Raw genomic sequence first — 57,457 nt, forward strand, 5'->3', positions numbered from 1 at the left:
CCTGCCTCGGCCTCCTTCAGGAACCCGATGATTTGCTCTTCCGTAAAGCGCTTCTTCATGTTCGTCTTCTTCTCCGAAAACGAACTTTACTAGGTTCCGGCTGGCCCTGTTTGCTGGGGGCAGGTCACATCGCCAATACCCCATGCCTTGGCCGTCGGCCGCATTCCCTTGCCGTAGTCGCAACGCGAATGCGAAATGTCCCCGATAGCCGATGTGCACATACGTCGGCAGCAGCGGCGCACTAGCAAAACCTGCGAAGTCATGCGTTTACTGCGTACCGTGGTAACGTCACATTTCATCGAGTCGGAACAGACGCCGGCCCCGAACAGCCGGTTACTTCATGCCAAATAGTGGAGACGGGCTGTGACTTTCCTTGGAATCGACCTCGGCACATCCGAGGTAAAAGTAATTTTGACCGATGACGCGTCGACGACGCTCGCCACCAGCGGCGTCCGTCTCGAGGTTTCGCGGCCGCATCCGCATTGGTCCGAGCAGAATCCGCAGGCATGGTGGCAAGCCACACTCGACGCGGTGGCCGCCGTGCGCGGCGCGAATCCCACGGCATTTGCAGCGTTGCGCGGAATCGGGCTCTCGGGACAGATGCACGGTGCGACGCTGCTCGATCAGAGCGGCGAGGTACTGAGACCCGCGATACTCTGGAACGACACACGTGCATTCGCCGAGTGCGCAGAGCTCGAAGCGCTCGTGCCGGAATTCCGCGACATTACCGGCAATCTCGCCATGCCGGGTTTTACGGCACCGAAACTGCTTTGGCTGGCCAAGCATGAACCCAATGTGTTTCGTGCGGCGTCCAAGGTGCTGTTGCCAAAAGACTATCTCGCGTGGCGGCTGTCCGGCGATTTCGTGTCTGAGATGTCAGATGCTTCAGGTACGCTCTGGCTCGATGTCGCAAAGCGCGACTGGTCCGATCGCATGCTCGCGGCGACGGGATTGACGCGCGCGCACATGCCTCGCCTCGTCGAAGGCAGCGCGCCCGCTGCTCAGCTGAGCGACGCGTTGCGCCGCGATTGGGGCATTACGGGCCCCGTCGTGCTATGCGGCGGAGCGGGCGACAACGCGGCCAGCGCGATCGGGATGGGCGTCGCCGAAGCGGGCAGTGCTTTTCTTTCTCTCGGCACATCGGGCGTGCTGTTCGCAGGAACCGATCGCTTTGCGCCGAACCCCAAGCAAGGCGTGCACGCGTTCTGTCATTGTCTGCCCGATCGGTGGCATCAGATGAGCGTGATTCTGTCCGCGGCATCGAGTCTCGGATGGCTGTCGAAAGTCGTGGGCCACGAGGTCGGCAGCTTGCCTGAACTGGCGAGCGCGGCCAATCCCGCTAAGGCGCCGATCTTCCTGCCGTATCTGAGCGGCGAGCGCACGCCGCACAACGATGCGAATGCGCGCGGCGTGTTCTGGGGGCTGACGGGCGCGCACACGACGGGCGATCTCGCGTACAGCGTGATGGAGGGCGTCGCATTCGCGATGGCCGACGGCTACGCCGCGCTACAAAGTGCCGGTACGACATTGAAGAGCGCATCGTTTATCGGCGGCGGTTCGCGCAGTCCGTTCTGGGCGAATCTGTGCGCATCGGCGACGGGGATCACGATGGATCGGCATGAAGGCAGCGACGTCGGCGCGGCGTTGGGTGCGGCGCGTCTCGCGCGGCTTGCCGTGACGGGCGAAACCATTAAGGACGTATGCCTCGCTCCGCCAATACTCGAATCGTGCGAACCCGACCGCGCGCTTGCACCGCCGCTCGCAGAAAGGCTGGCGCGTTATCGCAGCATTTACCAGGCGCTCAAAGCGGGATTTGCAGCCGCGGCATGAATGCACTACCGCGCGGCGTACAGCAACGTGTGCCGTGCAACGATCTTCTCAACTTAAATCATGCAGATCTTTTTGCAGCGGCGCACCCACAGCGAAGCTCGAAAACTCGACATTGAGTCCGCCGCGTTCCGGCGTGCAGCACATAGGTCCGACGAAATAACTGGCCGCCGCCGGAAAAGGCGCGAGTCTCAATAGCGGCCACGTTTTCCCATCGATCGAGTACTGGGCGCGCAGTACGCCTCGAACGACGGTTGCCCGCATCCAGAAGCCGTCGACGCTGGCGATCGGCGAGCCGATTGCCCAGTCCGACTGCTCAACGGTCAACACGCTGCTCATCATCAGCACATCGTCGGTGAATTCGACGCCTGCTTTCATCCACGTCGATTCGTCGACGCGCACCATCAGGCCGGCCTGATCGTATAGCGCATGAAACTGCCCGCGTACGCGCACCTGTGCGGTGAAGTCGCCTCGCGTGCGCACGCCGAAGCAGTGGCCCGAATCGCGCATAAAGCCGTAATGCGTCTTGCGCCAGAAGTCGCTCTTCGGATCGGTCGTCACTCGAAGCGTGTCACCATCGAGCGACCACGCCGACGGCTCATTGAACCACTCGCACTGTTCGAACATGCGGTGTCTCCTTGCAGGGTCTTCGTTGTGTCGCATGATGCTGGCGGCGTGACGCGCATGATGCCTAGCGCCCTCCGCGAGCCATGCTGGAGAATACGCCGTCGCGGCGGATCAGTCCATGGAACAGAGCCGCAGCGATATGCACGAGTACTGTCACGAACAACGCGAACGCAAACCACGTATGAAGAGCACGAAATAGCGCGAACAGATCGACGTTTTGCGACCCGATTGCGGGCAAGTGATATCCATCGAACAGTGTGATGGGATATCCGCCGGCAGAGAGCATCGCCCAACCGATGAACGGCATTGCAATGAATAGCGCGTAGAGAACGAAATGCGAAGCCTTGGCCGCGAATCGCTGCCATGCGGACATGTCCGAAGGCAGCGCGGGACTGCCGTTCTTTACACGTACGCCGACACGAATCAGCGCGAGCACGAGCAACGCAACGCCGAGCGGCCGGTGCAATGCAATCAGCGTGTCATGCGCGTGCGAAACCGTGGCGACCATGCCGATGCCGATGAACAGCATCGCGAGTATCAGAACAGCCATTGTCCAGTGCAGCAGTCGCGCGAGCGGAGAAAAATGGCGAGTCGAATTCGTCATGATGGGTTCCGTTCAGGGTTCGGAGTAGCGGGCGCGGCGTGCAACGCTTCTTCACGCGTGCGTCGCTGGTATGACACGGCATAGGCGGCCGAGCGCGCAGCGAGCAGTGGATCGTCCGATGTCTTGATGCCGTCCGGCAACACGGTCGGATCGAAGTTCACATCGCGGCATACGCCATCGGCTTGAGAAGCGCTGTGTTCCAGTACGACGGTGCCGGCATCGATTCGTTGCCGGTCCGCGGGCCATTGCAACGTCGCATCGTTGGTTGGATCGCCCGCATTGACGACCGTCACGATAAGATGCCAGCGCACGTTGCCGTGCTTGAGCTGCTCGTCGAGCTGCTTCGATAGAAAGTCGGGATCGCTCTTTTCCTGCGGATTTACAGGGGCATACGGCGTTTCCGGTTCGACGGACCAGCGCACCGCGTGCTCGTGCCCGCTCGCGTCGATGAAGCGGAACGCATTGATGCTGTAGTACGCGGCATTCGCGAGACCAGACGACGCCGGGTGTGTCTTCACCCATTCCTGAAACGGCCGCGTTTCCGGATGCGCCGCATAGAACGCCTTCATCTTTGCGGGATCGGGTTTGCCCGTTCTCGAATCGGGCTTTGCAGCGAGAAGCTGCTGATAGAGCTGCTCCGGCGTATGCACGGCGAACAGAGGCGTCGAGTTCATTCCTGTACGCCATTGCTGGCCGTCGCGCTGCATGAACAGCAGCGCCATGCTGCGAATCGGCACGCTTGCATCGGGCGCCGACGGATTGCTGCCAGGAATTGCAAAGCGGCCGATGACGGGAGTGCGTCCCGACGCGAATACCTGTGCACTTGAAATCGAGGCTGCGTTGCCGTTGCTGTCGAAATAACCTTCGACGCAAAGACCTTTCGCATGATTGCGGCGATAGCCCGGATGCGGGCCCGCGTTGGCCTGGAACTGGTCGATGATGCGGTAAGTGGTGAGGCGCGCAGGTGTCAGCCAGCCGGCCGTGTAGGCGAAGCCGCCGGCGAGGGCCAGGACGGCCAAGCCTATCGCACCGAACCTGCACGGAATGCAACGAGGCGCTTCCGCTGGGGATTTGGGGTTCATCAGAGAGGCTCCTTTTCCTGTCTATGACATCGCATAGACGGTCAACAGGAACAGGGAGCGTTTATTCCGCGATGTTGCGAAATCTTTTTGTCGTTGGAAAGGATCAAAAAACGGGAATAGATTCGACGGTCCCTTTGTTCATCACAGTGAAAGTGCCGCACACGCCGTGCCGCATCGCCGTCATCTCATATCGAGGAGCTGGAAATGAAGAAGCTTGCACTGTTGACCGTTTCGATCGCCACACTTGTTTCGACGGGTTTTGCCTCCACCGCATTCGCTCAGGAAAAGACGCGCGCCGAAGTCCGTCAGGAACTGATTCAGGCGGAGCAGAACGGCTCGCAGTTCGTGACGGACGCTTCCTATCCCGACGTCGCGCCGATCTATCAGCAACAGGTCGCGCATGAAAAGGCTGCTCAGGATGCCGAAGGCGTGGGTGCAAACATGTCGGGCACGCATTCGGCTGGATCGCGCATGCCTACGGCTGGCGCCGGCACGGGCATGAATTCGTGTGTCGGGCCCGTCAGCTATTGCAGCGTCTACTTCGGCAGCTGAGCACGATGAGAGGATTCGGGTGGCGCTTCCGGGCCGATGAAACGCCACCCATGCTTCATCCGCACAATACGTCGGTCGCGATATGCGAAGCCGGCACCGCGTCGATCAGAATCACGTCGCCGATCGAATTCTCCGTGCGCAACGGCAGGATCGCCTGATACGCGCCGGATCGATACCATGCACGCGCCAGATCGCGATTTGGAAACTCGATGGCGATCAGATCGCCGCGCCAGTCTCCTTCGAGCCGTTCAAAGCGGCCGCCGTGCAGCACGAAATGGCCGCAATAGGGCGCAAGCGTCGCGTCGATTCGCTTCAGGTACTCGACTATCTCGACGCCCATCTTCACTTCATGCAAGTGCGCAACTGCAAACGTTGACATGCCGATCTCCAGGCTATTGACCAATGAGGCCAGCATATCGCCGGCGGCCAGGCGAATCGATTACCTCTGAGGTAATGCGGCGCAGTGCCGATGTTTCGCACACGAAACGTTGCTGCGTTTTCGATTCATGCGCGGGTCGCGAACCATCGCCCCGGGGAATGAAGCGCGATGCGGTTCTTAAGCATATCGGATGGTTTTCGTGGCCCTGTGGTATGAAACGTGCATCGACAGTGGAAAGCCATTCCAATCCACTCACCGATAACAAGGCCTTCCCTACGATGGATGCTCGCCACTCTCCCACCGCCGATTCAGGCAATGACACGATCTGTTGCGTGACCACACACATGGCTCGCGATGCGCATGTGCCACGCGAGCTGAACAACTTCGAACGCCGTGTGAGCGAAGGCCTGCTGGCGAGTGAGTTTCCGCTCGCGTTTCAGGGTATTTACGATGTGAAGACGGGCAGACTCGCGCGCGTCGAAGCATTGATTCGCTGGATGCATCCGGACTACGGAATGTTGTTGCCCGATGCATTTCTGGTCGCGCTCGATCATCCGCTGATCGCGCTGCAACTGACCTGTCATGTGATCGACAGCGCATGCAGGGCGCTCGCGAACGCGCGGCGCCTGGGGCAGCCGGTATGTCCCGTCGCCGTGAACGTGCCGCCCAGCGTCATGGCCGATGCGGCCTTTGCGGCGACCGTCGTGCAGATCGCGCAACAGCACGGCATCGAACCGGATCTGCTCGAACTCGAACTCGTCGAGACGGAAGACGCGGCCCGTCTGCTGGCCGCGCGGCCTTTGACGAGACCTTTGCGCGAAGCCGGCATGCGGCTCGCCATCGACGACTTCGGGACCGGCTATTCGTCGCTTGCGCTGCTGAGCACGATCGACGTCGATACGGTGAAGGTCGCGCGCGAAGTACTCAAGAGCGTGCCGGGATGCCCGCGCGCGTCGGCGGTGGCGTCCGGCGTGCTGTCGATGCTCGAACGTCTCGGCGTGACGGTGGTCGCGGAGGGTGTCGAAACGCAGGCGCTTGCGCAATGGCTCGCGCAATGGCCGAAGATACTCGCACAAGGCTTTCTCTACGCGCGTCCGACCTTCGACTATGCAAGTGTCACCGTTCAGGAACGTTGCGCGGCTTGACAGGAGATTCGCGGCAAGCCGATCCATCGATCACGCCATGCGAATACGCTCTCTTCACACGCGACTCACTGCTGGCGTCATTCAGAAATGCATCAGTTCGTGCGCGAGATCGTGCGCGGCAAACGTGAGAAAAGCACTTGTTTTACGAGGGAAAATGCTTGCTCGTACAAGCAGAGGCGCGCTTGAATGTGCTGTCGCCAACGGTTCGGAGCCGCGAATGTGCGGCAGGGCACAGCCTTTGAATTCAGCGTAAGCGAGTCTTATCGTCTCAACACCGGCGACGTGTCGCTCGATCCGCGCGTCACGTTGACGGAAGATCTCGCGCTCGACATCACGCCTCGCTTCAACGGCGACGGCTATCGCCGCGAAACCGTTCGACTGATCGACGCCAGGCGACGCGCGCATCAATTGACCAGCGCACGCACGGCCCGCGAGTACGGCCTCATGCCGAAAGGAGCGACATCGGAAGAAGTGCCGTCCACACTGTCGATGCAAGCCGGCGATCTTGCGCAAGCTGATGTGCTTTCCGCGCTCGACACGGGGCTCTACATCGGCAATCTCTGGTACGTGAACTTCTCCGACCGCATGAACTGCCGCCTGACGGGCATGACGCGCTTCGCGACGTTCTGGGTCGAAAGCGGCCGCATTGTCGCGCCCGTCGACGCAATGCGCTTCGACGACACAGCTGTATTGCGTACTCGGCAGCGAGCTCGAACGGATCGGCGACAAGCCCGAATTGTTGCCGAACGACTGGACATGGGGAGAGCGCGCGACGGGCGGCATGATGTTGCCCGGTCTGCTCGTGCGTTCCTTCGAACTGACGCTATGACTCGAACTGCACCGATTGCGTGCGTTGCGGCGTGAGAGAATAGGGCGTTGCGCACACGCGCTGCGTCCGCTTTCTTCTGTCGGAAGAATTCATCGATTACTCTGTCACGTTTGCATCGCTAATCAAATGGCGATGCGATCGTCGCGGTGCGTTCCACGGTCCGCGTTGATCTTCGTCTTCATTGTGCAGCGAGACAATACCCGAGTCCTTGAGCCACGCTCCGTGCGCTGGCGCACATCGGATGAACGCGCGCTCATGTGCGCTGGCGCACACTTTCGCGAAGTCGCGCGCGCGTTTCATCGCGCACTCTCAGGCGCTGCATTTGTACATAAGGTTGTCGCCACAACATGCCGATTCACCCGCGTGCACGCCGTTTCATCCTTGAATCAAAGCGCGCGACTGTTGCGACGCACAAGCTCAGCGCTTGCTGCGCGTGGCTTTGCGTTGAATACATGCGAGTGTCTCGCAGTGTCATATGCAAGCACGAGATTGATTCGCATTGCTTGTCGAGTTCAGCCTTGAAACGTATTTGACCATTTACGTTCCCCTTGCGACTCGCTTTTTTGCGGCGAGCCTTTTAAGCAGAAGGTTCAGCGGGGTGCTGGTACGGACTTCGCTACAAGCCTGTCCGCGCATAAGACCGAGGCTGGCGCGCGATTCAATAACCGGCACTCGAAATGAAACGCTGAACTCCAGGCTGTTCGCCAGGCTCGCGACCGTTGTTGCTCTCCATGCGCCATTCGCATGGCGCAGGGGCTCGCTTTGTCTGGAGACCGGCACCGACAAGCGAGGAACCATGAAAACCAAACGCTCTAGCCGACACAAGCACGCCGCAGTCAAGGCGACCGCCTTGCTGATGGTTCTGCTTGCGCGCGACTACTGCGCCGCGCAGCCGACCACTGCGTCCGGAACCACGGGGAAAGTCGCGGAAGGACAAGTCGCCGAAGGCAAGGTCGACACCGAGCGCGATCAGCTCCGCAAACGCATCTTCGCGCAAGCCGGCGCCGGCGCTCCGCAGCTTGCATTGCAAGAGGCACGCGCGAGCCGCGATGCGTTCTCCGAGCACGACCTGTTGCAGATCGAAGCACTCATCGTCGAAACGGAAGTGCACTGGGGCCGGCAGCAATCGCTCGCTTCCGATGAATCCGACCGCCTCGCGCAGACCCGATCCGCGCTCGCGCACATCGACGACATGCTTGCGCGCACGCCATCGACCGACGAATACGCTGACGTGCGCCGCGCGGCGCTCGTCCAAAGAGTCGCCGCATTGCAGGGGCTCGGCCGCATGAAGGAAGCGACCACGCTCTATGAAAACCTGTCGCGCTCGAGCGAGCCGATGCCCGCGCGCGCCTATGCAGCGGCAGGCGATGCCTACACGTATCTCGACGAACCGCGCAAGGCCGTCCCCGCCTACGAGCATGCATTGCAGACGCCCGTCGAACCGCTCGTGCCTTCCGTCGAACCGCACGCGCTGAAGCGTATCGACGTGCAGGAAGGGCTCTTTTTCGCGTACCTCGATTCGGGGCGCTACGACAACGCGCAGCAACTGCTGAAGCAGATTTCGGCGAGCACGCCCATGCGTGCGGATCTCGCCGAGCATCCCGAGGACGTCAACGAAGACTATGGCCGCGTGAAGAAGCTGCAGGCGCAGTACCTGCTCTACACGGACCGCACGCGCGAAGGCGTCGCCGCGCTCGACGAGCTGCGCCACGAAGCGCCGTTCGATCCCGCGCTGATCAGCGCGCGCTCGGATGCGTCGCTCGTTCAGCAGCGTCCGCACGAAGCGCAAAAGGTCTATGAAGGCACGCTCGTCGATCACCCCGGCGACATCGAAACGCTCGCGGGCCTTGGACGCACCGCGCTCGAATTGAACCAGTACGACCGCGCGGCGGACGTGAACGCGACCTTCGGCGATCGCTTTCCCGACAACAACACGGTGAAGACATTCCAGCGCGATTACGCGGCTTACAAGAGCCCGCAACTGATCATCGCGGCGAATGGCCAGAAGGGCAACTCGGTTCTCGCCGACAACAACTGGGGCATCGATACGCAGCTCTATTCGATGCCGCTCGCTGACTACTGGCGCGTGTTTGCGCATCAATTCAGCGGCCGCGCGGATACGGGCGACGGCAACAGCGTGAGCCGCGTGCGCAACGGCATCGGCGGCGACTTTCGTTTTCGCGGCATCGACGCGGCGGCGGAAGTCGATCACTCGACAGGACCGCAAGCGAAGACAGGCGGCGCCGGCAGTGTCAGCTACGCACCCGACGATCGCTGGCGTTTTTCTGCGGGCGTCGACAGCAACGTCAACTCGTTGCCGTGGAAGGCCTATCAGGCAGGCGTGACGGGCCGCGCGGCGACGGGCAGCGTGCGCTACAGCGTCGACGATTACCGGTACTTCGATCTCACCTACGGCGCGGCGCGCTATAGCGACACGAACGTGAACCAGTCGTGGGTCGGCACGTGGTACGAGCGCCTCATCAACACGCCGAGCCATCTCGTCGCGACGTGGGTCGAGTTGAACACGAGCAGCAACACGCTCGCGAACACTGCGTATTACGCGCCTCATCGCGACATGACGGCGCAACTGACGGCGATGTACCAGTGGACGTCGTGGCGCAACGCCGACCAGTCGCTCGCGAATCGCGCGTACGCAACGATCGGCGGCTACCGGCAAACGGATATCGGCAACAGCATGCTGTGGGAAGTACGTCTCGAACAGCAGTGGCAGTTCAGCGCGCACGCGTCGCTCGCGTATGGCATCGGTGTCGCCAGCCAGCGCATGGACCGCACGCGCGAGACCAGCAAGCTCATCTATCTGAACCTGAACATTCCTCTGTAGACGATCATGGACAAGCTCAATCGCAGACGTTTTCTCGCTTTCGCCGCGGGTCTCGCCGCGGTGCCCGCAGCACAGGCCCGCCTCGCGCTCGACCGGTTGCCGCCGCAGGATGCCGACGATGGCCTCACGTTTCGCGTGCTCGCGATTCACGACATCCGCGACGACCTGCACGCGGATGTCGCAACGGTCGCCGATACCTGCGCGATCAGCACGTCCACGCTCAACACGATCTTCGCGTGGCTGAAGGCGAAGGACTTTCGCCCGGTGAGCGTCGATCAGATCGTCGCGTCGCGCAACGGCGGGCCGCGCCTGCCGCCGCGCGCCGTGCTGCTGACCTTCGACGACGCGTACAAGAGCCAGTTCACGCGTGCGTTCCCGCTGCTGCAGCAATACGGCTATCCGGCGCTGATCGGCGTCGTCACGCGCTGGACCGATACGCCCGCGGGCGAGCCCGTGCGCATCAGCCACAAGTCGGAGATGCCGCCGGGCTACTTCATGAGCTGGGACGATCTGCGCGAGATGTCGCAATCGGGTCTCGTCGAAGTGGCGTCGCACACGCACGACATGCATCACGGCGCGCTTGCTAATCCGCAAGGCAACGAGCTGCCCGCCGCGAGCGCGCATCTGTATCTGCCACAACTGCAACGCTACGAAACGGATGAAGAGTACCAGGCGCGCGTGCACGACGATCTGAAGAAGAGCGTCGATCTGATCCAGGACCGTACGGGCGTGACGGTGCGCTCGGCCGTGTGGCCGTATGGCATGTACAACGCGGCGCTCATCAAGGCATCGCAGGCGCTCGGCATGTCCGTGCATTTCACGCTCGACGACGGCCCGAACACGCCCGACGTCCCGCTCACGCAGATTCGCCGTCTGCTCGTTTCATACGATTGGGACGTGGGCACGCTGATCGCGCAGATGCGTTCGTCGCGTGCTTATCGCGGCGAGCACAACCCGGTGGAGCGCGTCGTCAACGTGTCGCTCGACGAGATGTACGACATCGACCCGAACAGGAGCGAAGAAAAGCTTGGCCGTCTGCTCGATCGCATCAAGGATCTCGAACCGAAGTCGGTGTACCTGAAGGCGTATTGGGACCCGGACAATACAGGCGTCGCGCGCGCGATGTACTACCCGAACCGTCATATGCCGATGCGCGCCGATCTGTTCAACCGTGTCGCGTGGCAGCTGATCACGCGCGCGGGCGTGCAGGTTTACGCGCACATGCCGCTGCTCGCATTCGATCTGCCGACGGGCCATGCAGCAGCGGGGCGCCTCGTTGAAGTGGCGGCGAACAGCCCGAGCGATGCGCAGCGCGGCCGCACGTCGCGACTGAGTCCGTTCGATCCGCTCGCGCGTCAGACCATCCAGGAGCTATACGACGACCTTACGCGCTACTCGAGCTTCAACGGGCTCGTGTTCGGCGTGGACGCGACGTTGAACGCGTACGAGGACACGAGCGCGGCCGCGATGGCCGTCTATCGCTCGTGGGGGATGCCCGGCGACATCGCGCAGATTCACGCATCCGATGAACTGATGCAGCGCTGGGCGAAGAACAAGACAGCGTATCTGACCGCCTTCACGAACCAGCTCGCCGAGCGCGTGCGCGCCTATCAGGGCGGCGGCAATGTGCTGACGGCACGCACGGTGTCCGCGGAGGCCGCGCTCGATGCGAACGCCGAGCACAACTTCTCGCTCTCCGTCGCTGCATCGCTCGCGAATTACGACTTCGTCGCACTGACGGCGGCGCCACGGAGCGCGAACGAGCGTGTGAGCAACGCATGGCTTGATCGCCTTCAGCAGACCGTGATGAAACAGCCGGGCGCGGCGGCGAAGACCGTGTTCGAGTTGCCCGCCGTCGACGCGCAGACGCAGCAGCCCGTCGAAGCCGCCGTCCTGCGCGCGCAGATGAAGCGGCTCAACGCGGCGGGCGTCGTGCATCTGGGCTATGGGCCGGACGACTTCCTGAAGAACCGGCCGGACACGACCGTGCTGCGCGATGTGATGTCGGTGCAAAGCACGCTGCGAACGAATCAGGGGATGTTGGGCTGAGCATCGCGCGAGGGTTTCGAACACGAAGAACGAAACCCTCGCGATGCCGGCCCAGACCAGGGGACCACAATGAAAAACGTCATGAGCGTCATCTCGAACTTCGTCTTTTACTACCCGCTGTTGATGGCCTACCTGTGGATGGTGGGCGGCCTGCTTCACTACGTGCTCATCGAGCGCAGGGACGCGGGGCGCAAGTCGGCACCGCTGATGTCGTATCCGAAGGTGTCCGTCGTCGTGCCTTGCTACAACGAAGCGGACAACGTGCGCGAAGTGATCGCGTGCCTCGACGAGCTGAACTATCCGAACTACAACATCATCGCGATCAACGACGGCAGCCGCGACGAAACTGGCACGATCCTGAATCAGCTGGTGAGCGTCTATCCGAAGCTCGTCGTCGTGCATCAGCATCAAAACGAGGGCAAGGCGATTGGTCTCACGACGGCCGCGATGCTGTCTGACGCCGAGTACCTGATGTGTATCGACGGCGATTCGCTGCTGGACAAGGAAGCGATCGGCTGGATGCTGCGCCACTTCCTCGACGACGCATCCGTGGGCGCGGTGACGGGCAATCCGCGCATCCGCACGCGCTCGACGCTGCTCGGGCGCATGCAGGTAGGCGAGTTTTCGTCGATCGTCGGTCTCATCAAGCGCACGCAGCACATGTATGGGCGTCTGCTGACGGTGTCGGGCGTGGTGTCGATGTTCAGGACGCGGGCGCTGCAGGAAGTCGGCTACTGGAGCTCCGACATGCTGACGGAAGACATCGACATCAGCTGGAAGCTTCAGGTGCAGGGCTGGGCCGTGCATTTCGAATCGCGCGCGCTCAGCTGGATTCTGATGCCGGAGACGTTTCGAGGCCTCTACAAGCAGCGTCTGCGCTGGGCCAAGGGCGGCATCCAGGTGCTCTTCAAGTATGCGGGCGCCGTGCTGTCACGCCGCAACATGATGATGTGGCCGATCTTCATCGAGTACGCGGTCAGCATCGTGTGGGCGTATTGCATGCTCTTCACGCTCGTGATGATGGCTGCCACCGCGATGTTCACGCTGCCCGAAAGCTGGCGCTTCGGCTTCGTGCCGCGCGGCACGGGCGTGCTGCTCTTCGCGACCTGCTGCGCACAGATCCTGATCGGCTGCCTGATCGACCGGCGCTACGACAAGAACCTGATGCGCTATTTCATCGACACCGTCTGGTATCCGGCTGCGTTCTGGGCCATCAGCATGATCGCTTCCGTCATCGCGTTGCCCGGCGTGGTCATCCAGCGCCGCAGAAAGCGCGCGCGCTGGGTGAGCCCGGATCGCGGCATCCGTTCGAGCAGCGGCGCATTGGCGAGCGATGCACCCGTCGAGCCCCGGTTCAACGCGTCGCTCGAAGCGCCGCAGGCGGAGTAAAGCATCCGGCATCAAGCATTCGAATTGACATCGCAGAATCAACATTCTCGACAAGGGCAAACAACATGGAATTCCCGATCATCGATGTTTCGAAGCAGTCCGTCTCGCAGTTTGCAACGGAGTGCGGCAAGGCGAGGGCCGTGCGCTTCGTCGCGTGGTATCGCTTCGTGCGGCCCGTGCTCGTGCTCGGCACGTGGGTGCTGGCCGCCGTCTATATCCGCTGGTGTCTCGCGAATGCGAGCGAAGAGGAGCTGTCGCTCCATGCGTTCATGCCGGGCATCATGGGCATCGGCATCGTCGCGCTGTCGATGATCCTGTGGACCTTCGGCCGCCAGATGGACGCGATGAACACGAATCGCGTGCGCCGCATGCCCGACACGAGCGACGCGCCGCAGCCGGCGACGACGCATGAAATCCCTGAAGGCGATGCGGGCCGCTGCCTCGTCGCGTATCACGACGACGACGGCATGATCTCGCACGTCGTGACGATGCCCGAGTTCGAGCGCCAGGCCGCGTGAGCGCCGGCGTGCGCATCGAAACGACAGGCACACAACACACGCACCACGGAGACCACCATGTGCGGAATCGTAGGAGCAGTGGCACGACGCGACGTCGTCGGCGTTCTCACGGAGGGCCTGCGCCGGCTCGAGTATCGCGGTTATGACTCGTGCGGCGTCGCCGTCTTGCAGCATGGCGCGCCGCGTCGCGTGCGCAGCATCGAGCGCGTCGCGAACCTCGCGGAGCAGGTCGAACACGCGCGGCTGTCGGGCACGATCGGTGTCGCGCACACGCGCTGGGCGACGCACGGCGCGCCCATCACCGACAACGCGCACCCGGTCTTCTCGCGCGACGAGATCGCGCTCGTGCACAACGGCATCATCGAAAATCATGAGCCGCTGCGCGACGAACTGAAAGCGCTCGGCTACGCGTTCGAGTCGGATACCGATACGGAAGTGATCGCGCATCTGATTCATCACACGCGCGAGCAGGATGCGTCGCGCGATCTGCTGACGGCCGTGCAGCGTGCGTTGCAGCGGCTGCGTGGCGCGTATGCGATCGCCGTGTTCGCGAAGAGCGAACCGGACCGCGTGATCGGCGCGCGCGCGGGCTCGCCCCTCGTCGTCGGCGTGGGCGAGCGCGGCAACTATCTGGCCTCGGATGCGATGGCGCTGTCCGGCACGGCCGGGCATTTCATCTTCCTCGAAGAAGGCGACATCGCGGTGCTGTCGTGCGATGGCGTGCATATCGTCGATCGCGACGGCGCAACCGCGCACCGCGAAGTGCAGGCGCAGCACGCGAGCCACTACGCGACCGAGCTCGGTCCGTATCGCCATTACATGCAGAAGGAAATCTTCGAGCAGCCCGATGTGGTCGCCGATGCGACGGAGCGCGTGCGTTCGATCACGCCCGCGCTGTTCGGCGCGAATGCGCAGCGCGCGTTCAACGAGATCGATTCGCTGCTGCTGCTCGCGTGCGGCACCAGCTATTACTCGGCGTTGACGGCGAAGTACTGGTTCGAGTCGATCGCGGGCATCCCGACGCAAGTGGAGATCGCAAGCGAGTACCGCTATCGCGAGAGCGTCGTGAATCCGTGCGCGATGGTCGTCGTCGTGTCGCAATCGGGCGAGACGGCCGATACGCTCGCGGCATTGAAGCACGCGCAAGAGATCGGCCATCACCATACACTCGCGATCTGCAACGTGCCGCATAGCTCGATGATGCGGCTCACCGAGCTGCAATATTCGACGGGCGCGGGTCCGGAGATCGGCGTGGCGTCGACGAAGGCGTTCACGACGCAGCTCGTCGCGCTGTTCGTGCTCGCGCTCACGCTCGGGAAGGAGCGCGGCCGCGTGAGCACGGGCGACGAGGCGCACGCGCTGCGCCAGCTGCATCATCTGCCCGCTGCGCTGAACAGCGTGCTTGCGCTGGAGCCGCAGCTCGTCGCGTGGGCGCAAGCGCTCGCGCGCAAGGATCACGCGCTCTTCCTCGGGCGCGGCGCGCATTATCCGATCGCACTCGAAGGCGCGCTGAAGCTCAAGGAAATCGCGTACGTGCACGCGCAAGCGTATCCCGCCGGCGAGCTGAAGCACGGGCCGCTAGCCATCGTCACGAACGAGATGCCCGTCATCACGATCGCGCCGAACGATACGCTGCTCGAAAAGCTCAAGTCGAACATGCAGGAAGTGCGCGCGCGCGGCGGTCAGCTGTATGTGCTCGCCGATGCGGGCACGAAGATCGAAAGCAGCGACGGCGTGCGCGTGATCCAGTTGCCCGAGCATTACGGACCGTTGTCGCCGATCCTGCATGTGGTGCCGCTGCAATTGCTCGCGTATCACACGGCCTGCGTGCGCGGCACCGATGTCGACAAGCCGCGCAATCTCGCGAAGTCGGTGACGGTCGAGTGAGCGGCGAGCATGCGGACGACGTTTGCAGTGCTCGCCGTGGTGGCCGCATGCGGCCTCGTTCCTGCCGCGCGGGCGGCGGGAGCCAAGGCAGGAACACACGCGGGAATGAAGGCGGAAACCAAGGCGGGCACGAAGGCCGCGAGCGCGTCGAGTGCCCGCGCGCCGATGGGCGACTTGCGCGCCTATATGCACGGCATCGGCGCGACGACGGACGCGCGCGGCGTGACGACCGTGTTCTTCAGCAGTTCGGGCCTGCCGCCGCGCGGCGCGGGCCGCGACCGCAACTGGACACACGATGTCTACGTCGCGCGCTGGACGCCGCAGCAGGCGACGCTCGAGCGGCCGCGCATCTTCATCAGCCGGCCTGAAGCGCAGGAGCCCGTGTCGGTCGCGCAGAACGACGCGGGCCGCGTGATGGTGTCGTTCGAGGACGGTTGGAACACGCCGAATCAGGTGAGCCAGCGTTACGGCGTCTATACGCCGGACCTGAAGGGCGTGAAGCCGTATCCGAACGATGTGCTGTCGGGCGGGCACTCGGGTCACGTCGCCGGCGTCGGCTCGCGGTTCGTCGTGTTCTATTCGAACGACTGGATCGACGGCGGTGGCGTCGACAATCTCGGCACGGGCGATGGCGTCTATGTGAAGACCTACGATGCCGACGGCGCGCTCCTGCAGGCTATCGACGTGGCGCCGCGCGTGCGCGAATGGTGGCCGATGATCGCCGGTTCGCCGACGCGCGCGCTGCTCGTGTGGCAGCAGTATGTGAACGGCGAGACGTACGCGCGCCTCAAGGTGGCAACGCTCGACCCCGCGACGGGCGCGCCTGGCGAGACGCATGTGATCGCGGAGCGCTTGCAGTACTACACGTACGCGGCAGCGTGGGTGCCTTCCATCGAACGCTTCATCGTCGTCGCCACCGATGACAAAGGCAGAGGCTTCGCGCAGCTCATCGATGCAAACGGGCAGGCGACGGCGACGCTCGGCTGCATGCCGGCATCGGTGCGCGAGGCGGGCATTGCCGTGATCGGCACGCGCGCGTTCACGCCGTCGCAGGACGGGCGGCTGCTGCATCTGAAGCTCACGCCTTCGTCGATCGAACTCGCGGGCACGCAGCCGTCGCCGATCAAATGGACCTACACGGGCAGCATCGGGCTCGTGCGCTCCCCGTCGGTTTTGCATTGGGTCGCGACGAGTCCAAAAGGGCTACAGGAAGCAGACTTCGATCTGAATGCGGCGACCGCGCCCGGCGACAAGGATCAGTGCCGGAGGTAGTACGTTGAACCGGTCTCCGATGGCATGCAACATGTCGGGCGGAACGATGGCCATTTCGGCGAGAGGCGGCGAGGCATCACCGGCAAACCCACCGCCCACCCATTTTGTATCGCCGTATCCGTCAGATACATTGGGACACAAAGCAGGGGATACGCTACGGTATAAAGTCGGCATTGCAATCAGGAGCAAGCCATGACGTCCAACCTCCATCACGGCTCGTGTCATTGCGGCGCCGTCACGTTCGAAGTCGAAACCCCCGTCACACCCGCCGCGCGCTGCAACTGCAGTTTGTGCCGGCGCAGGGGCGCGCTGATGTCGCCGTTCCTTCCCGCAAGCGCGCTGCGCATCCTGTCGGGCGAGGACAGCCTCACGCTGTACCAGTTCAACACGCACATCGCGAAGCACTACTTCTGCAAGCACTGCGGCGTCTATCCTTTTCATCAGACGCGCAAGGACCCGAACCTGTGGCGCGTGAACCTCGGCTGTCTGGACGGCGTCGATCCGTATGCGCTCGAAGCGTCCGTATCGGACGGCGCGAGCCTGTCGGTGGTCGACGACGCATAATAGCGGCACAACGACGGGCGAAGGAGCCTCGTGTGGAAAAAACGGATCACGTTCTGATCGTCGACGACGACCGCGACATCCGCGAACTGGTCGGCACTTACCTCAACAAGAACGGCGTGCGCGCAACGCTCGCATCGGGCGGCCGCCAGATGCGCGCCGCGCTCGCCAGCGAGCGGCCGGATCTGATCGTGCTCGACCTGATGCTGCAGGGCGAAAGCGGCCTCGACCTGTGCCGCGAACTGCGCGCGGGCGAGTTCCAGACAGTGCCCATTCTGATGCTGACGGCGCTCAGCGAGGAGACCGACCGCGTCGTCGGCCTGGAAATGGGCGCCGACGATTACCTCGCGAAGCCCTTCGCCGTGCGCGAGCTGCTCGCGCGCATCCGCGCGATCCTGCGCCGCGCGCGCATGATGCCGCCCGGCAACGAGCAGGCGAGCACGTCGCACTTTCTGTGTTTCGGCGACTGGCGGCTCGATACGATCGGCCGCAACCTGATCGACAGCGAAGGGACGATGGTCGCGCTGAGCGGCGCTGAGTACCGACTACTGCGCGTGTTCCTCGATCATCCGCAGCGCGTGCTGACGCGCGACCAGCTATTGACGCTTACGCAAGGGCGGCAGACGGAACCGTTCGACCGCTCGATCGATCTGCTCGTGAGCCGCGTGCGCCAACGTCTGCGCGACGACGCGCGCGAGCCGCGCTACATCAAGACGCTGCGCAACGAGGGCTATGTGTTCTCGTCGCTCGTCACGCCGGAGGACAGCGTCTGATGAACCACGCTGCCGGCCGCTTGCGCGGTCTACGGCCGCCGCGCACGCTGTTCGTGCGCCTGTCGCTGATCTTCTTCGCGGGGCTGATCGCCGCGCAAACGCTGTCGTTCTGGCTGACGATGACCGAGCGCAACGAGTCGATGACGAACGTGATGGTCGGCTACATCGGCCAGGAGGTAACGAGCTCCGTTGCGCTGCTCGACCGGCTGTCGCCCGCCGAGCGCGTCGAATGGCTGCCGAAGCTCGCGCGGCGCAGCTACCGCTTCGTGCTCGGTCCGGGCGCGAGCGGCATGCCACCGGATGCGACGCTGTCCCAGCAGATCGGCGCTTCGATCGCGAAGGACGTCGGCGCGCGCTACAACGTGACGGCCAATGCGGTGCCGGGCGAGCGCGAGCATCTCGAAGTGCATATGACATTGAGCGACGGCTCGCCGCTCACGATCGACATGCATCCCGTGCACGGCACGCCGCTGTCGCCGTGGCTGCCGCTCGTGCTCGCCGCGCAACTGGCGGTGCTCGGCGGCTGCGCGTGGCTCGCGGTGCGCCTCGCGACGCGGCCGCTCGAACGTCTCGCGCAGGCGGCCGACACGCTCGGCCCCGATCTTGCGCCCGCTGCGCTGCCGGAGAACGGGCCCGAAGAAGTCGCGCGCGCGTCGAAGGCGTTCAACGCGATGCAGGCGCGCATCGGCATCTATATGCGCGAGCGTCTGCAGATTCTCGCGGCTGTTTCGCACGATCTGCAAACACCCATCACGCGCATGCGCCTGCGCGCCGACCTGCTCGACGACGAGGCGGAGCGCGCGCGCCTGCAAAAGGACCTGAAGGAGATGGAGCTGCTCGTGCGCGAAGGCGTCGCCTATGCGCGCACGCTGCATGGCGCCGATGAGAAGCCGTGCCGGATCGATCCCGATGCGCTGATCGAGAGCATCGTCAGCGACTATGCGGACGCGGGCGACCGCGTGTCGCTGACGGGGCGCGTCGGCGAGCCGGTGACGACGCGACCGCAGGCGTTGCGCCGCATTCTCGGCAATCTGATCGACAACGCACTGAAGTACTCGGGCGGCGACGAAGTGACCGTCGACATGAGCGTCGACGCCACGCGCGCGCAGCATGTGTCGATCGCTGTGCTCGATCGCGGCCCCGGCATTCCGCCGTCGCAGCTCGATGCCGTATTCCAGCCGTTCTATCGCGTCGAGACGTCGCGCAATCGCGAGACGGGCGGCACGGGTCTCGGGCTCGCGATTGCGAAGCAGCTTGCACACTCGATGGGCGCGACACTGACGCTGCGCAATCGCGAAAGCGGCGGCCTCGAAGCGCGCCTCACGCTTTGAAGGCGCGCTCTTTTTAAAGGCGCGCTTCGAACGTTTGAAGGCTCGTCGCAGATGTTACCCGCCGCGTTTTATCGACGCGCGCACGTAATCGACGAAGCGTGTCACGACGGGGTCGTCGCGCTCCGTCTGCCATGCAAGGCCGACGCGCCATTGCGCGGACGCATCCTTCAGCCGCAACACGCGCGCATCGCGGAGCAAATGCTCCGCGCGAGACGGCACGAATGCCGTGCCGACACCCGCCGCAACGGCGGCCAGCACCGACTGGATATCGTCGGCCTGCTGGATCACGCGCGGCACGAAGCCGCGCTCCGCGCACCATGCGTCGATCATGCCCGCCAGCCCAGGGCCGCGTCCGCGCGCAAGCGCAATGAAGCCAAGCTCGTTGAGTTCGTCGAGGTTCGCGGGCACGCGCTTCCACGTCGCGTGCGGCGGCACGGCCAGCCCAAGGGATTCGTCAACCACGCGAAACGCCGACAGGCCCGCGCTAGCGGGCAGCCGGACGAAGCCCACGTCGAGCTTGCCGGCGAACATGCGCCGCGTCTGCTCGGCCGACGACAGATCGTTCAGCGTGACACCGATGTTGGGATTGAGCCTGCGATACGCGGCGATCAAGGACGGCGCAAGCGTGAGCGCCGACAGGCACAGGCCGATGCGCAGATGGCCGCGCCGGCCGCTGCTCGCTTCGCGCGCGCGGGCGAGCACGTCGTCGGCATCGCGCACGAGCGTTTCGGCATCGGGAAGAAACGCGGTGCCGAAGGCCGTCAGTTCCGCGCCGTGGCGGCCCCGCTCGAAGAGCCGCGCGCCGAGGCTTTCCTCGAGCGCGGCGATCTGCTTGCTGAGCGCGGGCTGGCTCAGATGCAGCGCCTGCGCCGCACGGCCGAAATGGCGCAGGTCGGTGACCGTCAGGAACGCGCGCAGCAGCCGGATTTCCATTCTTCATCGTTATCGTTTCGATCGAATTATTCATTTTACGTATCGAATGGCGCGCGGTCCAATGGAGGCATTCCATCGATTCGTACCGGGTCCATCATGTCCTCGCTGCCCACCGCGACGCTGCGTGTCGCGTCGATGCTGTTCAAGCCGCGCCGTGGTGCGACGGCCGATAACGTCGCGCGAACCGTCGCCGCGATTGAGCGGGCCGGGCGCGACGGCGTCGGACTCGCGGTGTTTCCCGAAGCCTGTCTGACGGGCGGCATCGGCGAGACTGGTTCGTCGGATGCGCGCAATGCGCGCAAGACTCGCCGCACGGACCTGAGGTCACTTGCGCAGCGCATCGACAGCGCGCCCGTGCTCGCCGTCGCCGATGCAGTCGAGTGCACGGGCGTCGCCGCGGGTGTCGGCCTGATCGAAGCCGCGCCGAACGGGGAGTTTTTCAGTAGCTATGTCGTGTGCCTGCCGGGCGGCGAGCGCCACGTACATCGCAAGCTGCAGCCGGATGGCGAGCGCCATCTCACGCGCGGCGACCGCTTCACCGTGTTCGACACGCACTGGGGTTGGCGGCTCGCGGTCCTGATCGGCGGCGACAACTATCTGGTGGAGAACGCGCGGATGGCGGCACTGCTCGGCGCGCGGCTCCTCGTTGCGCCGCACGCGCGCACGGATGCCGGCGACGCCGCGAGCAACGAATGGATGCGCCGCGCGTTGCCGGCTCGCGCGATCGACAACGGCATGTTCGTCGTCTACAGCGACGGCGCTCATGACGACACGCCAGCAGGCGATCATGCAGGCGAAGGCGCGGCGGCCGCGATCGTCGATCCGTGCGGCCATGTGATCGCGCAAGACGGGCAGGGCGCGCGCGACGACGACATGATCGTTGCGGACCTCGACCCGGCGTTGATCGGCACGAGCCCCGGGCATCGCTGGCTCGATGCGAGGCGTCCCGACCTGTATGCACGACTTGCGACGGGACGCGTGCGCGAGATGCCACTGGACGCACGCGAATTCGAGCCGCGCACGGCCAGCGCGCGCGGCTCGGTGCCCGTGAGCTTTGCGATGGTGAGACGCGAACGCACGCAGGGCTGATCGAACGCGACGCCTGCACTCATCATCTTCATTCCGATGCAGGCTTGCGATGCACGCACGAGGATCAACATACGCACTTCGATAACAGCGCATTTTTTTCGCGCCCTATACTTAGCCGATGAATCCTCTTCGAAAGCAGGCCATGCGTCGTTTATCAGTCAGGCGGTCGCCCATTCACGGCAAGGGCGTCTTCGCGTTGTGCGCGCTCGCGGCCGGCGAGCGCATCATCGAATACAAAGGCGAAGTGACGTCATGGCGGCGCGCTGCGCGGCGCATCGAGCGCGGCGGAGACTATGGGCATACGTTCGTGTTCGGCCTGTCGGATGGGCGCGTGATCGACGGCAGCGTCGGCGGCAATAGCGCGCGCTGGCTCAACCATGCGTGCACGGCCAATTGCGAGGCGGTCGAAATCGACGGACGCGTTTTTATCGAAGCCGCCGTCGATATCCAGTGCGGCGAAGAACTGCTGATCTCGTATGGCCTGTCCGTCGACGATCCGCAAGACGAAGAAACGCGCCGCCAGTATGTATGCCGATGCGGATCGCCCGCATGCCGCGGCACGATGCTCGCCGTTGCGGACGACGCGCGCGCATGACGCGGCGGCGCTCCCGGCGCATCCACCTGTCGATAAAGCCGACTGACGTTCTCTGACCACGCGCACCGCGCGCGCGGTTTGAGACCGTACGCGTCGGCCGGGAGGACGCGTTGCCAGGCTGTGTCAGCGGGCTGTGATACAGTGCCCGCAGCGTTCCAGAGAGGCGTCCATGACCAAACAACCACGGAAGACCACGCAGTCCCCGGCTCCGACCTTGCCGGCGTTGCTGATCGAACTGGAAGCGTCGCTGCCGTGCCTGATGGCGCAGCCTGCCGCTTTCTCATCCGCGCTGGTTCGCGTGTACCGCTGCCTCGACCGCGCGAGCGCGCCGATCCGGAAGCGCTCGCCGCGAGCCGGGCGGCCCGCGCGAAAAAAAGCGCCGGGCGCCGACATGTCCATGTCGCTGCCGCTCTTTCCCTGAATCCCTCAAGCCTCGACCCCGGGCTTTTCAGCGTTTCGCTGAACACGCGGGCGTGCCCATGCGCCGCATCGACTCGCGTCCTTATGGTCTGAGCGGTTCGATAGCCTGACCGACACGCGCGTGCTGGACGCGCGGAAACGCAATCTGCACCGCGAGCCCGCGCCGCCCGATCCCCGAGCCGATGTGAATCTGCGCGTCGAAATGCGTGGCGATGCGCGCGACGATCGATAGCCCGAGTCCGCTGCCATTGCCGCTCGCCGTTGCCGCCGAACCGCGGAAGAAACGGTCGGTCAGGCGCAGGCGCTCTTCGTCGGAAACGCCCGGGCCGTTGTCGGAGACCGTCAACGCGACGCTCTGCGCATCGGCCAGCACGCTGATATGCACGCGCCCGCCGACGTCGCCGTACTTGATCGCGTTGTCGAGCAGATTGTCGATCAGCGTGCGCGCGAGCACGCGGTCCGCATACACTTCCGCGTCGTGGTCTCCGGCCAGCATGATCGCCATCGACTTCTCTTCGGCATGAAGCGCGCGAAACGCGATCGCCTCGCTCGCCACTTCATGCAGCTTGACGGGCAGCGTCGTGACCGTCTCGCGTTCGTCGAGCCGCGCGAGCAAAAGCAGTTGCTCGGCAAGACGCGCGCTGCGGTCGACGCCCTGAACCACCCGATGCATCGCCTGTTGACGCTGCGCGCCGTCCTGCGCGGCGAGCGCCACTTGCGCCTGGACCTTGATCGCGGCAAGCGGCGTCTTCAACTCGTGCGCCGCGTCGGCCGTGAATGCGCGTTCGCGCATGATCGAATGTTGCAGCCGCGCGAGCAACTGGTTGATCCCGTCGACGAGCGGCTTCACTTCGGCGGGCGATGGGTTGACGTGGATCGGATCGAGGTTGCGCGCGTCGCGGGTGCGCACCGCCTTCGAGATCGTCGACAGCGGCCTGAAGCTGTGCCCGATGCTGAACCATACGAAGAGCGCGAGCACGGGCAGGGCGATGGCCATCGGACGCGCGATGCGGCTCGCGACGCCCGTCGTCAGATCGCTGCGCATATTGGCAGGCTCCAGCACGCGCACGGTGCGGCCCGTCGCGCTGTCGCGCAATGCATAGGCGAGCCACATACGTCCGCCGATCGTCAGCCGGTGCACGCCTTCCGCCGTCTCGCCCGGCTCGACGGAGGTTTTGAGCGCCGCGAGGCCGGGGCTTTCGACGATCAGCTGGCCCGCCGCATCGTGCATCTCGAAGAGCGCATAGCGCGGCTGAGCATCGCTGTCGTCGTAGACGGCGGGCGACGCGCGCGTGTATTCGTTGCGCACGTCGATGCCCGTCGCGGCCAGTTTCGCGAGATTGGCCGCATCGAGCTGGATCAGCAGATGCGCAAGCTGGATCAGGCGCGCGTCGTCCCATTCGTCGACTTCGCGCGTCGCATTCGTGAAACTCCACGCGAACATCACCGCCCATACGGCGCCGACGCTGACCAGAATCAGCCACATCAGCCGGCGGCGGATCGACGTCGAGCGCGTTCCCGTCATGCTTTGTCCACGACGTAGCCAAAGCCGCGAACAGTGCGGATCACGTCGCCGCCGAGCTTCTTGCGCAGGTTCGACACGTGCACTTCGATCGCGTTGCTCTCGACTTCCTCGTGCCACCCGTACAGGCTTTCCTCGATGCGCGAACGCGGCTGCGGCACGCCCGCATGCGTGAGCAGGTGGATCAGCACGGCCCATTCGCGCGCGGTGAGCGGCACACGCACGCCGTCCTTCGAAACCGTTTGCGCGACCGGGTCCACGGTCAGGCCGCGCCACGCGATCACGTCGGTGCTGCGGCCTTGCGAGCGGCGGATCAGCGCGCGGCAGCGCGAAACCAGCTCGGCGAGATCGAACGGCTTGCCGAGGTAGTCGTCGGCGCCGGCGTCGAGGCCGCGCACCTTGTCGGCGGCCGTGTCTTTCGCCGTCAGCACCAGCACGGGAATGTCATTGCCGCGCAGGCGCAGCCCCTTGAGCAGATCCATGCCGGAGAGCTTCGGCAAGCCCAGATCGAGGATCAGCAGCACATAAGGCGTGGTCGCCAGCGCGACTTCCGCATGCTGGCCATCGCGCGCCCAGTCGACCGTAAAGCCGGCGTTACGCAACGCGACTTCGAGTCCGCTGCCGATCAGGTCGTCATCTTCGACGAGTAGGATGCGCATGGATGTGAAATCTGTTTTAGGTCTGTTTGATGAGAGTCTATCGCGTATGGCATATATATACGTGGGCGTCGCGGCATCGACAGGGCTTAAGCATTTCTTCAGATTTAGCCGTTAGCATCGCGCGGTACCCGCTTGCGGCAACGGCTCCGCCCCTTCACGATGAGGTAAACAATGAACCTGAATGCCCTCACGCAACGCCGCGCCTACGATGGCATCGCGCGTCTGCTGCACTGGCTGGTGGCGCTTTTGATCACCGCGCAGTTCCTGCTCGGCTGGACGATGCCCGATGTACATCGCGACACCCTTCCAGACGGGCTGATCGCGTGGCATCTGGGCGTGGGCGCGGCGATCGTCGCGGCCGTCGTGTGCCGGATTCTCTGGCGCGTCACGCACCAGCCGCCGCCCGCCGAACTGACGCCCGCGCTCAGCTTCATCTCGCGAGCGACGCATGCGCTGCTGTACATCACGCTCGTCGCGGTGCCGCTGGCGGGTTGGGCGAACGCGTCGTCGCGCGGCTGGGCGGTCAAGCTGTTCGGCGTCGTCCGCTATCCGGACCTGACGCAGAACGGCTCGCAGACGGGCCACGCGCTCGGCGACGTGCACGGATGGCTCGCCTGGGTGCTGCTCGCGCTGATCGTGCTGCATATCGGCGGAGCGCTCTTTCATCGCATCGTCCTGAAGGACGACGTGCTGCAACGCATGCTTCCGTAAATCGGGCAGTTGCCGTAAGCCGCGAGCAATATGCGGCAAGGCATCTGAAACGGACACTGCGCCGAAGGGGCTTAATATTCCCTTCAGAATCGGGTCGCTACCATCGGGGTGCGGTGTCCGGCGAGGTTCGGGCACGTTCGAATTCGACGCACCGTCACGCGAACTTCACACAAAGGGAGTCGGCACAGCGGGCCGGTGCGCGCCATGTAGGGCTGGCTGTGTGATGAAGCAAACCACTGTAGAGATGATCCGGGCACACGTCGTCACGGCTTCCGTCGCTGCGACGGCCATTGACGTGGCAGTCGTCAGCCTGCTTTTCTTCTGCAGATTTCCGGAGTCGATGTTCGAGACGGCTTCGTTCCGTGTGCTTACGTTCACCTTGCTGCTGGCCGCCGTTCTTGCCACGCGCCACGCGGCGCATATCGCGTTCCGCGCGGCCATCCGGCGGCGTCATGCGCGCTTCGTCGGGCCACGGGAGGACGCGGTTTGTGTGTCTTCCATGTGTCCGGCGCGCAGACTTGTTATTCTTCATCTGCATTTCACCGGCATGCCTTACGTTCCCGTCAACCGGACGGGGTGGTGACTGCGTTCTTTGGCGTGTGTCACCCGTTTATGCGCGGCTGTCGGCGAGACAGCCAGCTTCTGAAGTCTTTTAGCCGGAGCAACTAAAATCATGCAGGACGCGCTGCTGCACATCTACTGGCTGCCGACGGCGCTCGCGCTCGGGGCGGCGGTGTATGCCGTCATCGCGGTGGTGGCCTCGATCGTGTCGATGTCGCGTGTCGCGGCGGCCGAACGGCGCGTCGCGCCGACGCCCGTGAGCGTGCTGAAGCCGCTATGCGGTGCCGAGCCCAGGCTCTTCGAGAATCTCGCCACGTTTTGCGAGCAGACTCATCCGTGCTTCGAGCTGATCTGCGGCGTATCGCGTGCGGACGATCCCGCCGTCGCGATCGTCCATCGCTTGCAGACCGTCTATCCCGAACGCCAGATTTCGCTCGTGATCGATCCGCGCGTCCATGGCACGAATCTGAAAGTGAGCAACCTGATCAACATGGCCGAATGGGCGCGTCACGACGTGTTAGTGATCGCGGACAGCGATATCGCCGTCGAAGCCGATTATCTGGAGCGCGTGTGTGCGCCGCTCGACGATCCGCAGGTCGGCATCGTCACATGCCTGTATCGTGCGAAGGGTATCGCCGGGTTCTGGTCGCGCGTGGGCGCGCAGTTCATCAACGAATGGTTCGTGCCTTCCGTACGCGTCGCGCATATGTTCGGTTCGACGCGCTTCGGCTTCGGCGCGACGCTCGCGTTGAAGCGCGCGACGCTCGCGCGCATCGGCGGCTTCGAACGTCTGAGGAACACGCTCGCCGACGACTACTGGCTCGCCGGACACGTGCGCGAACTCGGCTTGAACACGGCGCTGTCGTCCGTCGTCGTCGAAACGGATGTGACGGAATGCACGCTGCCCGCGCTGTGGGATCGCGAGACGCGCTGGCTGCGCACGATCCGCTCGGTGAATCGCGCGGGCTTCACGTTCCTGTTCGTGACGATCACGCTGCCGTGGATGCTGTGCGGCGCGTGGCTCGCATTCGCGCTGCGCGGCGGCGCGCACTTGCCGGGCGCGCTCGCGCATCCCGCCGTGTCGATCGCGTTGATCGTCGCGACAGTGACGGGAATTTCGGCGCGCATCGTCCTGCATGCGATGATGAGCGCCGAGCGAAGCATGTTCTGGCGCGATCTCGCGCTGACGCCGGTGCGCGATGCGCTGATGTTCGCGCAGTGGCTCGCGGGATCGTTTGGCTCGACCGTGGTGTGGCGCGGCGTGCGCATGCCTGTCGAGGAAAAGGACGGCGCGGCGGCCGTGTTCCGGCCCGAGCCCGTCAAGGCACTCGAAGTATCCGACGGCCGCTGAACGCGCTGCATCCGCAGCAGTTGCGCGTTTGGCTCAATTGAAACTCGTGGAAAACGAATATGAAGAAGACGTTATTTTTGCAGGCGCCGTCGTATGACGGTTTCGATGGCGGCGCGGGGTCGCGCTATCAAGCGAAGCGCGAAATCCGCTCATTCTGGTATCCGACATGGCTCGCGCAGCCGGCCGCGCTCGTGCCGGGCAGCCGCGTGCTCGATGCGCCCGCCGATGGGCTGTCGGTGGAAGCGACGCTGGCGATCGCGGCGGAATACGAGGTCGTCGTCATCCACACGAGCACGCCGTCCTTCCCGACGGATGCGCTGTTCGCCGAACAACTGAAGGCGCGCGCGCCGAAGGTGATGGTCGGCATGGTCGGCGCGAAGGTGGCCGTCGATCCGCACAACTCGCTGACGGCGAGTGACGCGATCGACTTCGTCTGCCGCGAAGAATTCGATTTCACCTGCAAGGAGCTTGCCGAAGGCCTGCCGCTCGCGCAGATCAAGGGCTTGAGCTATCGCGCCGCCGACGGTTCGATCGAGCACAACGAAGCGCGCCCGATCCTCGAAAACATGGACGAGCTGCCGTTCGTCGCGCCCGTCTATCAACGCGACCTGAAGATCGACAACTACTTCATCGGCTACCTTAAGCATCCATACGTGTCGATCTACACGGGACGCGGCTGCCGCTCGCGCTGCACGTTCTGCCTGTGGCCGCAGACGGTGGGCGGCCATCGCTATCGCACGCGCTCCGTCGAGAACGTGCTCGAAGAAGTGAAGTGGATTCGCGACAACATGCCCGAAGTGAAGGAGATCATGTTCGACGACGACACGTTCACCGACTTCAAGCCGCGCGTCGAGGAGATTGCGCGCGGTCTCGGCAAGCTGGGCGTCACGTGGTCGTGCAACGCGAAGGCGAACGTGCCGTATTCGACGCTGAAGATCATGAAGGAAAACGGTCTGCGTCTGCTGCTCGTCGGCTATGAGTCCGGCGACGACCAGATCCTGCTGAACATCAAGAAGGGCCTGCGCACCGACATCGCGCGCCGCTTCTCCGAAGACTGCCGCAAGCTCGGCATCAAGATTCACGGCACCTTCATTCTCGGCTTGCCGGGCGAGACGCAAGAGACGATCAAGAAGACGATCGAGTACGCGAAAGAGATCAATCCGCACACGATTCAGGTGTCGCTTGCGGCGCCTTATCCCGGCACGACGCTCTACAAGCAGGCCGTCGAAAACGGCTGGCTCGAAGAGAACAAGGTGATCAACCTCGTCAGCAAGGAAGGCGTGCAGCTTGCTGCAATCGGGTATCCGCATCTGTCGCGCGAAGATATCTATCACCACCTCGAACAGTTCTATCGTCAGTTCTATTTCCGGCCGTCGAAGATCTGGGAAATCGTGCGCGAGATGCTGATGAGCTGGGACATGATGAAGCGTCGCCTGCGCGAAGGCGTCGAGTTCTTCCGCTTCCTGCGGGCTCACGAGGCATGACGCAGCCGGGCAGGCCCCGACGCGCACTGATCGTTACCGCCGACGACTTCGGCCTGCACACGCGCATCAACGAAGCCGTCGAGCGCGCGCATCAAACCGGCGTGCTCACGGCGGCGAGCCTGATGGTGTCGTCGCCCGCCGCCGCCGATGCCGTGCGGCGCGCACAGCGCAATCCGACTTTGCGCGTCGGCCTGCATATCGTGCTGGCCGACGGCGTGCCGATGCTCGCGACGCATCTCGTCCCGGCGCTCGTCGACGGGCACGGACGATTCGGCGACCGGATGGTGCGCGACGGCTTTCGCTTTTTCCTCCTGCCTGAAGTGCGCCGTCAATTGAAAGCGGAAATCCGCGCGCAGTTCCAGGCGTTCGCGCACACGGGGCTGAAACTCGATCACGTGAACACGCACAAGCACTTTCATCTGCATCCGACGGTGCTCGCGCTGATCATCGAGGTCGGCAGCGACTTTGGATTGAACGCAATGCGTCTGCCGTACGAACCCGGCGCGCCAGCGTGGATCAGACCGTGGATGGCTCGCGTGCGCAAGCAGTTGGATAATGCAGGTATTGCGCACAACGATTACGTGATCGGCGTGTCGCAGACGGGGCGGCTCGACGAAGCGGCGCTGCTCGCCGCGCTATCGCGGCTGCCGGAAGGGGTCGGAGAGATTTACGGTCATCCGGCCGTGGCTGGAGACGGGGCGATCACGCCCACGATGCAGACGTACCGGCACAGCGACGAATTCGACGCGCTGGTGTCCGGGCGCGTCGCATCGGCAATTGCCGCGAGCGGAGCCATCACCGGCGGTTTCGCGGATGTGTTCTCGCAGCGGACCTACGTATGATGAAGTGATGAAGTGGCTTAAATGGTTGGGGTTGCCCGCGGGCATCGCGGTGCTGATCGCGCTGGCGTTGCACGGCGGCATGGACGATGTGCTGCGCGCGATCGGCGCTGCGGGCTTTGCGCTGTTGTGGCTCGTGCCGCTGCATGCTCTGCCGCTGCTGCTTGATGCGCAGGCATGGCGACTGCTACTGGGCAAGCGCGCGCCGCTCGCGTATCTGTGGTGGGTCGCGACGGTGCGCGAGGCGGTCAGCCGGTTGTTGCCGGTGGCGAGCATCGGCGGAGAGTTCGTCGGCGTGCGGCTCGCGCGCTGGCGGACGGATGACGCGAGTGTCGTCGGCGCATCGGTGATCGTCGAGGTGCTGGTGACGATGGCCGTCCAATACGTGTTCGCGGCGATCGGTCTCGTGATGATCGTCGCGCAGACGGGGCACGACGCGATGCTCGTGACGGTCGGCGCGGCGCTCGTGCTGTCGCTGCCGCTGCCCGTCGTCGTGTTCGTGCTGTTGCGACGCGGCGGGCTCTTTCGCGCGATCGAGCGATGGTCCGCGCGTCTGCCGATGAGCGAGCATTGGGGCGTCGAGCGCATGGGCGGCGCGCGGCTCGATGCCGCCATCGATGCGCTGTTGCGCGAGCCCGGCCTGCTGCTGCGCGCGTTTCTGTGGCAGTTCGCAGGCTATGTGCTGGGCGCGTCCGAGGTGTATCTCGCGCTCTGGATGCTCGGGCATCCCGTTTCGATCGGCGGCGCAATCGCCGTCGAGGCGCTCACGCAAGCCGCGCGCCATGCGGCGTTTTTCGTGCCGTCGGGGCTGGGCGTGCAGGAGGCCGTCGTCGTGCTGCTCGCAAGGATGTTCGGCGTCGACGAGCAGACGGCGTTTTCGCTTGCGCTCATCAAGCGGATGCGCGAGGTCGTGTTCGGCTGCGTCGCGCTCGCGTCGTGGCAGGCAGTCGAGCTCGTTCGCAACCGTGTCCGCAATCGCCAGGACGCGTGGCACAAGAATCCATCGCTCAGACCGGCCGAGCATCGCGTGCCGTCCCGCGACGCCGTCGAGCGCGAGCGTTCTTCGCGCTGATTCACTCTGTATTGACTCCGTATATCGGCCGCGCAATCCGCACGAAGCGGGTTGCGCTTGCTGCTTTGCGCGGTGGACCAAGCGCATCAAGCGGATCAGGCACGTGCGCAATGCGCGTGCTTCCGAACGCGAATCGCAATCAACTAGGTTCCGGAAATGTGCGAGCCGATGTCATAGGCTGAAAGTCGGCTCCTTCGAATCGACACAGAACGGCTGCGCATGCCGCCTCGTTCCCCATCCCCGATGCAACCCCTCGACGCGCTCAAGCGCGCCGGCCTCGCAGGCACGGCCGCGCAGGCAGCCGTGCTCGATTATCTGCTGCATGCGGAGCACGGCCACTACAGCGCGGAAGAGATTCACCGGCGCATCTCGGCGAGCGGCGAACGGATGAATCTGTCGACCACCTACCGCGTGCTCAATCAGCTGGTCGACGCCGGACTCGTTGTGAGCGTGCCGCTCGGCAAGCACCATAGTCTCTACGAGCTGAATACGGGCAAGGCGCACGATCATCTCGTGTGCGTCGTGTGCGGCCGGGTCGAGGAATTCTCCGATCCGGCATTCGATCGTCGGCGCCACGCGATCGCGAAGAAGTTCGGGATGCGCTTCGTCGGCAAGACACTGGCGTTGCAGGGCGTCTGCGCCGAGTGCACGGCGCGCGCGCATCCGCCCCGCACGCGGACATAGCAAGAGCAGGGCAGGCGATGAGCCCGCGCTGCGCTGGCACGCGTTTGCGCGCGCAGGAAAGGACTGTTCTCACGGGACGGATTAATCCGCAGCGCGGAAACCGCTAAAGTGACTCGTGTGCGCGGTGGTCCCTTCGCACGCGAGAGAGCTTCCCCCGGTCTCCGGCACCCGGAGACCGGGGTTTTTTTCGATTGATCCGGTTTTTTGATGCGGGTAATGTCGAAGTGCCTCTTGAGAACAGGCGAGCTTTTGTCGAGCCCCGCGCCGCTCCGATCACGTCCGGCCGGGGCTTTTTTTACGCGCGGGTTCATCCGCCCAGCGCCGCCGCGCGCCGCAGAAATCCCATCGCGCGCTCGTTGTCGAGATACGCCGTGTTGAAGCGGACCCACGGCGTGGGCTCGCCGTGCGGCCGGTAGTAGCTGCCGGGCTGCACGGTGATGCCCGAGCGGGCCGCCTCGGCGACGAACACATCCGAATTAGGCACGCCGGGCACGCGCGCCCACACGAGCGTGCCGCCGCAAGGTTCGTCGAACACCTGCCAGCCGACGCTCGCGAGCAGTTCGACCGCCGTCGAGATCGCGCCGTTCACGCGCCGGCGCAGCCGCTCCAGATGCTTGCGATAGGTGCCGCGCTCGAGCAGCGCGGCCACCACGCGCTCGCTGAAACGCGTGCCGCCGAGGCTCGTCAGCGCTTTCACTTCGACGAAATGCTTGACGAGCCCCGCTTCGGCCGCGATGTAGCCGAGCCTCAGCGATGACGACAGGCTCTTCGAAAATCCACCGATGTACACGACGCGCGTGAGCCGGTCGAGCGACGCGAGACGTTGCGTCGGAATGGCCTGGAAATCCGCGTAGACATCGTCTTCGGCGATCATGAAGTCGTGCTCCTGCGCGAGCTGCAGCAGTCTGAAGCCGACGTGCGGCGCGACGTTCGTGCCCGTCGGATTGTGAAAGACGGTATTGAGGAAAAAGAGCTTGGGCCGGTGCTCTTTCAGCAGCGCTTCGACGGCTTCGATATCCGGGCCCGTCGACTGACGCGGCACGCCGACCAGCTCGATGCCTTGCAGCTTGAGCAGGCCGAACAGGTTGAAGTAGCCGGGATCTTCGACGAACACGGTGTCGCCGGGTTTGAGCAGCATCCGCACGACGAGATCGAGCGCCTCGCTCGCGCTGTTCGTCACCATGATGTTCTGCGGCTCCGCCGCCACGCCGACAAACGCCAGCCGCTGTTCGATCTGCAGACGCAATTGCGGGTCGCCTTGCGGAATCGCGTAGTCGATCAGGCTGCGGGCGTCCGTGCGCGACGCCTGGCGGATCGCCTGCGCGATCCCTTCGACATCGCGCCATGCTTCGGGGATGAAGCCGATCGACAGATTCAGCACTTCGTCGGGCCGCTCGAACTGGCGCAGGATCTGATCGGATTCGGGCGTCGCGCGGATCGCGTCGAGCCCGCGCGTGGCGCGCGGCGCTTTTTCGAACTGCTCGGCGACGTAGTAGCCGGAGCCATGCTTCGGCTGGAGCAGGCCGCGCGTGGCGAGACGGTCGTACGCCTCGATGACGGGAAAGCGGCTGATATTGTGCTCGGCCGCGAACTTGCGGATGGACGGCAGACGCATGCCGACGCGCAATTCGCGCGACAGGATCAACGCCTCGACCTGCCCGACGATCTGCTCCGTCAGCGGGGTGGAGGTTGCGACGTCGAGGGTAATTTTCATTCGCCTCCCGTTCAAAGTGTTCGTGCAAGTTCACCGAACACTTCGCGCAAATTGATCGAAAGTGTTCATTCCAGTCGTCGAAGTTTACCGGAACAATAGGTCCGACGAACAGCATTCTTTCGCCGAGATTGTTGGCTGAAAAAGGCTTTAAATCAATAGCTTGCTTAGTATTTGGCGCATCCGTCAATCTTCGGCGAAGATGGCCGAACACTTTGAGTGACTGGGTAAAAGCAGAACTATATCGAAAGAACTTCCGAGGCCGTGCGAAACGACATGGCCCAGCAGAACCTGAGAGAACAGAACCTGAGAGAAACCATCGAACGGCGGCCGCTAACGAGACTCCGACCGGATCGACCAGTCTGAAATCGACCTTTGAGCGCGCTCCCCCATTGCGGGAGCGCCCGTTTTGCGTGTCGAGCGTTCAGTCTGCGGTCACAGTGCGACACTCGGGCACGCATTCGATAACAGCGCGATTCGCCACGATCGTTGCGCCGCAATCGTTTTGCTGCGAGTTATGGCATCGCGCTGATAGACACACCACGTCTGACTGAACCGGGACGGACACGAAGAAGCCGCTCTGGTGTCGGGGTCCACGACGGAGAACGGGGCCACATGTATAAGCCTGTTGCGCTCATCGTCTTGCCGCTACGGCGGGGCGGTGCTGCCCGCGAAATGGCTCTGGATTTCCGGCTCCGGGTGCGAAGAACTGGCCACTTGGAGTGGGCAGATTGTTAAGCAGTGCAGACTTAAACAGCTAACCGAAGGAGGTTGAAATGACGATGCAAACACAGGTTCAACAGGTTCAAGCGCAACAGCAGTCCCAGGCAAAGTCGCAAACGGTCCGGCAGGACGACAGGAAGGTGACGGTCGTGGTCAAGCCGCGCAAAGCCCGTCCCGTGTTGATTCCCGTCCATCTGTAGTGAGCGGGCCGGCACGTTCGCGTGCCGGCCACGAACGGAGGCTGTGGTGATCGACGACATCTTTGAACCACACGCGTTCGTGCTGGCGGGAAAGTGCCTTAGCACGTCGCCTTTGCTCGTCATCGAAGACGACGAGCACCAGTACGAGTTTCCTGCATCCGCCGACGGCGAAGACGCCGCGCCCTTGATCAGCGCGTTGCGCTCGGGCATCAAGACCGACGAGGTGCTGGCGCGCTACTCGCCGTATGAACAGCAAGTATTCGACCGTCTGAAGGAACTGCAACTGGTGCGCGCGGTGAAACCTGCGCATGCCCGCAGCGGCCTCGACGTGTTGCTCGAACTCGAAGATCTCGCCAACGAACTGCTGTACCGCACGCTCTACACGAACGTGTTCTGGGAGAAGTGCGCATCGGCGAACATGCGCGACGACATACCGCTCAACGTGATCCACGGGATGATCGTCGAGAACTACCATTTCCTGTTCCGCGAAAGTTACTTCGACGCGCCCGTTCTTTCGTACGTCGCGAATACGGGCGTGCGGCTCGCGCTGAACGAGTTTTATGCGGAAGAGTACGGTCACGACGAACTGCTCCTCAAGGCGCTGACCACGCTCGGCGTCACGCGCGAAGACCTCGCGCGCACCGTGCCGCTGCCGCAGACCATGGCGCTGTGTAATGCGCTCGCGTATTGGGCGCACAGCGATCCGCTCTTCTTCTTTTCGACGCTCGGCATTCTCGAAGGGAAGGACATCAAGCAGGATTCGTTTCTCGATGCCGCGTACCGGATCGGCGTCGATCCCGCGTTGCTCCGGCCCGTGAAGGCGCATTCGGATATCAATCTGCACGGCGGCCACGGCAGCCTGACGCGCAAGATCTTTTCGCGTATTCCGGCCATCGCGGAAACGGACGTGCGGCGCATGCGCGCGCAGACGTATCTGTTCATCGAACTGTACGACCAGTTCTATACGGGCATCTGGGAACATTACTCGACGTCCCCGGCGCTGTTGCGCAAGCTCGACGTCGACGAGGAGGCGTAATGCAGGCCACGACCGCATCGGATCTCTTTTCCGCGCCGCGTTTTCGTCCCGGCGTGCAACTGGTTCAGGAACACGATGGCCTGACGATCGACTATCGCGAGCAGTCGTGCTCCGTCGTCGGGGACAAGCAGGGCCTGTTGCAGGCATTCGCCGATTCGCTGAAGCAGGGCGACGCGACGATCGCGGAACTGAAGCGCCGGCATGCCGATCTCGCGCCCGAGATCGACGGCTTGATCGAAGAATTTGACCGGCTCGGGCTGCTCACGGAGAGCGCGTTTCCCGCGCCGAGCGGGTGCCTGTCGGGCGAGGAGTTCTATCACCGGCTCAGGAAGTTCGCCGCCGAATCGATCGAGCGCAATTCGAAGTCGCGCTTCTATCAGGGTCTGCGCGACAGGACGCTGCCGCGCAGCGCGCTGATCGGCTATGCGCTCGAATACTTCTACATCGTGCGCGAGGCACCGGGCCTGATTGCGCCCGCGCTCGGCCACGCCGAAGCCGTGAAGGCGCAGAAGCTTCTGCAAGGCTTTCTCGCATCGGAACTGAATCACGACGAGATGCTGCGGCAGTCGCTGCATGCCGTCTCCATTCGCACCGACAACCTCGACTATCTGGTGCCGCTGCCCACCACATTCGCGCTGTGCGCGTCGCTCGGCGTGTACGCGCGTCAGCATCCGTTGAGCTTCAAGGCGCTGCTTTTCCTATTCGAGCAGCCAGGCGTGAGCTTTCATGTCGAACTGGCCGACTATTGCCGCGAGACGGGCATCCCGGAAGGCTTCTGGCGCCCGATCGCCCGTCACGCGTCAATCAACGACGAGTTCGATCACGACGACATCTCGCTCACGCTGCTCGCCGAGATCGACGCCGTGTCGCCCGAAGAGCAGCTGACCGTGAAAAAGCACGTAATGCTCGCGATCGAAATGATGGTGCTGCAAGAGAACCAGATTCTCGATTACTACGGCAGGCAGCCCGTCGTGAAGCCGCGCATCTTTGCGTGAGCACGGTCATGGAACGCTGGGATATCGATCGATACAGACGGCCGGCGCTGGTGCCGTGCGAGGTCGCGTTGGGCGGCGACGACGTATTGACGATCGGCGTCGGCGACGATGCCGTCGATCTGTCGTTTGAAGGCGTCGCGCGCGACGAGGTGGCCGACGTGGTCGCGCAACTGATGCGGCCTTCGTCCGACATCTGGACGAAGCTCAATCGCGGCGCGTGCCCCGCATGGGTCCGCGCGCTCACAGTACAGCTCGACGCATTGTCGCTGATCGAAGAGACCGACTCGTGCATCGACAGCGTGACGTCGGGCGCCGAACGCGCGATCGCGATGTGCGCGGAAGTCGGGCAGCGTCTTGCCGCCGTCGTCGAGCGGCGGCTTGCGATGTACAAGGACACGCTCGCCGTCGTTCACGAGATGCTCGCTGACGATGACGACGTACGCGACGCGCCGCCAGGTGCGTTTCCGTTCTCGGGCAAATCAGCGGGCTCGTTCGCGGATAACTTCGCGCTGCAAGCCCTCCATTTCCAGCTTGCGTACGCGCGCCGGAACGCGCCCGAAGTCCTGATCGCGTGGCAGCGCGTGCTCGCAGAAGTATTCCGGCACGTCTGCTGGTTTCCCGCACACGCGACGGCCAGATCGCGCTGCCAGAAAGACGCCGCGCTGGAGAGCTTCCGCAGCGTCGCTTCGCTCGATCCCGTGGACCTCGAAATGTATCTGCTGTCGTTCGCGCATTTCGTCGAGCTTGCGCCGCTGCGCGTCGGCAGACGCATGACGTCCGTCGATACCGCGCGCTTCGAAGACGCGTGCAGCGGCCTCACGCTTGCGGCACGCGCGGAGCGTCTGCTGATCAAGGCGCTCGATCAGCTCGGCAGCAATGCGTATGCGTCGGCGGCGCTCGCTTGCGAAGAGATCACGCCGCTCGTGAAGGGGCTGTACATCGAGCAGTATCACGTGACGGACCGCTTCGTCGAGATACTCGGGCCGCTGCTGTCGAGGCGTCTGCAACGTAATCTGCGCGCGCGGCTTTTCCAGTACTTTCAAGAGGAGTACGGCCACGAAGCCTTCGAGCTTGCCACCTGTGCCGCGCTCGGCATGAACGAAACCGATGTGCGCGCATCGGTGCCACTGCCGCTGACGGCGCTCTATATCGACGCGTACACGGTGCTCGCGCATCGGATGCCCACGGCGTTCTTCGCGTCGATCATGGTCACGGAAGGCTTGCGCGACCAGCACAGCCCGGTTCATGCGCACATCGCCGCGCTCGTCGAAAACGCGCTGCACGCGGGCGACATCGTCGCGAAGCACGGCGAGGCGAACGACGAGTTGAATCATCCGAGCCTGTCGCGGCTCTTCCTCGCCGACGTTCCGCACGTGACGGCGGCCGAGCAGCGCTACAGCCTCGAAGCGGCGCTATTCATGCTCGAAGTGAACATGCGGCAACTGGAATCGGTCGCGTACTTCTATGGCGGTCAGACGCAACTCCAGTTTCATGGGCTCCACGAAGGCAGGAGGTCGCTTGAAGTCTGATCGCGAGCCGGGCTGTGCGCCATCGCGCTTCGCTTCCGTCAATCCGTACTGGGAGAAGTTTCTCGACGAACTGGGCCTCGACATGACGGGCGCGCGCGGCGACGGCTGCTACATCGAGACGGCCGACGGACGCGTGCTGCTCGATTGTCTCGCGGGCTTCGGCACGGCGAATCTGGGTCACGCGCATGCGACGCTGAGCGCGCGCTTCACCGATGCGTTGCAGCGAACGTCGGTGAACGTGTTTCCTTTCGAATGCGCCGAATCTCAACTCGCGCTCGCCGACAGGCTGCTCGCACTGAGCGGCAGGCGCTTTCAGAAAGTGTTCTTTGCCACCACGGGCGCGGAAGCCGTGGAAAGCGCCGTGAAGTTCGCGATGACGAGCACGGGCCGCAGCGACGTCGTCGCGTTTCGCGATTCGTTTCATGGGCTGTCGATGTTCGCGTCGTTCATGACGGGCAATCCGTTCTGGACGGACGCGTTGCCCTGGAAGCCGGGCAACGTGCATCACGTCGACGCCGACAACTTCGCTGCGCTCGAAGACATGCTGGCGAGCCGCAAGATCGCGGCCGTGGTGTTCGAGCCAGTGGCGGGCTCGTCGGCGGCGCAGCACTGGACAGCGGAAACATCGGCGCGGCTCGCCGCGCTGTGCCGTTCGACGGGCACGAAGCTGATCGCCGACGAGGTGTACTGCGGGCTCGGGCGCGCGGGCGCCTGGTTCGGCATCGACGCGATCGGCATGAGCGATGCGGCTAAAGCGCCCGACATGATCGTCGTATCGAAGGGACTGACGGGCGGGCTCGTGCCGCTGTCCGCCGTGCTGATGAACGACGGCGACTTCGACGCCGTGTTCGGCGCGCCCGGCAAGGCGAAAGTGCAGGGCTCGACGTTCGGCGGCAACCGGCTCGCGATGCAGTGCGGGCTGATCGTGCTGGATCTCGTCGAAAGCGGGCGGCTCGTCGATAACGCGGCGGCGATGGGCGCGCTGATCGAACGACGCATCGCCGATCGCTTCGATGGGCGTCTGACGCTGCGCGGCAAGGGACTCGCGCTGAGTCTCGCGCCCGACGCGCAGTGCGACATCAACATGGCCGACGTATGGCTCGCGCTGATCGACGCCGGCGTGCTGGCGATGCCGAATTACGCGTCGCCGAGTTCGTTGGGTTCGCTGCGCCTGTCACCGCCGCTGATCTTCGGCGTGGACGAAGTGGAACTTCTGATGGACCGACTCGACGAGGCGCTACAGAAATGAACGCACACATTCAGAAGCACAAGGAAGGCGCTGGCTACCCTGCGCTGCTCGTGGCGCTGTGCTGGTGGGGCCTGATGCCGCTGTACTACTGGCATCTGAAGGAAGTGAGCGCGCCGGAGATGCTCGCGCATCGCGTGTTCTGGTCGTTCGCGGTGCTGTCGGTCGTGATCGGGCTCAGGCCCGCGCTGAGGCGGCAGATGGGCGGCTGGCGCTCGTTCGCGCTCGCGCTGCTGCCCGCCGTGCTGCTGTCGGCGAACTGGGTCGTGTATATCCTCGCGTCGGTGACGGGCAATGCGTTGCAGGCGAGTCTCGGCTATTTCCTGAACCCGCTGCTATCGGCAGCGCTGGGCATCGTATTTCTGAACGAGCGGCTTAATGGTCTGAAAGCGGCGGCGCTCGCGCTCGGACTGGCCGGCACGGTCGTGCAGTGCTACGCGCACGGCGGCGTGCCCGCATTCGCCGTGATGCTCACCGTGACGTTCTCGCTGCTCGGCCTGGCTCGCAAGGTGTGGCCGACGAAGAACGCAATCGTCAGCACCTGGCGCGAGACCGTTGTGATGATGCCGTTCGCGCTCGGCTACTTTGCGTTCCTGTCGTCGAATCATGCGCTCGCGTTCACGTCGTTTGGCGCGGGCGCGGCGGTGCTGATGATGCTCGCGGGCCCGCTGACGGTCGTGCCGCTCTCACTCTACGCATATGCAATGCCGCTCGTCTCGCTGACCGAGTCGGCCGTGATGCAATACGTGACGCCGACTGTGACCTTCATCCTCGCGCTCACGGTTTTCCACGAACGGCTGACAACTGTCGATCTGACGGGCTACGGGCTGATCTGGTGCGGGCTTGCGCTGGCGACGTACGCGACGGCGCGGCGTCGTCCCGTCGCGTCGGCGGAGGTCGGTCAAGGGGCAGGGACGGCGGCGCAGAACGTGTCCTTTCTCGCTGCCCACAAAAAGACGCCAGCTTCCGCTGGCGTGAATAGGTTCTGGCATTCCGAGGGCCGTCCAGAACCTGAGAGACGGTGTGAAAAGTCCGACGCATGACGGGTGAGCGGAGCGCCTGATACGGTGCAAAAGTGGGCTCGACGGTATCGGACCTGTCCGCGTGTACGGCGCGGTCAACACAGCGCCAGTCTACTCCAGTTCGCGAAACAAACCCCGAAAATATGCGAATTGGGTATGAGCTTGCCATGTGCTGCCGCACGCAAGCGGCTGGTCATCGGATGCTCGTCGTCGATGTCGCGAATTCGTGATGCGCTCCCGCGCCGCGCGTCGCAAGCAGGCGTTGAGCGGCGTCTGATCGATCCTGGAAAAGATAATATAATCAACCCTTAAAACAGGTCGCGACCGCGGCGGCGACGGCTGCCGGCGGCGGACGGGAGAACAATGAGCCGCGGGCGAAGCAGTATCGGGAGGGGCGCAGCTGTCGTCATGGGCGTGCTGTTCGGGCTTGCCGTTCTTGCGTCGGATGGCCATGTGCGGATCGTCCATCTGATCGTTCTGGCGTTGGTCCTTTTGGCCGGCTATCGTTGGTTCCCACTCAGGCTTGCATCGAAGAACACGTCGCGCGCCGCGCCGCGTGCCCCTGCAAGCCGTGCCCGCGAACCGCTCGAGTCTTTCACCGCGTCGCTGGCGTCTCTGGCGTCACGTTTCGCGTCGCAGTTTTCATCCGGATATCACAAGGCTCGCGCTGAGCCAGGCTATTTCATGACAAGTTCTCCCGGCTCATGCGACGACGAGCCGTTCGCATCGGTGACGGAATCCGGCGCGCCCGCCGACGCCTACCGCATCCGGCCCGCGCCCGGCGGCGTGCGGCCTACGCGTTCGTCCGTGCATTCGTCCGTACGCTCGTCCGCGCGCTGGGTCGCGCCCGGCGAAAGCGTGGAGATCGGCGGCATCGCGGTCGAGGGAGGCTTTTTCTACACAGGCGACGTGCAGCGCTCGCACGCCGATTCGATCGAAGCATGCGTGATCGACACGCGCTTCGATCTCGCTCGCGAGGGCGCGGACCCGACCGAGAGCCTCGGCAGCGCCGCGCTCAGTTACGGCGGGCTTACGCCGGCGCAGCGTCGCACGTACGTCGAGTGGCTCGCATCCGATCGCAGGAAATCCGATATCCACACCGGCTATCTGTTCTTCTACCTGTATGGGCTGGAGCGGCGCGTGCTCGTCGACGGCGCGGCGGGCAAGGTGAGCGGCGACGAATTCAACGCGATCGCGAAAGAATTGCGCCGCCTGCTGAATCTCGACGCGAACTACGCATGGCAAAAGCACGTGCGCGGTCTGCTCGATGCGCTGTCGCTGATCGCGTCGCGTCATACGCGGATGTATCGTCAGCCTGCTCCGGATGGGCTGGCGACGGGTTATCAGGTGCCGCTGAACGTGCGCGTCGCGTTCGGCCAGGCGGCGCTCGACCAGTATCCGCTGCCGGCGGACTGGGCGCTTGCGTGGGTCAAGCTCGATCCGATGATGGTGCGGCGCACGGCCGTCGCGCGCTGTCCCGAGGAATTCGACCGCGTGTTCATGCGCCAGTATCGCGAGCGCTTCGGCGACGGCATGATCCTGCCCGCCAACCGGACGAAGCTTGACGCGTCGCCGCAGCCGTCGTTCCGCGCGCTGAAGAGCGTGCCCGTGCCGGGCTTTCTGGTCGGGTTGCCCGATATCGCGGCCGTCAACGGCACGCGCAACAAGCTGCAATTGCTGATGCACGAGAGCGCTGCGGCGCTTGACGCGTACAGCCGTTATCTCGGCCGCTATCCGGAAGCGCAGGGCACGCTCGAAGCGACGCTGATGCTGCCCGCGAACATGTGGCCGCAAGCGACGCACGATGCGATAGACGCGCTCGCCGCCGACGTCGCGCACGAGACGCTTGTCAGCACGTTCGGCGCGGTGCTCGCGCGCTTCAGATCGGGCGGCAAGATGACGCGCGACAAGGCCGTCGTGTTCACGACGTCGCTGGCGGAGGCGGGCATCGCCGTCGAACCCGACGTGCGCCTGGGTGCGCGCACGCCGAAGCCGGCGGATGCCGTCGCGCTGTTCGCGATGGAGCCCGACGCGGCCCCGTTGCATACCGACGACGCATACGACGTTGCGACGATCATCGTCGATCTGGCCGCGACGGTGGCGCGCGCGGACGGCGATGCGACTCAGCGCGAAACGGCCGTGATCGAGTGGCAGATCGAGCAGTGGCCGCATCTGTCAGCGCAGCAGCGCGTGCGGCTGAAAGCGCGTAATCTCGTGCAACTTGCGCAACCGACGGCCGCCGCTGGGCTGAAGAAGAAGCTGCAGCCGCTGTCGCTGGACGTGAAGGCGACGATCGCATCGTTTCTGGTGCATACGGCGAACGCGGACGGCGTCGTGTCGCGCGACGAAGTGAGGCTGCTGGAAAAGGTGTACCGGGTGCTCGGTATCGATCCGCAGCGTCTTTATACGGATTTGCACCAGCACGCGAGCGGCGCGCCGGCATCGGCGGCGGGCGCGAACGCGAGGGCGCACAAGCACGCCGATACGCAAAGGCACGCCGATACGCAGAATCACGCCGCGCCAAAGCCGGCTTTCGCGCTCGACGCGACGCGCATCGCCGCGCTGAAGGAGGAAACGGTGCGCGTGTCCGCGATGCTGGCGGACGTATTCGTCGAAGAGGCGCATGGAGCGGCGGGTGCGGCGCACAGCCACCCTATGGAAGCGCCGCCGCCCGCGCACGTCGAAGCGAACGCGCAGGCAACTGTCCGCGACGAGGAACGCGAAATGCTCGCCGAACATGCAACGTCCGCGCCCGATGTGCAGCAAACGTCTGACGCATCGACATCTGAAGCAACGCACACTGACGATGAAACGCGAGCCCGGCTCCTCGGCCTCGACGACGCGCACTCGTCCTTCCTGCGCCTGCTCGTGACGCGCGCGTCGTGGACGCGCGCCGAACTTGCCGCCGCCGCGTCGCATCTCGAACTGATGCTGGACGGCGCGATCGAACAGGTAAACGAGGCGTCGCTCGATCATTGGGACGAGCCGCTCACGGACGGGGATGATCCCGTCGAAATCAATCAGGAAGTCGCACAAAGGTTGGCTGCATGACAACGATTCGCCCCAGGGACCGCGACGCGGTCCTGCAATCCCTGCGCGCCGGCGTCGTGCCGCGCATCGGGCAGCATCTGATCCAGGTCGGCCGCGCGCGCGAACTCGAAGCGCTGCTGAAGGACGTCGAACGCGTCGCGGACGGCGGCTCGGCGTTTCGCATCGTCGTCGGCGAATACGGCGCGGGCAAGACGTTTTTCCTGAACCTCGTGCGCGCGATCGCGCTCGAAAAAAAGCTCGTCACCGTTCACGGCGATCTGAACCCGGACCGGCGTCTGCATGCGTCGGGCGGCCAGGCGCGCTCGCTGTACGCGGAGCTCGTGAAGAACATGGCGACGCGCACGAAGCCCGAAGGCGGCGCGCTTTCCGGCGTGGTCGAGAAGTTCATCGGCCAGGCGAAGACGGAAGCGAAGGCGACGGGCCGCACCAGCGACGAAGTGATCCGCGCGCAGCTCTCGCAGTTGACGGAGATGGTCAACGGCTACGATTTCGCCGACGTGATCGCCGCGTATTGCCGGGGATTCGACGAAGGCAACGAGAAGCTGAAGAGCGATGCCGTGCGCTGGCTGCGCGGCGAGTTCTCGACCCGTACCGACGCGCGCCAGGCGCTCGGCGTGCGCACGATCGTCGACGACGCGAACATGTACGACCAGTTGAAGCTGCTCGGCCGTTTCGTGCGGCTCGCGGGCTACAGCGGCCTGATGGTGTGCCTCGACGAAATGGTGAACCTATACAAGCTCGCGAATCTCCAGGCGCGCAACGCGAACTACGAACAGCTTCTGCGCATCCTGAACGATTCGCTGCAAGGCACGGCGGAGGGCCTCGGCTTCGTGCTCGGCGGCACGCCGGAGTTTCTGCTCGATACGCGCCGCGGTCTGTACAGCTACGCGGCGCTGCAATCGCGCCTCGCGGAAAACGCGTTCGCGACGAACGGGCTCGTCGACTACAGCGGCCCCGTGATCCGTCTCGCCGCGCTCACGCCGGAAGATTTCTACGTGCTGCTCGACAAGCTGCGCCTCGTCTATGCGTTCGGCGACGCGAGCAAGACGCTCGTGCCCGAGGAGGCGATTCCCGCGTTCATGGCGCACTGCGCGACGCGTCTGGGCGAAGCGTACTTCCGCACGCCGCGCACGACGATCACCGCGTTCATCAATTTTCTCGCCGTGCTGGAGCAGAATTCGTTGGCGGATTGGCGCGAGCTGATCGGCAGCCTCGAAGTCGAGCGCGACACGGGCGGCGCGGCCGACATCGTCAACGACGCCGCGCCCGACAGCGACGATGAGCTCGCCAGCTTCCGGCTCAACTGATTCGCGCAGCTTCGATCTGCTCGACGAGCGCATTCGGCGCTGGATCTGGCGCGAAGGCTGGACGGAACTGCGCGACGCGCAGGAACGCGCGGTGCCCGCGCTGATCGACGCGGATCGCGATGTGATCATTGCGGCGGCGACGGCGGCGGGCAAGACGGAAGCCGCGTTTCTTCCCATTCTTTCGAACCTGCTGCGCGACGAGCCGTGCAGCGGCTCAGTGCTTTACGTCAGTCCGCTGAAGGCGCTGATCAACGATCAGTGGTCGCGGCTCGACGATCTGTGCGAAGCGCTTGAGATTCCCGTCACCGGCTGGCATGGCGATGTATCGTCGGGCCGCAAGCGGCGCTTTCTGAAGAAGCCAGCAGGCGTGCTGCTGATCACGCCCGAATCGCTCGAAGCGATGTTCGTCACGCGCGGCTCGTCGCTGGCGGAGACGTTCGGGGCGCTGCGCTATGTGGTCGTCGACGAGCTGCACGCGTTCATCGGCTCCGAGCGCGGGATGCAGTTGCAGTCGCTGATGCGGCGTGTCGAGCGCGTTTGCGCGCGCAGCGTGCCGCGCGTCGGCCTGTCGGCGACGCTCGGCGATATGCGCCTCGCCGCCGATTTCCTGCGGCCGCGAGCGACGCAGAACGTGCACATCATCGAATCGGGCAGCGCGGGCCAGGAACTGAAGATTCTGATCAAGGGCTATGTCGAGAAGCCGCCGCGCATTCACTTCGAGCCCGATATCGACAATCCCGGTCTCGAAGACGTCGTGCCCGGCAGCACCGTCGAAGTCGCGAATCACATGTATAAGGCGCTGCGCGGCTCGAACAATCTGATCTTTCCGAACAGCCGCCGGCAGGTCGAGCTATACGCCGACCTGTTGCGCCGCGCATGCGAACGCGACGGCCATCCGAACGAGTTCTGGCCGCATCACGGCAGCCTGTCGAAGGAATTGCGCGAGCAGACGGAACAGGCGCTGAAAGCGGGCGACCGGCCCGCGAGTGCTGTGTGCACCACGACGCTCGAACTCGGCATCGACATCGGCGCGGTGAAGAGCGTCGTGCAGGTGGGCGCGCCGCCGTCAGTCGCGAGCTTGCGGCAGCGGCTCGGACGCTCAGGGCGCCGCAAGGGCGAAGCGGCCATTCTGCGCTGCTATTGCGTCGAGGCGGAACTGCACAGCGACGCCGATCTGTCGGACCGGCTGCGCGAAAGCCTCGTGCAATCGGTGGCAATGGTGAATCTGCTGTTGCGCGGCTGGTTCGAGCCGCCGCGCGCGGGCGGCATGCATCCGTCGACGCTCGTGCAGCAGGTTCTGTCGATCATCGCCGAACGGGGCGGCGCAACTGCGGGCGAACTGTGGGACACGCTGGTCGCGAGCGGCCCGTTCGGCGCGATCGACAAGGCGACGTTTGCGGCCATCCTGCGCAGCCTCGGCACGAAGGATCTGCTCGTGCAGGAAGCGGGCGGCTTGCTGCTGCACGGCGTGGCGGGCGAGCGGCTCGTCAATCACTATGAGTTCTATGCGTCGTTCGCGACCGACGACGAGTTCCGCATCATCGCCGGCGCGAAGGTGCTGGGCTCGCTGCCCGTGTCGAGGCCGTTGACGGCGGGCCAGGGCATCGTGTTCGGCGGGCAGCGCTGGCGCGTGCAGGAAGTCGACGCGGGCAAGAAGACCGTCTACGTGAAGCCGGACCAGGGCGGCGTGCCGCCCGTGTTCGACGGTGGCGGCTCGCTCGTGCACGACGAAGTGCGGCGCGAGATGTTCAACGTGCTGAACGATGGAGAGCCCGTCGTGTTCGTCGATGCAACGGGCCGCGAACTGCTCGAAGAGGCGCGGCGCTTTTTCGCGTCGAACGAACTCGCCTCGCGCGCGGTGTTCACGCACGGCGGCAGCACGATACTCGCGACATGGTCCGGCGACTGGATCAACGATGCGCTCGTCGTGCTGTTGCGCGCGGAAGGGCTCGACGCATGGAACCAGGGTCCGACAGTCAGCGTGCGCACATCGGGCGCGGATTCGGTGAAGGACGCGCTGCAACGCATCGCCGCGCTGACGCCCGCGCAGACCCGCGACGCATTGCGCGCGATCGGCAACATCGACAACGAGAAATGGGACTGGACCTTGCCCGACGATGTGAAGCGCAGCGCGTATGCGTCGCTGCGCCTCGACATGCAGGGCGCGCAGGCGTTGGCGCGTCGGCTCGCGGCGGTGTGTTCATGACCCTCGCGACGCACGCGCGCAACCAGGAACGCAAGCAAGAACACAAGCAAGAACGCATGGATGCACGCACAACCAAGTGCAAGAAACTGAATTAAGCGGTAGCATACTTTTCTTTGCCCGCACCGTATGGCTCGTGCAGAACCCGCGTTTTAGCGGGTTTCGGCCGTGCGCGGCGCACCCCACATCATCACCCCCCATGTCGAACCATCCTCAGACGAGGCGTCCCCTCGTCATCGCGTCCGTGATGGCGTCGATGGCGATGGTGGCCATCGAAGCCACCATCGTATCGACGGCTATGCCTCAGATCGTCACGCAACTCGGCGGACTGCGTCTCTATAGCTGGGTCTTCTCGTCGTTCCTGCTCGCGCAGACGGCGATGACCGTCGTGTTCGGCAAGCTCGCTGATCTGTACGGCCGCAAGCCGACCGTGCTCGTGGGCATCGCGATCTTCCTGATTGGCTCGCTCGGCGCGGGCTTCGCATGGTCGATGCCCGCGATGATCGTGTTCCGCCTGATCCAGGGCCTCGGCGCGGGCGCGATCCAGCCCGTGACGCTGACCATCGTCGGCGATCTGTATCCGGCGCGCGAACGCGGCAAGATCCAGGGCTATCTCGCGAGCGTATGGGCGATCTCGGCCGTGGTCGGACCGATGGCGGGCGGTCTGCTGATCCGCGATCTGTCGTGGTCGTGGATCTTCTGGATCAACGTGCCGATCGGCATTCTCGCCGCGTACGGCTTCTTCTCGTACCTGCATGAAGAGAAGCGCCATCAGCGTCCGTCGATCGACATGCCGGGCGCGTTGCTCTTCACCGTCGCGATCGGCGCGCTGATGATGGCGCTCACCGACGCCGGCTCGGAAAACGACGGCCGCGCGCTACTCGAAGTGGCACTCTTCGTCGTGAGCACAGCGCTCTTCGTATGGCACGAGCGGCGCGTGCCCGAACCGATGATCTCGTTCGCGTTGTGGAGCCACCGTCCCATCGCCGCGTGCAATGCCGCGACCGTTTTGTCGGGCATGGCGCTGATGGGGCTCACGACGTTCCTGCCGATGTATGTGCAGGGAGTGTTGAACCAGTCGCCCGTCGTCGCGGGCCTCGCGCTGACGATGATGATGGTCGGCTGGCCATCGGGCGCGACCTTCGCCGCGAAGGCGTTTCATCGGCTCGGGCTGCGGCGCACGCTGGTCGGCGGCAGCTTCTTCCTGCCGCTCGGCGCGATCGCGTTCGCCGTGCTCAATCCGCAAAGCTCGCCGGTGCTGGCAGGCGTCGGCTCGCTCGTGATGGGCCTTGGGATGGGGATGGTGAGCGTCAGCTCGCTGATGCTGATCCAGGAGATCGTGCAACCGCTTCAACGCGGCTCGGCGACGGCGTCGAACCTGTTCGCGCGCAATCTGGGCAGCACGCTCGGCGCGGCCATTTTCGGCGCGGTGCTGAATTTCGGGCTGAGCCATTTCAAGGGCGTGTCGATCACGTCCGACCAGTTGCGCTCGTTGCTCGACGCAACGCCCGGCGCGGCGCAGGCGGCACTCGCGGGCAACCAGCTCGTGCGCTCGGCGCTGCATCACTCGCTGCATCTGACGTTTCTGTCGATCTTCGTGATCTGCATCGGCGCGGTTCTGTCGGTGATGGTGGTGCCACCCATCAAGCTCGGTGGACAGCCGCGCGAAACGTCGGCGGCTGCGCATCTGACGGAGATGTGATTCTCTTTGGCCGTGCTTCGTGGGCTCGCGGCACGCGTCGTCACGGCGCATCGCTGGAACGAGGCTTTTGCCCGGCGGCATCGAGCGGTGCTGCCATCTGCACGAAGCCTTCTTCAGGCGGCCGGCTCGTTTCGCCCGATGCCTGCACGATCCATTGATTGAACGCGCGCATCGCGGGCGTCGCCGGCTTGCCTTTTTGCCACGTGAGCCAATAGCTGCCCGCGTGCACGTCGATGTCGAATGGACGCACGAGACGGCCCATCGACAGATCTCGCTCGAACATCGACGGCGGCGCGAGCGCGACACCCGCGCCTTGCATCGCCGCCTCGACCATCAGCCGCGACGAATCGAACACCGGCCCGCGCACGGGACGCGGCGCAAGGCCCGCCGCAGCGAACCAGCTCGACCAGTCGTCGGCGCGATACGAGCGCAATAGCTTTTCGCCGGCGAGATCGGCGGGCGCGCGCAACCGTTGCGCGATTTCGGGCGCGCACAGCACCGATAGCGGCGCGTCGAACAGCTTGAGCGCGCGCGACCCGGGCCAGGTGCCGTCGCCGAAGCGGATCGCGAAGTCGAGACCTTCAGCGGCGAGATCGACGAGATTATTGTTCGTCATCATCCGCAGCTCGCCGAACGGATGCGCGTCATGAAACGACTTCAGGCGCGGCATCAGCCATCCCACTGCAAACGTCCCGACCGCGCCGACCGTCAGCACCTCGTGAAAATGGCCGCCTTCGAACTGGCGCAGCACGGCCTCGATGCGGTCGAACGCATCGCTGAGCACGGGGCGCAGCGCGAGTCCTTCATCCGTGATCGCGAGCCCGCGCGGCAGGCGCTTGAAGAGCGTCGCACCGAGCCGTTCCTCGAGCATCCTGACCTGCTGGCTGACGGCCGCCTGCGTGACGTTCAGTTCGAGCGCGGCGCGCGTGAAGCTCAGGTGCCGGGCCGACGATTCGAAGGCGCGCAGCGCATTCAGAGGCAGATACGGTCGCATGATCGAGTCATAAGATTTTCTGGGGTATCGGCCAATTTATCATCGTTTGTCAGCGGCTCGCGGAAACGCAATAGTGGCGGCTCTTCAAGGAGACACAACGATGACGCGGCAACGGTGCATGATGACGGTATGGGGTAGTGCGATAGCTGATGTTGCATCTCGGGCGCTGGGCGCCGGGAGGTCGGCGCTACCCGTCGCGGCCGCGATGCTCGGCGCGCTGTGCGCGATGCCGGGCGCGAGCCACGCGGCCGATGCGCCGCCTGGCCGCGTCCAGCGCGCGGTGGACGAGGCCATCCGGCCGCTGATGGAGAAGGACAGGATTCCGGGCGTCGCTGTCGGCATCATCGACGCGGGCAAGCCGTGGGTGATCAACTATGGCGTCGCGTCGACGCAAACCCGCACGCCCGTCACCAACGACACGCTGTTCGAGCTGGGCTCGGTGAGCAAGACATTCACGGCGACGTTGACGGCCTGGGCGCAGGTCGACCATCGGCTCGCGCTGTCCGATAGCGTCGGGACGTATCTGCCGTCGTTGCGCGGCAGCCAGTTCGGCCGCGTGAACCTGCTCAATCTCGGCACGCATACGCCGGGCGGCCTGCCGCTTCAGGTGCCGGACAACATCCACGACGAAAGCCAGTTGATGAGCTACTTCAACGCGTGGCGTCCCACGTATGCGCCGGGCACGTATCGCACGTATGCGAACCCCGGCATCGGCACGCTGGGCCTGATCGCGGCGAAGAGCATGGGACAGGATTTCACGGCGCTGATCGAACGGCGACTTTTTCCCGCGCTGGGAATGAAGAACAGCTTCATCGACGTTCCCGTCGATCGCGCCGCAGATTACGCGCAGGGCTATACGAAGGACAGCAAGCCGATCCGGATGGCGGGCGGCGTGCTTGCGCCGCAAGCGTACGGCGTGAAGTCGACGGCCGCCGACATGCTCCGTTTCATCGACGCCAACATGGGGCTGATCAGACTCGATGGGCAACTGCAACGCGCGATCACGGATACGCACACCGGCTACTTCACGGCAGGGCCGATGACCCAGGATCTGATCTGGGAACAGTACCCGTATCCCGTCGCTTTGAAGTCGCTGCTGGAGGGCAACAGCCCGTCGATGGCGCTCAACGCGACGCCCGTGACTGCAATCAAGCCGCCTCTCGCGCCGCAGGGCAATGTCTGGATCAACAAGACGGGGTCGACCAACGGCTTCGGTTCATACGTGGCGTTCGTTCCGGCAAAGCGCCTCGGCATCGTGATTCTCGCGAACAGAAATTTTCCGATCGCAGACAGAGTGGCCGCCGCATATCGGATCCTGACGGCGCTCGATGGCGCCGGACGCTGACCATCCAGTTGACGCGGATTGAATGCGACCACACGACGCAGTAATTAGCCATCCGCATTATTTCAGAAGGCCATTCGCGATGCGACAATGCGTGCGAGCGATTAACCGACACCGTACGAGGAGTGGCCATGTTTCCCGAGTATCGCGATCTGATCTCGCGCCTGAAAAACGAAGATGCGCATTTCGCCCGGCTGTTCGAACGGCACAATGAACTGGACCATCAGGTTCACAACATGGAGACGGGTGTCGCGCCCACCGATAGCATTCGCATCGAAGCCCTGAAGAAAGAGAAGCTGCGGCTCAAGGACAGCCTTTACGCCATCCTCCGAAAAGCCAACGCCGCTGCGTGACGACTGGCAGCCGCAAGAAGAGATGTGAGAGCCGGCATGCGCGTGTAGATGGCGCGCCGCAATATGCGGACGGTTCGGAGTTCAACGCCAACGGGAGGCAATGAAGTTGACAGCGCAGCACGACAATCCAAACGTACAGATACAGGAAACGCCTTCGACGGCGCACTCAGCACGTGAACCCGGCGCGCGTCGCGCATCGCGCGGCGACGTGATGCCGGGGCATACGACAAAGTCGGCGGAGCTTGCGCAGACGAGCCACGCAATCGCTGCCGCCAACGACCTGCTCGCCAACAGCGTGCAAGCCGTGATCGAAGCCCATGCGGAGCAACGCCAGGACCAGGGCAGTGAGACCCTGCTCCATACCGTCAAGACCCTGATGGACGGCATGTCCACCGACGAAGCAACCGCGTTGCGCAGCCTGCTGCTGGAGGGCAATCCGGCCACGTGGTCGGCAAAGAAGAGCCGGCATCCCGACGACGAACTGTCGCCCGCATTGCGCGAGGGCGGTTATCCGTATCTGAACCTGATGTCGCGCAGGGCGTACGAGAAGCAGAAGTATCGATTGCAGGTCGAGCTGCTGAAGCTGCAGGCGTGGGTGCGCGAAACGGGCCAGCGCGTGATGATTCTTTTCGAAGGGCGCGACGCGGCCGGTAAGGGCGGCACGATCAAGCGCTTCATGGAGCATCTGAATCCGCGTGGCGCGCGCGTGGTCGCGCTCGAAAAGCCGACTGAGCAGGAACGCGGGCAGTGGTATTTCCAGCGCTACGTCCAGCATCTGCCGACGTCGGGAGAGATCGTGCTGTTCGACCGCTCATGGTACAACCGCGCGGGCGTCGAACGGGTGATGGGATTCTGCTCGCAGACCGAGTACACCGAGTTCATGCAGCAGGTGCCTGCATTCGAGCGGCATCTCGCGCAAAGCGGCATCCACATCGTGAAGTTCTGGTTTTCGGTGAGCCGTGAGGAACAGGCGCGGCGCTTCAAGGAGCGTCGGGTGCATCCGCTCAAGCAATGGAAGCTCAGTCCCGTCGATCTCGCGTCGCTCGACAAATGGGACGAGTACACGCAGGCGAAGGAAGCGATGTTCACGCACACGGATACGGCGGACACGCCGTGGACGGTCGTGCGTTCCGATTGCAAGAAGCGCGCGCGGCTCAACGCGATGCGCTTCGTGCTGCACAAGCTGTCGTATGCGAATCGCGACCTCAATGTGATCGGCCCTGTGGACCCGCTGATCGTCGGACGGGCGATGTAGCCGTCGATGCGGCATCGCTTGCGACAACGCGTGATGCGCGCGCCGCGATAAACATCAGCGGCGCCGCGTATCGCACACAACGATCATCGCGCGTTATCGCGAGCACACGGCATCGACGGCTTGCAGCATCTTGCCGAAGAACGCGTCCGCGAACTGCGCATCGAGCCAGCGGACGATCAGCGCGATCCGTCGTTCCGGCTCGATCCACATGAACGAACTCCCCGCGCCCACGCCGAAGTAGCTCGACTCCGGCACGCTTGGGAACACTCGCCGTGCCGTATTGAGCCACACCAGCGCGCCGTAGAAGGGCGCGAGTGCGCAAGGCGTGCGCATCCACGCGATCCATTCGCTCGACAGGACGCGGCGCCCATTGGCGAGGCCATCGTCGAGCAGCATCTGTGCAATCCTCAACTGATCGTTTGCGCTGACCGACATCCCGCCGCCCCAGTGCGAGCCGCCCGGCACCGACTGCACGCGAGCGCCGCCGATCTCGACCCACGCATCGTCATAACCCACCCACTGCCAGTTCTCGCTCGCGCCCGCGGGCCGCATGACCGATTCGCGAAACACCTCGGGCAAAGGCCGTCCGAACAGATGCAGCAGCGCCAGCGACAACTGGTTGATGCGCACGTCGTTGTATTCCCAGTACGTGCCGGGGCGCCGCAACGGGCGCAAGTCGCCTTTCTTGCCGTCGGGCGGGTCGGCGAATGTGACTGCGCGGTAGTGATCGGCTTGATCGGAGAGTCCGAAACACTTGCCTTGCCATTCGCTCGTCTGCTGCAGCAAGTGCATCCACGTGATCGGCGCGTTGTGCGCATCGTCGAAGCCGATGCCCGGCACGCGAAGGCGCACGGGCTCGTCAGGATCGGGCAACAGGCCGCGATCGTGCGCGACGCCGGCGAGCAGCGCCAGATACGTCTTCGCGATGCTGAACGTTAGGTCGGCGCGATCCGGCTCGCCCCACGTCGCGAGCAATCGGCCGTCAACGGCAATCGCGCCCGACACCGGCCCGCGATCGTGAATCGGCCCGAGCAGCCGGTTCCACGGCGGCGGATCGTTCACGTGCACGCCGAACTTGCCATCGGCGTTGCGATCCCACGCGGATTCGTGATCGACGGAAAACTGGATGGCGTCGAGGACTTCTTGTTGCAAATCGTGTTGCATGCGTGCCTGCTTCGTTGCGTATTCGTGATGTTGAGTCAATTGCGTCGACTGATCGCGCCCGCGGGTTCAATGCGCGTTGAGCCGCGCCCGCGCCCAGACGAGCGTCAGCAGGCTCACGATGGCGGCGAGCATCAGATACAGTCCGGGCGCGAGGTTGTTGCCCGTCAGCGCGATCAGCGACGCGACCGCGAGCGGCGTGAAGCCGCCGAACACCGTCGTGCCGATGTTGTAGCCGATCGCCATCCCCGTCGTGCGCGTGCGCGTCGGAAAGAGTTCGGCCATCAACGCGGGGATCGGTGCGAAGTAGGTGGCCTTCAGCAGCGCGACCCAGATGACGGCGGCGAGCAGCGTCGGCAGCGACGGATGCGCGTTGATGAACATGAACGCCGGATACACCGTCACGAAGAACAGCACGCCCGCGCCGAGCATGATGCGCGTGCGGCCCACCTTGTCCGACCAGTGGCCGACGCACGGCGTGAGCACCATGACGATGAGCCCTGCGATCAGCGTCGCGATGAAGCCCGACGAAGGCGCGAGGCCGAGTTGCCGCGACGCGTAAGTGGGCATGTAGAGGATCATGTAGTTGGCCGTCGTCGTCAGCACCAGCGCGCCGATCGACACGAGCACGCGCGACTTCTGCGTCGCGAGCAGCTCGCGCACGGGCGATTCGGCTTTTTCCATGCGCTCGAACTCGGGCGTCTCGTCGATCCGCCGGCGGATATACAGGCCGACAGGGCCGATCAGCATGCCGAACAGGAACGGAATGCGCCAGCCCCAGCCTTCGAGTTGCGGCTGCGTGAGCATGCCCGTCAGCACCGCGCCGAACGCCGACGCGAGCAGCGTGCTCGCGCCCTGGCTGGAGAACTGCCAGCTCGACATGAAGCCGCTGCGCTGAGGCGCATGTTCGATCAGAAATGCCGTCGAGCTGCCGAACTCGCCGCCCGCCGAGAAGCCTTGCAGCAACCGCGACAGGAAAATGCCGATGGGCGCGAGAATGCCGATCGCCGCGTAAGTCGGCATCAGCGCGACCATGCCCGTGCCGAGCGTCATCATCGCGATGGACAGCGTCAGCGACGCCTTGCGTCCCTTGCGGTCGCTGTACGAGCCGAGCACGAGCGCGCCGATGGGCCGCGCGAGGTACGACAGCGCAAACGTGCCGAGCGTGAGCAGCAGCGACACCGTCGCGTTGTGCACGGGGAAGAACAGCTTCGACAGCGTGGTCGCGAAGTAGCCGTACGCGATCAGGTCGTAGAACTCGAGCGCGTTGCCGATCGACGTGGCGATGATCAGACGCGAGACGCTCGCGCGCGACGGCGCGTGCGTGGCTGCCTGCGCGCCGTGGGGGGCGTGATGCGCGGATACGGAGTCAATGCTCATTTGCGACGTCCTCATGCAAGGGTTGTCGAAATATGCGGTGCGGGATTGGAAGCGTCGGTACCCGTCGCGCCGAGGTCCCAGAAGAGACCGGCCATGATGCGCAGCCCGTCGCGCACGACGGGGCCGAGCAGATGTTCGTTCGGCGCATGCTGCGAACAGCCGGGATACGAATGCGGGACCCATAGCGTCGGCATGCCGAGCACGTCGGCGAAAACGTCGTTGGGCAGCGTGCCGCCCAGGTTCGGCAACAGCACGGGTTCTTCGCCCGTCGTCTGACGCAGCGAGCGCAGCGCCCACTGGACCCACGCGTTGTCAGGATCGACGCGTGTCGCGGGCGCGCCGCGTTCCACTTCGAGCTCGATCATGCCGAAGCCGTGCGCATCCAGATGCCGCCGCACGATCGATTCGAGGTTGCGCCAGTCCGTGCCGACGACGAAGCGGATCTGCATGTACGCGATCGCATGCGGCGGAATCGCGTTGACGGGCTTGTCGGGGTTGCCCGTGCGGAACGCGAGCACTTCGAGATTGTTCCAGCCGAACACGCGCTCGGTCGGCGTGAGGCCAGGCTCGCCGTAGTCGGCATCGACAGCCGGCTCGCCCGGATTGCCGCCTACGCCGATATCGCCGAGCGCGCGGCGCACCGCATCGGGAATGGGCGGCGGGCGCAGTCCTTCAACGAGGATCTTGCCGTTCGCATCGACCATCGACGCGATCGCGTTCGCGAGCACGATGCCCGGATTGCGCAGCAGGCCGCCCCAGTTGCCGGAGTGATGGCCGCCGTCGCGCAGCTTCAGTTCGAGCTTGAAATTGACGAGGCCGCGCGATCCGAGAAACACCGTCGGACGATGCGCGGAAAGGCGCGGACCGTCGGAGGCGATCAGCACATCGGCGGCGAGCTCGTCGCGCAAATGCGTGCACAGTTCGTGCAGGCCCGGCGAGCCGACTTCCTCGCCCGTTTCGAACAGCAGCTTCAGGTTGAAGCCGAGCCTGCCGCCGCGCGCATCGAGCACGGACTTCAGCGCGGCGAGATTGACGCTGTGCTGGCCTTTGTTGTCGGCGGTGCCGCGGCCATACCAGCGCTCGCCGTCGACGGTCACGTCCCACGGCGTCAGGCCGTCGCGCCACTGCGCGTCGTAGCCGCGCACGACGTCGCCGTGGCCGTAGCTGAGCACGGTCGGCAGCGCATCGTCTTCGTGGCGATGCGCGATCAGGAAGGGGCCCGCGCCTTTGGCGGGGTTGTCGACGACGCGGCAGGCGAAGCCCCATTGCGTCAGAAGCGGCGTCAGTTCGTCGTCGAGATAGCCGCGCAGGCGCTCGCCGCTGTCGGCCTCCTGGCTCTCCGTGCGATACGCGACGCGGCGCCGGAGGTCGTCGAGAAACCGGCCGGAATCGTACTGGCCGGCCGCGTTTTGAATGGCGATGTCACGGGTCAACTGCGTGTCTCCTCTGCGGGCGCGGGTTTATCGAAAACTCTTGGGCCGATCCTGCCGTCGCCGATATTTCTGCACAATTACAATATTTGCCACGAATCGTTGCCGAAACGGCAAAGCACACGACCCATTGACATGGACAGCACGGCACTGCGTTACTTTCTGGAGGTGGCCCGCAGCGGGTCGCTGAGCAAGGCATCCGAGCGGCTGTATGTGGCCGTGTCGGCGTTGAGCCGCCAGATCGGCAAGCTCGAGGAGGAACTGGGCACGCCGCTTTTCGAGCGGCGTCCGCGCGGCATGGTGCTGAGCGATGCGGGGCGGCTGCTCGCCGAGCATGCGCGGCGCAGCCTGCTCGAAAGCGAGCGCGTGATCGACGAGATTCGCGGGCTGAACGAGGGCGGCCGCGCGACGATACGCGTCGCCAGTTCCGAAGGCGTCGCGCCGCATTTTCTGCCGCAAGTGTTCGCGCATTTTCTGAAGACGCATCCGTCGACGCATTTCCAACTGGACGTGTCGGCGCCATCCGTGGCGACGCAGCGGGTGAGGGAAGGCACGTCCGATATCGCCGTGTGCTTCAGCATCGCGCCGGAGAAGGAGATCAACGTGCACTATTCGCAGCGCGCGCCGATCTTCGCGCTGGTGCGGCGTGGCCATCCGCTTGCGGCGCGCGAGTCGGTGTCGCTGCGCGATCTCACGCCGTGGCCGCTCGCGATGGACAACCAGGGCGTGACGATCCGGCAGTTGTTCGATATTTCGTGCAGCCTCGAAGGGCTGATCTTCGAGCCCGTGTTCGTGAGCAACTATCACGCGGCGTTGCAGAGCTTCGTGCGGCTCACCGACGCCGTGACGCTGACGGGCTATCTGACGGTCAGAAGCCGCCTGGAATCCGACGGGCTCGCGGCTGTGCCGATCACGAACCCTGAACTGCATCAGCGAACGCTGCAAGTTCAGACGATGGCGGGTCGTACGCTGCCGCAGGTGATGCAGGCGTTTGTCGATCTGCTGACGCGGGCGATCGAGGAGCCGGCGATCGTCGATTGATGGCGGGCGTGAATAAACCGCGCCCCCGTTAGCAATCCAACAGGTTTCGAGCATGCGTCTCGCCTCCCGACGCAACGCTTCCTTTCGTTTGCCTTCAGCCTGAAGTTCCAGCCTTTTGTGCGACTCGCGTGAGGGTCGGCAGCAATCGCGCACCGCGGCGTCCCGCCCCGCACACACGACACCGTGGCC

The 57,457-nt window shown here is 64.4% G+C and carries 48 protein-coding genes and 1 pseudogene; 37 read left to right on the forward strand and 12 right to left on the reverse strand.

What is annotated here, in order from left to right:
* The first annotated feature begins 363 nt into the window (after window positions 1–363).
* The gene (gene xylB, locus AB4Y32_RS22580) at window positions 364–1,830 is read left to right on the forward strand and encodes a xylulokinase (protein WP_368723479.1); all 1,467 of its coding nucleotides are present in this window, start codon (window positions 364–366) and stop codon (window positions 1,828–1,830) included.
* A 48-nt stretch (window positions 1,831–1,878) separates the two neighbouring features.
* Here the strand turns inward: xylB and AB4Y32_RS22585 are convergent, their stop codons facing one another.
* From AB4Y32_RS22585 to AB4Y32_RS22595, 3 genes are all read right to left on the reverse strand, one after another.
* Window positions 1,879–2,454 (reverse strand): DUF1349 domain-containing protein, encoded by a 576-nt coding sequence (locus tag AB4Y32_RS22585; RefSeq protein ID WP_368723480.1) that lies wholly within the window; start codon window positions 2,452–2,454, stop codon window positions 1,879–1,881.
* A 64-nt stretch (window positions 2,455–2,518) separates the two neighbouring features.
* Window positions 2,519–3,058: a cytochrome b gene (locus tag AB4Y32_RS22590; protein ID WP_368723481.1), complete on the reverse strand. Its 540-nt coding sequence runs from the start codon at window positions 3,056–3,058 to the stop codon at window positions 2,519–2,521.
* Window positions 3,055–4,143, reverse strand: coding sequence for a catalase family peroxidase (locus tag AB4Y32_RS22595; RefSeq protein WP_439899825.1), 1,089 nt, complete (start codon window positions 4,141–4,143; stop codon window positions 3,055–3,057). Before AB4Y32_RS22595 ends, AB4Y32_RS22590 begins: the two co-directional genes overlap by 4 nt.
* Before the next feature lie 201 nt (window positions 4,144–4,344).
* Between AB4Y32_RS22595 and AB4Y32_RS22600 the strand changes: the two genes are divergently transcribed.
* The gene (locus tag AB4Y32_RS22600) at window positions 4,345–4,692 is read left to right on the forward strand and encodes a DUF4148 domain-containing protein (RefSeq protein ID WP_368723483.1); all 348 of its coding nucleotides are present in this window, start codon (window positions 4,345–4,347) and stop codon (window positions 4,690–4,692) included.
* 55 nt (window positions 4,693–4,747) lie between these two features.
* Here the strand turns inward: AB4Y32_RS22600 and AB4Y32_RS22605 are convergent, their stop codons facing one another.
* Window positions 4,748–5,071: a DUF1330 domain-containing protein gene (locus AB4Y32_RS22605; RefSeq protein ID WP_368723485.1), complete on the reverse strand. Its 324-nt coding sequence runs from the start codon at window positions 5,069–5,071 to the stop codon at window positions 4,748–4,750.
* 332 nt (window positions 5,072–5,403) lie between these two features.
* On the opposite strand from AB4Y32_RS22605, the gene AB4Y32_RS22610 reads away from it, so the two are divergent.
* From AB4Y32_RS22610 to AB4Y32_RS22660, 11 genes and pseudogenes are all read left to right on the forward strand, one after another.
* Window positions 5,404–6,216, forward strand: coding sequence for an EAL domain-containing protein (locus AB4Y32_RS22610; protein WP_368723486.1), 813 nt, complete (start codon window positions 5,404–5,406; stop codon window positions 6,214–6,216).
* Window positions 6,217–6,468: 252 nt separating this feature from the next.
* A pseudogene (locus tag AB4Y32_RS22615) lies at window positions 6,469–7,045 on the forward strand (metallopeptidase TldD-related protein); the annotation flags it as partial.
* 796 nt (window positions 7,046–7,841) lie between these two features.
* Window positions 7,842–9,887, forward strand: coding sequence for a poly-beta-1,6 N-acetyl-D-glucosamine export porin PgaA (gene pgaA, locus AB4Y32_RS22620; RefSeq protein ID WP_368723487.1), 2,046 nt, complete (start codon window positions 7,842–7,844; stop codon window positions 9,885–9,887).
* Window positions 9,888–9,893: 6 nt separating this feature from the next.
* Entirely contained in the window at window positions 9,894–11,936 is a 2,043-nt protein-coding gene (gene pgaB, locus AB4Y32_RS22625) for a poly-beta-1,6-N-acetyl-D-glucosamine N-deacetylase PgaB (RefSeq protein WP_368723488.1), read from the forward strand.
* A gap of 81 nt (window positions 11,937–12,017) precedes the next feature.
* Entirely contained in the window at window positions 12,018–13,325 is a 1,308-nt protein-coding gene (pgaC, locus tag AB4Y32_RS22630) for a poly-beta-1,6-N-acetyl-D-glucosamine synthase (protein WP_368723489.1), read from the forward strand.
* Between the two features lie 65 nt (window positions 13,326–13,390).
* Entirely contained in the window at window positions 13,391–13,843 is a 453-nt protein-coding gene (locus AB4Y32_RS22635) for a hypothetical protein (protein WP_368723490.1), read from the forward strand.
* A 57-nt stretch (window positions 13,844–13,900) separates the two neighbouring features.
* Entirely contained in the window at window positions 13,901–15,730 is a 1,830-nt protein-coding gene (glmS, locus tag AB4Y32_RS22640; protein ID WP_368723491.1) for a glutamine--fructose-6-phosphate transaminase (isomerizing), read from the forward strand.
* A 9-nt stretch (window positions 15,731–15,739) separates the two neighbouring features.
* Window positions 15,740–17,002 (forward strand): hypothetical protein, encoded by a 1,263-nt coding sequence (locus AB4Y32_RS22645; RefSeq protein WP_368723492.1) that lies wholly within the window; start codon window positions 15,740–15,742, stop codon window positions 17,000–17,002.
* Window positions 17,003–17,194: 192 nt separating this feature from the next.
* Window positions 17,195–17,566: a GFA family protein gene (locus AB4Y32_RS22650; protein ID WP_368723493.1), complete on the forward strand. Its 372-nt coding sequence runs from the start codon at window positions 17,195–17,197 to the stop codon at window positions 17,564–17,566.
* Window positions 17,567–17,598: 32 nt separating this feature from the next.
* Complete coding sequence (locus AB4Y32_RS22655; protein ID WP_368723494.1) at window positions 17,599–18,336, forward strand: response regulator; 738 nt, start codon at window positions 17,599–17,601, stop codon at window positions 18,334–18,336.
* A complete protein-coding gene (locus tag AB4Y32_RS22660; protein WP_368723495.1) occupies window positions 18,336–19,667 on the forward strand; it encodes an ATP-binding protein in 1,332 nt (443 codons plus the stop codon). The genes AB4Y32_RS22655 and AB4Y32_RS22660 overlap by 1 nt, the downstream gene beginning before the upstream one ends.
* Window positions 19,668–19,721: 54 nt before the next feature.
* On the opposite strand, the gene AB4Y32_RS22665 is transcribed toward AB4Y32_RS22660, so the two are convergent.
* Window positions 19,722–20,600 (reverse strand): LysR family transcriptional regulator, encoded by an 879-nt coding sequence (locus tag AB4Y32_RS22665; protein WP_368723497.1) that lies wholly within the window; start codon window positions 20,598–20,600, stop codon window positions 19,722–19,724.
* Between the two features lie 96 nt (window positions 20,601–20,696).
* Here AB4Y32_RS22665 and AB4Y32_RS22670 point away from each other — a divergent pair, with 96 nt between their 5' ends.
* The 3 genes from AB4Y32_RS22670 to AB4Y32_RS22680 all read left to right on the forward strand — a co-directional run bounded on the left by AB4Y32_RS22670 (window position 20,697) and on the right by AB4Y32_RS22680 (window position 22,705).
* Entirely contained in the window at window positions 20,697–21,689 is a 993-nt protein-coding gene (locus tag AB4Y32_RS22670) for a nitrilase-related carbon-nitrogen hydrolase (RefSeq protein ID WP_368723498.1), read from the forward strand.
* Between the two features lie 142 nt (window positions 21,690–21,831).
* Window positions 21,832–22,284: an SET domain-containing protein gene (locus tag AB4Y32_RS22675; protein WP_368723499.1), complete on the forward strand. Its 453-nt coding sequence runs from the start codon at window positions 21,832–21,834 to the stop codon at window positions 22,282–22,284.
* A gap of 169 nt (window positions 22,285–22,453) precedes the next feature.
* Window positions 22,454–22,705 carry a hypothetical protein gene (locus tag AB4Y32_RS22680; protein WP_368723500.1) on the forward strand — a complete coding sequence of 84 codons (252 nt, stop codon included), beginning with the start codon at window positions 22,454–22,456 and terminating at the stop codon, window positions 22,703–22,705.
* Window positions 22,706–22,786: 81 nt separating this feature from the next.
* On the opposite strand, the gene AB4Y32_RS22685 is transcribed toward AB4Y32_RS22680, so the two are convergent.
* Window positions 22,787–24,229, reverse strand: a complete 1,443-nt coding sequence (locus AB4Y32_RS22685) for an ATP-binding protein (protein ID WP_368723501.1) — start codon at window positions 24,227–24,229, stop codon at window positions 22,787–22,789.
* The gene (locus tag AB4Y32_RS22690) at window positions 24,226–24,885 is read right to left on the reverse strand and encodes a response regulator (protein ID WP_368723502.1); all 660 of its coding nucleotides are present in this window, start codon (window positions 24,883–24,885) and stop codon (window positions 24,226–24,228) included. Before AB4Y32_RS22690 ends, AB4Y32_RS22685 begins: the two co-directional genes overlap by 4 nt.
* 171 nt (window positions 24,886–25,056) lie before the next feature.
* Between AB4Y32_RS22690 and AB4Y32_RS22695 the strand changes: the two genes are divergently transcribed.
* The 7 genes from AB4Y32_RS22695 to AB4Y32_RS22725 all read left to right on the forward strand — a co-directional run bounded on the left by AB4Y32_RS22695 (window position 25,057) and on the right by AB4Y32_RS22725 (window position 31,587).
* Window positions 25,057–25,596: a cytochrome b gene (locus tag AB4Y32_RS22695; protein ID WP_368723503.1), complete on the forward strand. Its 540-nt coding sequence runs from the start codon at window positions 25,057–25,059 to the stop codon at window positions 25,594–25,596.
* 223 nt (window positions 25,597–25,819) lie between these two features.
* On the forward strand, window positions 25,820–26,179 hold the full coding sequence (locus tag AB4Y32_RS22700; protein WP_368723610.1) for a hypothetical protein: 360 nt from the start codon (window positions 25,820–25,822) through the stop codon (window positions 26,177–26,179).
* 90 nt (window positions 26,180–26,269) lie between these two features.
* Complete coding sequence (hpnI, locus tag AB4Y32_RS22705) at window positions 26,270–27,508, forward strand: bacteriohopanetetrol glucosamine biosynthesis glycosyltransferase HpnI (RefSeq protein ID WP_368723504.1); 1,239 nt, start codon at window positions 26,270–26,272, stop codon at window positions 27,506–27,508.
* 59 nt (window positions 27,509–27,567) lie between these two features.
* Entirely contained in the window at window positions 27,568–28,992 is a 1,425-nt protein-coding gene (gene hpnJ, locus AB4Y32_RS22710) for a hopanoid biosynthesis associated radical SAM protein HpnJ (protein ID WP_368723505.1), read from the forward strand.
* Window positions 28,989–29,834 (forward strand): hopanoid biosynthesis-associated protein HpnK, encoded by an 846-nt coding sequence (gene hpnK, locus AB4Y32_RS22715; RefSeq protein ID WP_368723506.1) that lies wholly within the window; start codon window positions 28,989–28,991, stop codon window positions 29,832–29,834. Before hpnJ ends, hpnK begins: the two co-directional genes overlap by 4 nt.
* A 4-nt stretch (window positions 29,835–29,838) precedes the next feature.
* Window positions 29,839–30,903, forward strand: a complete 1,065-nt coding sequence (locus tag AB4Y32_RS22720) for a lysylphosphatidylglycerol synthase domain-containing protein (protein ID WP_368723507.1) — start codon at window positions 29,839–29,841, stop codon at window positions 30,901–30,903.
* A 243-nt stretch (window positions 30,904–31,146) separates the two neighbouring features.
* Window positions 31,147–31,587: a Fur family transcriptional regulator gene (locus AB4Y32_RS22725; protein ID WP_368723508.1), complete on the forward strand. Its 441-nt coding sequence runs from the start codon at window positions 31,147–31,149 to the stop codon at window positions 31,585–31,587.
* A 307-nt stretch (window positions 31,588–31,894) separates the two neighbouring features.
* Here AB4Y32_RS22725 and AB4Y32_RS22730 read toward each other — a convergent pair whose 3' ends face one another.
* On the reverse strand, window positions 31,895–33,301 hold the full coding sequence (locus AB4Y32_RS22730; protein WP_368723509.1) for a PLP-dependent aminotransferase family protein: 1,407 nt from the start codon (window positions 33,299–33,301) through the stop codon (window positions 31,895–31,897).
* Window positions 33,302–34,074: 773 nt separating this feature from the next.
* On the opposite strand from AB4Y32_RS22730, the gene AB4Y32_RS22735 reads away from it, so the two are divergent.
* The 10 genes from AB4Y32_RS22735 to AB4Y32_RS22780 all read left to right on the forward strand — a co-directional run bounded on the left by AB4Y32_RS22735 (window position 34,075) and on the right by AB4Y32_RS22780 (window position 48,312).
* Window positions 34,075–34,221: a hypothetical protein gene (locus tag AB4Y32_RS22735; RefSeq protein WP_368723510.1), complete on the forward strand. Its 147-nt coding sequence runs from the start codon at window positions 34,075–34,077 to the stop codon at window positions 34,219–34,221.
* A 46-nt stretch (window positions 34,222–34,267) separates the two neighbouring features.
* Window positions 34,268–35,257, forward strand: coding sequence for an iron-containing redox enzyme family protein (locus AB4Y32_RS22740; protein WP_368723511.1), 990 nt, complete (start codon window positions 34,268–34,270; stop codon window positions 35,255–35,257).
* Window positions 35,257–36,252 (forward strand): iron-containing redox enzyme family protein, encoded by a 996-nt coding sequence (locus AB4Y32_RS22745; RefSeq protein ID WP_368723512.1) that lies wholly within the window; start codon window positions 35,257–35,259, stop codon window positions 36,250–36,252. The genes AB4Y32_RS22740 and AB4Y32_RS22745 overlap by 1 nt, the downstream gene beginning before the upstream one ends.
* An 8-nt stretch (window positions 36,253–36,260) precedes the next feature.
* A complete protein-coding gene (locus tag AB4Y32_RS22750; protein WP_368723513.1) occupies window positions 36,261–37,781 on the forward strand; it encodes an iron-containing redox enzyme family protein in 1,521 nt (506 codons plus the stop codon).
* Complete coding sequence (locus AB4Y32_RS22755) at window positions 37,771–39,030, forward strand: aminotransferase class III-fold pyridoxal phosphate-dependent enzyme (protein ID WP_368723514.1); 1,260 nt, start codon at window positions 37,771–37,773, stop codon at window positions 39,028–39,030. Before AB4Y32_RS22750 ends, AB4Y32_RS22755 begins: the two co-directional genes overlap by 11 nt.
* A complete protein-coding gene (gene rarD, locus AB4Y32_RS22760) occupies window positions 39,027–40,070 on the forward strand; it encodes an EamA family transporter RarD (protein WP_368723515.1) in 1,044 nt (347 codons plus the stop codon). The genes AB4Y32_RS22755 and rarD overlap by 4 nt, the downstream gene beginning before the upstream one ends.
* A gap of 663 nt (window positions 40,071–40,733) precedes the next feature.
* Window positions 40,734–43,100, forward strand: a complete 2,367-nt coding sequence (locus AB4Y32_RS22765; RefSeq protein WP_368723516.1) for a TerB N-terminal domain-containing protein — start codon at window positions 40,734–40,736, stop codon at window positions 43,098–43,100.
* Complete coding sequence (locus tag AB4Y32_RS22770; protein WP_368723517.1) at window positions 43,097–44,407, forward strand: ATP-binding protein; 1,311 nt, start codon at window positions 43,097–43,099, stop codon at window positions 44,405–44,407. The genes AB4Y32_RS22765 and AB4Y32_RS22770 overlap by 4 nt, the downstream gene beginning before the upstream one ends.
* Window positions 44,379–46,613 (forward strand): DEAD/DEAH box helicase, encoded by a 2,235-nt coding sequence (locus AB4Y32_RS22775; RefSeq protein WP_368723518.1) that lies wholly within the window; start codon window positions 44,379–44,381, stop codon window positions 46,611–46,613. The genes AB4Y32_RS22770 and AB4Y32_RS22775 overlap by 29 nt, the downstream gene beginning before the upstream one ends.
* 196 nt (window positions 46,614–46,809) lie before the next feature.
* Window positions 46,810–48,312 (forward strand): MDR family MFS transporter, encoded by a 1,503-nt coding sequence (locus AB4Y32_RS22780; protein ID WP_368723519.1) that lies wholly within the window; start codon window positions 46,810–46,812, stop codon window positions 48,310–48,312.
* A 40-nt stretch (window positions 48,313–48,352) separates the two neighbouring features.
* Here AB4Y32_RS22780 and AB4Y32_RS22785 read toward each other — a convergent pair whose 3' ends face one another.
* Window positions 48,353–49,306 carry a LysR family transcriptional regulator gene (locus AB4Y32_RS22785; protein ID WP_368723520.1) on the reverse strand — a complete coding sequence of 318 codons (954 nt, stop codon included), beginning with the start codon at window positions 49,304–49,306 and terminating at the stop codon, window positions 48,353–48,355.
* 205 nt (window positions 49,307–49,511) lie between these two features.
* On the opposite strand from AB4Y32_RS22785, the gene ampC reads away from it, so the two are divergent.
* The 3 genes from ampC (at window position 49,512) to ppk2 (ending at window position 52,256) form a co-directional block, all read left to right on the forward strand.
* A complete protein-coding gene (ampC, locus tag AB4Y32_RS22790; protein ID WP_439899826.1) occupies window positions 49,512–50,651 on the forward strand; it encodes a class C beta-lactamase in 1,140 nt (379 codons plus the stop codon).
* Window positions 50,652–50,779: 128 nt separating this feature from the next.
* Window positions 50,780–51,001 (forward strand): YdcH family protein, encoded by a 222-nt coding sequence (locus AB4Y32_RS22795; protein ID WP_368723612.1) that lies wholly within the window; start codon window positions 50,780–50,782, stop codon window positions 50,999–51,001.
* A gap of 100 nt (window positions 51,002–51,101) precedes the next feature.
* Window positions 51,102–52,256, forward strand: coding sequence for a polyphosphate kinase 2 (gene ppk2 / locus AB4Y32_RS22800; RefSeq protein ID WP_439899823.1), 1,155 nt, complete (start codon window positions 51,102–51,104; stop codon window positions 52,254–52,256).
* Between the two features lie 93 nt (window positions 52,257–52,349).
* Here the strand turns inward: ppk2 and AB4Y32_RS22805 are convergent, their stop codons facing one another.
* The 3 genes from AB4Y32_RS22805 to AB4Y32_RS22815 all read right to left on the reverse strand — a co-directional run bounded on the left by AB4Y32_RS22805 (window position 52,350) and on the right by AB4Y32_RS22815 (window position 56,230).
* Complete coding sequence (locus AB4Y32_RS22805) at window positions 52,350–53,420, reverse strand: serine hydrolase domain-containing protein (RefSeq protein WP_368723521.1); 1,071 nt, start codon at window positions 53,418–53,420, stop codon at window positions 52,350–52,352.
* A gap of 66 nt (window positions 53,421–53,486) precedes the next feature.
* Window positions 53,487–54,797 carry an MFS transporter gene (locus AB4Y32_RS22810; RefSeq protein ID WP_368723522.1) on the reverse strand — a complete coding sequence of 437 codons (1,311 nt, stop codon included), beginning with the start codon at window positions 54,795–54,797 and terminating at the stop codon, window positions 53,487–53,489.
* Between the two features lie 11 nt (window positions 54,798–54,808).
* Window positions 54,809–56,230, reverse strand: coding sequence for a M20 family metallopeptidase (locus tag AB4Y32_RS22815; RefSeq protein WP_368723523.1), 1,422 nt, complete (start codon window positions 56,228–56,230; stop codon window positions 54,809–54,811).
* A 132-nt stretch (window positions 56,231–56,362) separates the two neighbouring features.
* Between AB4Y32_RS22815 and AB4Y32_RS22820 the strand changes: the two genes are divergently transcribed.
* Window positions 56,363–57,268 (forward strand): LysR family transcriptional regulator, encoded by a 906-nt coding sequence (locus AB4Y32_RS22820; protein ID WP_087739080.1) that lies wholly within the window; start codon window positions 56,363–56,365, stop codon window positions 57,266–57,268.
* The last annotated feature ends 189 nt before the right edge of the window (window positions 57,269–57,457 follow it).

The sequence above is a fragment of the Paraburkholderia phymatum genome, from assembly GCF_040965635.1.
Classification (GTDB): domain Bacteria; phylum Pseudomonadota; class Gammaproteobacteria; order Burkholderiales; family Burkholderiaceae; genus Paraburkholderia; species Paraburkholderia phymatum_B.

What these genes read in the sequence shown, in the direction of transcription:
- AB4Y32_RS22775 (WP_368723518.1), top strand. Translation starts at nt 44,379, where the DNA reads ATGAGCTCGCCAGCTTCCGGCTCAACTGATTCGCGCAGCTTCGATCTG.
- pgaB (WP_368723488.1), top strand. Translation starts at nt 9,894, where the DNA reads ATGGACAAGCTCAATCGCAGACGTTTTCTCGCTTTCGCCGCGGGTCTC.
- AB4Y32_RS22770 (WP_368723517.1), top strand. Translation starts at nt 43,097, where the DNA reads ATGACAACGATTCGCCCCAGGGACCGCGACGCGGTCCTGCAATCCCTG.
- AB4Y32_RS22810 (WP_368723522.1), bottom strand. Translation starts at nt 54,797, where the DNA reads ATGAGCATTGACTCCGTATCCGCGCATCACGCCCCCCACGGCGCGCAG.
- AB4Y32_RS22605 (WP_368723485.1), bottom strand. Translation starts at nt 5,071, where the DNA reads ATGTCAACGTTTGCAGTTGCGCACTTGCATGAAGTGAAGATGGGCGTC.
- AB4Y32_RS22765 (WP_368723516.1), top strand. Translation starts at nt 40,734, where the DNA reads ATGACAAGTTCTCCCGGCTCATGCGACGACGAGCCGTTCGCATCGGTG.
- hpnJ (WP_368723505.1), top strand. Translation starts at nt 27,568, where the DNA reads ATGAAGAAGACGTTATTTTTGCAGGCGCCGTCGTATGACGGTTTCGAT.
- AB4Y32_RS22725 (WP_368723508.1), top strand. Translation starts at nt 31,147, where the DNA reads ATGCAACCCCTCGACGCGCTCAAGCGCGCCGGCCTCGCAGGCACGGCC.
- AB4Y32_RS22585 (WP_368723480.1), bottom strand. Translation starts at nt 2,454, where the DNA reads ATGTTCGAACAGTGCGAGTGGTTCAATGAGCCGTCGGCGTGGTCGCTC.
- AB4Y32_RS22795 (WP_368723612.1), top strand. Translation starts at nt 50,780, where the DNA reads ATGTTTCCCGAGTATCGCGATCTGATCTCGCGCCTGAAAAACGAAGAT.
- AB4Y32_RS22690 (WP_368723502.1), bottom strand. Translation starts at nt 24,885, where the DNA reads ATGCGCATCCTACTCGTCGAAGATGACGACCTGATCGGCAGCGGACTC.
- rarD (WP_368723515.1), top strand. Translation starts at nt 39,027, where the DNA reads ATGAACGCACACATTCAGAAGCACAAGGAAGGCGCTGGCTACCCTGCG.
- AB4Y32_RS22730 (WP_368723509.1), bottom strand. Translation starts at nt 33,301, where the DNA reads ATGAAAATTACCCTCGACGTCGCAACCTCCACCCCGCTGACGGAGCAG.
- AB4Y32_RS22735 (WP_368723510.1), top strand. Translation starts at nt 34,075, where the DNA reads ATGACGATGCAAACACAGGTTCAACAGGTTCAAGCGCAACAGCAGTCC.
- AB4Y32_RS22785 (WP_368723520.1), bottom strand. Translation starts at nt 49,306, where the DNA reads ATGCGACCGTATCTGCCTCTGAATGCGCTGCGCGCCTTCGAATCGTCG.
- AB4Y32_RS22780 (WP_368723519.1), top strand. Translation starts at nt 46,810, where the DNA reads ATGTCGAACCATCCTCAGACGAGGCGTCCCCTCGTCATCGCGTCCGTG.
- AB4Y32_RS22600 (WP_368723483.1), top strand. Translation starts at nt 4,345, where the DNA reads ATGAAGAAGCTTGCACTGTTGACCGTTTCGATCGCCACACTTGTTTCG.
- AB4Y32_RS22750 (WP_368723513.1), top strand. Translation starts at nt 36,261, where the DNA reads ATGGAACGCTGGGATATCGATCGATACAGACGGCCGGCGCTGGTGCCG.
- ampC (WP_439899826.1), top strand. Translation starts at nt 49,512, where the DNA reads ATGCTCGGCGCGCTGTGCGCGATGCCGGGCGCGAGCCACGCGGCCGAT.
- AB4Y32_RS22650 (WP_368723493.1), top strand. Translation starts at nt 17,195, where the DNA reads ATGACGTCCAACCTCCATCACGGCTCGTGTCATTGCGGCGCCGTCACG.
- AB4Y32_RS22635 (WP_368723490.1), top strand. Translation starts at nt 13,391, where the DNA reads ATGGAATTCCCGATCATCGATGTTTCGAAGCAGTCCGTCTCGCAGTTT.
- AB4Y32_RS22660 (WP_368723495.1), top strand. Translation starts at nt 18,336, where the DNA reads ATGAACCACGCTGCCGGCCGCTTGCGCGGTCTACGGCCGCCGCGCACG.
- AB4Y32_RS22745 (WP_368723512.1), top strand. Translation starts at nt 35,257, where the DNA reads ATGCAGGCCACGACCGCATCGGATCTCTTTTCCGCGCCGCGTTTTCGT.
- AB4Y32_RS22685 (WP_368723501.1), bottom strand. Translation starts at nt 24,229, where the DNA reads ATGACGGGAACGCGCTCGACGTCGATCCGCCGCCGGCTGATGTGGCTG.
- glmS (WP_368723491.1), top strand. Translation starts at nt 13,901, where the DNA reads ATGTGCGGAATCGTAGGAGCAGTGGCACGACGCGACGTCGTCGGCGTT.
- hpnK (WP_368723506.1), top strand. Translation starts at nt 28,989, where the DNA reads ATGACGCAGCCGGGCAGGCCCCGACGCGCACTGATCGTTACCGCCGAC.
- AB4Y32_RS22590 (WP_368723481.1), bottom strand. Translation starts at nt 3,058, where the DNA reads ATGACGAATTCGACTCGCCATTTTTCTCCGCTCGCGCGACTGCTGCAC.
- pgaC (WP_368723489.1), top strand. Translation starts at nt 12,018, where the DNA reads ATGAGCGTCATCTCGAACTTCGTCTTTTACTACCCGCTGTTGATGGCC.
- AB4Y32_RS22675 (WP_368723499.1), top strand. Translation starts at nt 21,832, where the DNA reads ATGCGTCGTTTATCAGTCAGGCGGTCGCCCATTCACGGCAAGGGCGTC.
- AB4Y32_RS22645 (WP_368723492.1), top strand. Translation starts at nt 15,740, where the DNA reads ATGCGGACGACGTTTGCAGTGCTCGCCGTGGTGGCCGCATGCGGCCTC.
- AB4Y32_RS22820 (WP_087739080.1), top strand. Translation starts at nt 56,363, where the DNA reads ATGGACAGCACGGCACTGCGTTACTTTCTGGAGGTGGCCCGCAGCGGG.
- AB4Y32_RS22805 (WP_368723521.1), bottom strand. Translation starts at nt 53,420, where the DNA reads ATGCAACACGATTTGCAACAAGAAGTCCTCGACGCCATCCAGTTTTCC.
- AB4Y32_RS22670 (WP_368723498.1), top strand. Translation starts at nt 20,697, where the DNA reads ATGTCCTCGCTGCCCACCGCGACGCTGCGTGTCGCGTCGATGCTGTTC.
- ppk2 (WP_439899823.1), top strand. Translation starts at nt 51,102, where the DNA reads ATGAAGTTGACAGCGCAGCACGACAATCCAAACGTACAGATACAGGAA.
- hpnI (WP_368723504.1), top strand. Translation starts at nt 26,270, where the DNA reads ATGCAGGACGCGCTGCTGCACATCTACTGGCTGCCGACGGCGCTCGCG.
- AB4Y32_RS22680 (WP_368723500.1), top strand. Translation starts at nt 22,454, where the DNA reads ATGACCAAACAACCACGGAAGACCACGCAGTCCCCGGCTCCGACCTTG.
- AB4Y32_RS22695 (WP_368723503.1), top strand. Translation starts at nt 25,057, where the DNA reads ATGAACCTGAATGCCCTCACGCAACGCCGCGCCTACGATGGCATCGCG.
- pgaA (WP_368723487.1), top strand. Translation starts at nt 7,842, where the DNA reads ATGAAAACCAAACGCTCTAGCCGACACAAGCACGCCGCAGTCAAGGCG.
- AB4Y32_RS22665 (WP_368723497.1), bottom strand. Translation starts at nt 20,600, where the DNA reads ATGGAAATCCGGCTGCTGCGCGCGTTCCTGACGGTCACCGACCTGCGC.
- AB4Y32_RS22700 (WP_368723610.1), top strand. Translation starts at nt 25,820, where the DNA reads ATGAAGCAAACCACTGTAGAGATGATCCGGGCACACGTCGTCACGGCT.